Origin of the sequence: Pseudomonas sp. CBZ-4, from assembly GCF_000346755.1 — a bacterium.
Classification (GTDB): Bacteria; Pseudomonadota; Gammaproteobacteria; order Pseudomonadales; family Pseudomonadaceae; genus Aquipseudomonas.
In genome coordinates this window covers 1-55,962 of the sequence record NZ_ANNV01000084.1, presented here as the reverse complement: position 1 = coordinate 55,962, position 55,962 = coordinate 1, and the positions used below count along the sequence as shown (strand labels likewise).

Annotated in this window: 51 protein-coding genes and 1 pseudogene; 25 read left to right on the top strand and 27 right to left on the bottom strand. The window is 61.3% G+C overall.

Going from position 1 to position 55,962, the window contains the following annotated elements:
* The first annotated feature begins 108 nt into the window (after positions 1-108).
* Positions 109-1,353 (top strand): FAD-binding oxidoreductase, encoded by a 1,245-nt coding sequence (locus tag B348_RS0110595; RefSeq protein ID WP_017736098.1) that lies wholly within the window; start codon positions 109-111, stop codon positions 1,351-1,353.
* Between the two features lie 21 nt (positions 1,354-1,374).
* Entirely contained in the window at positions 1,375-2,376 is a 1,002-nt protein-coding gene (locus B348_RS0110590) for a 4-hydroxyproline epimerase (protein WP_026136715.1), read from the top strand.
* A 49-nt stretch (positions 2,377-2,425) separates the two neighbouring features.
* Here the strand turns inward: B348_RS0110590 and B348_RS0110585 are convergent, their stop codons facing one another.
* The 4 genes from B348_RS0110585 to B348_RS01000000129885 form a co-directional block, all read right to left on the bottom strand.
* Positions 2,426-3,124 carry a GntR family transcriptional regulator gene (locus B348_RS0110585; RefSeq protein WP_017736096.1) on the bottom strand — a complete coding sequence of 233 codons (699 nt, stop codon included), beginning with the start codon at positions 3,122-3,124 and terminating at the stop codon, positions 2,426-2,428.
* A gap of 115 nt (positions 3,125-3,239) precedes the next feature.
* Positions 3,240-4,814, bottom strand: coding sequence for an aldehyde dehydrogenase (NADP(+)) (locus B348_RS0110580; protein WP_026136714.1), 1,575 nt, complete (start codon positions 4,812-4,814; stop codon positions 3,240-3,242).
* Between the two features lie 59 nt (positions 4,815-4,873).
* Positions 4,874-5,770: a dihydrodipicolinate synthase family protein gene (locus tag B348_RS0110575; protein WP_017736094.1), complete on the bottom strand. Its 897-nt coding sequence runs from the start codon at positions 5,768-5,770 to the stop codon at positions 4,874-4,876.
* 124 nt (positions 5,771-5,894) lie between these two features.
* Complete coding sequence (locus B348_RS01000000129885) at positions 5,895-6,884, bottom strand: hypothetical protein (RefSeq protein WP_017736093.1); 990 nt, start codon at positions 6,882-6,884, stop codon at positions 5,895-5,897.
* A 287-nt stretch (positions 6,885-7,171) separates the two neighbouring features.
* On the opposite strand from B348_RS01000000129885, the gene B348_RS0110565 reads away from it, so the two are divergent.
* On the top strand, positions 7,172-8,119 hold the full coding sequence (locus B348_RS0110565) for a polyprenyl synthetase family protein (RefSeq protein WP_017736092.1): 948 nt from the start codon (positions 7,172-7,174) through the stop codon (positions 8,117-8,119).
* 50 nt (positions 8,120-8,169) lie between these two features.
* On the opposite strand, the gene ampC is transcribed toward B348_RS0110565, so the two are convergent.
* Positions 8,170-9,324, bottom strand: coding sequence for a class C beta-lactamase (ampC, locus tag B348_RS0110560; RefSeq protein WP_032864804.1), 1,155 nt, complete (start codon positions 9,322-9,324; stop codon positions 8,170-8,172).
* Positions 9,325-9,451: 127 nt separating this feature from the next.
* Between ampC and B348_RS0110555 the strand changes: the two genes are divergently transcribed.
* Together B348_RS0110555 and B348_RS0110550 are read left to right on the top strand one after the other, a co-directional pair.
* The gene (locus B348_RS0110555; RefSeq protein WP_017736090.1) at positions 9,452-10,330 is read left to right on the top strand and encodes a LysR family transcriptional regulator; all 879 of its coding nucleotides are present in this window, start codon (positions 9,452-9,454) and stop codon (positions 10,328-10,330) included.
* Positions 10,331-10,402: 72 nt separating this feature from the next.
* On the top strand, positions 10,403-11,587 hold the full coding sequence (locus B348_RS0110550; RefSeq protein ID WP_026136712.1) for a DUF2252 family protein: 1,185 nt from the start codon (positions 10,403-10,405) through the stop codon (positions 11,585-11,587).
* Positions 11,588-11,742: 155 nt separating this feature from the next.
* Here B348_RS0110550 and yghX read toward each other — a convergent pair whose 3' ends face one another.
* The gene (gene yghX / locus B348_RS0110545; protein ID WP_017736088.1) at positions 11,743-12,630 is read right to left on the bottom strand and encodes a YghX family hydrolase; all 888 of its coding nucleotides are present in this window, start codon (positions 12,628-12,630) and stop codon (positions 11,743-11,745) included.
* Positions 12,631-12,674: 44 nt separating this feature from the next.
* Positions 12,675-13,169 (bottom strand): PaaI family thioesterase, encoded by a 495-nt coding sequence (locus B348_RS0110540; protein WP_026136711.1) that lies wholly within the window; start codon positions 13,167-13,169, stop codon positions 12,675-12,677.
* A 91-nt stretch (positions 13,170-13,260) separates the two neighbouring features.
* Here B348_RS0110540 and B348_RS0110535 point away from each other — a divergent pair, with 91 nt between their 5' ends.
* Positions 13,261-13,827 (top strand): YceI family protein, encoded by a 567-nt coding sequence (locus tag B348_RS0110535; RefSeq protein ID WP_026136710.1) that lies wholly within the window; start codon positions 13,261-13,263, stop codon positions 13,825-13,827.
* Here the strand turns inward: B348_RS0110535 and B348_RS0110530 are convergent.
* Positions 13,824-14,714 (bottom strand): DMT family transporter, encoded by an 891-nt coding sequence (locus B348_RS0110530; protein WP_017736085.1) that lies wholly within the window; start codon positions 14,712-14,714, stop codon positions 13,824-13,826. The two genes, B348_RS0110535 and B348_RS0110530, sit on opposite strands and share 4 nt — an antisense overlap.
* Before the next feature lie 89 nt (positions 14,715-14,803).
* On the opposite strand from B348_RS0110530, the gene B348_RS0110525 reads away from it, so the two are divergent.
* On the top strand, positions 14,804-16,129 hold the full coding sequence (locus tag B348_RS0110525; protein WP_017736084.1) for a PLP-dependent aminotransferase family protein: 1,326 nt from the start codon (positions 14,804-14,806) through the stop codon (positions 16,127-16,129).
* 1 nt (position 16,130) lies between these two features.
* Here B348_RS0110525 and B348_RS0110520 read toward each other — a convergent pair whose 3' ends face one another.
* The gene (locus B348_RS0110520; protein WP_017736083.1) at positions 16,131-16,556 is read right to left on the bottom strand and encodes a nuclear transport factor 2 family protein; all 426 of its coding nucleotides are present in this window, start codon (positions 16,554-16,556) and stop codon (positions 16,131-16,133) included.
* A gap of 237 nt (positions 16,557-16,793) precedes the next feature.
* Here B348_RS0110520 and B348_RS0110515 point away from each other — a divergent pair, with 237 nt between their 5' ends.
* Together B348_RS0110515 and B348_RS0110510 are read left to right on the top strand one after the other, a co-directional pair.
* Positions 16,794-17,021 carry a DUF6434 domain-containing protein gene (locus tag B348_RS0110515; RefSeq protein ID WP_017736082.1) on the top strand — a complete coding sequence of 76 codons (228 nt, stop codon included), beginning with the start codon at positions 16,794-16,796 and terminating at the stop codon, positions 17,019-17,021.
* Entirely contained in the window at positions 17,018-17,755 is a 738-nt protein-coding gene (locus B348_RS0110510; protein WP_017736081.1) for a CPBP family intramembrane glutamic endopeptidase, read from the top strand. Before B348_RS0110515 ends, B348_RS0110510 begins: the two co-directional genes overlap by 4 nt.
* Before the next feature lie 130 nt (positions 17,756-17,885).
* Here the strand turns inward: B348_RS0110510 and B348_RS0110505 are convergent, their stop codons facing one another.
* Entirely contained in the window at positions 17,886-19,586 is a 1,701-nt protein-coding gene (locus B348_RS0110505) for an amidase (RefSeq protein ID WP_026136709.1), read from the bottom strand.
* Positions 19,587-19,640: 54 nt separating this feature from the next.
* Entirely contained in the window at positions 19,641-20,429 is a 789-nt protein-coding gene (locus B348_RS0110500) for a helix-turn-helix domain-containing protein (RefSeq protein ID WP_017736079.1), read from the bottom strand.
* Between the two features lie 83 nt (positions 20,430-20,512).
* Between B348_RS0110500 and B348_RS0110495 the strand changes: the two genes are divergently transcribed.
* Together B348_RS0110495 and B348_RS01000000129880 are read left to right on the top strand one after the other, a co-directional pair.
* Positions 20,513-20,809, top strand: a complete 297-nt coding sequence (locus tag B348_RS0110495; protein ID WP_017736078.1) for a DUF2834 domain-containing protein — start codon at positions 20,513-20,515, stop codon at positions 20,807-20,809.
* Positions 20,802-21,194: pseudogene (locus tag B348_RS01000000129880) on the top strand (MAPEG family protein); the annotation flags it as partial. The gene B348_RS0110495 and the pseudogene B348_RS01000000129880, both read left to right, overlap by 8 nt.
* A 175-nt stretch (positions 21,195-21,369) precedes the next feature.
* Here B348_RS01000000129880 and B348_RS0110485 read toward each other — a convergent pair.
* From B348_RS0110485 to B348_RS0110475, 3 genes are read right to left on the bottom strand one after another with little or no spacing between them, the layout of a single operon-like run.
* Positions 21,370-22,293, bottom strand: coding sequence for a sugar ABC transporter substrate-binding protein (locus B348_RS0110485; RefSeq protein ID WP_017736076.1), 924 nt, complete (start codon positions 22,291-22,293; stop codon positions 21,370-21,372).
* A gap of 43 nt (positions 22,294-22,336) precedes the next feature.
* Complete coding sequence (locus tag B348_RS0110480; RefSeq protein ID WP_017736075.1) at positions 22,337-23,461, bottom strand: phytanoyl-CoA dioxygenase family protein; 1,125 nt, start codon at positions 23,459-23,461, stop codon at positions 22,337-22,339.
* Complete coding sequence (locus B348_RS0110475) at positions 23,461-24,306, bottom strand: SDR family oxidoreductase (protein ID WP_017736074.1); 846 nt, start codon at positions 24,304-24,306, stop codon at positions 23,461-23,463. Before B348_RS0110475 ends, B348_RS0110480 begins: the two co-directional genes overlap by 1 nt.
* Positions 24,307-24,428: 122 nt before the next feature.
* Here B348_RS0110475 and B348_RS0110470 point away from each other — a divergent pair, with 122 nt between their 5' ends.
* A complete protein-coding gene (locus B348_RS0110470; RefSeq protein ID WP_017736073.1) occupies positions 24,429-25,454 on the top strand; it encodes a LacI family DNA-binding transcriptional regulator in 1,026 nt (341 codons plus the stop codon).
* A 36-nt stretch (positions 25,455-25,490) separates the two neighbouring features.
* Positions 25,491-26,495, top strand: coding sequence for an inositol 2-dehydrogenase (gene iolG / locus B348_RS0110465; protein ID WP_017736072.1), 1,005 nt, complete (start codon positions 25,491-25,493; stop codon positions 26,493-26,495).
* 61 nt (positions 26,496-26,556) lie between these two features.
* On the opposite strand, the gene B348_RS0110460 is transcribed toward iolG, so the two are convergent.
* The 4 genes from B348_RS0110460 to B348_RS0110445 all read right to left on the bottom strand — a co-directional run bounded on the left by B348_RS0110460 (position 26,557) and on the right by B348_RS0110445 (position 31,013).
* A complete protein-coding gene (locus B348_RS0110460; protein WP_017736071.1) occupies positions 26,557-26,943 on the bottom strand; it encodes a hypothetical protein in 387 nt (128 codons plus the stop codon).
* Positions 26,940-28,349 carry a PAAR domain-containing protein gene (locus tag B348_RS0110455; RefSeq protein WP_017736070.1) on the bottom strand — a complete coding sequence of 470 codons (1,410 nt, stop codon included), beginning with the start codon at positions 28,347-28,349 and terminating at the stop codon, positions 26,940-26,942. The genes B348_RS0110460 and B348_RS0110455 overlap by 4 nt, the downstream gene beginning before the upstream one ends.
* Before the next feature lie 177 nt (positions 28,350-28,526).
* Positions 28,527-29,693 carry a GGDEF domain-containing protein gene (locus B348_RS0110450; protein WP_017736069.1) on the bottom strand — a complete coding sequence of 389 codons (1,167 nt, stop codon included), beginning with the start codon at positions 29,691-29,693 and terminating at the stop codon, positions 28,527-28,529.
* Between the two features lie 108 nt (positions 29,694-29,801).
* Positions 29,802-31,013, bottom strand: coding sequence for an MFS transporter (locus tag B348_RS0110445; RefSeq protein ID WP_017736068.1), 1,212 nt, complete (start codon positions 31,011-31,013; stop codon positions 29,802-29,804).
* 84 nt (positions 31,014-31,097) lie between these two features.
* Here B348_RS0110445 and B348_RS0110440 point away from each other — a divergent pair, with 84 nt between their 5' ends.
* On the top strand, positions 31,098-31,919 hold the full coding sequence (locus B348_RS0110440) for a helix-turn-helix domain-containing protein (protein WP_026136708.1): 822 nt from the start codon (positions 31,098-31,100) through the stop codon (positions 31,917-31,919).
* Positions 31,920-32,022: 103 nt separating this feature from the next.
* Here the strand turns inward: B348_RS0110440 and proP are convergent, their stop codons facing one another.
* Positions 32,023-33,525 (bottom strand): glycine betaine/L-proline transporter ProP, encoded by a 1,503-nt coding sequence (gene proP, locus B348_RS0110435; protein ID WP_017736066.1) that lies wholly within the window; start codon positions 33,523-33,525, stop codon positions 32,023-32,025.
* A gap of 431 nt (positions 33,526-33,956) precedes the next feature.
* On the opposite strand from proP, the gene B348_RS0110430 reads away from it, so the two are divergent.
* On the top strand, positions 33,957-35,360 hold the full coding sequence (locus tag B348_RS0110430) for an MFS transporter (RefSeq protein WP_017736065.1): 1,404 nt from the start codon (positions 33,957-33,959) through the stop codon (positions 35,358-35,360).
* Between the two features lie 38 nt (positions 35,361-35,398).
* Here B348_RS0110430 and B348_RS0110425 read toward each other — a convergent pair whose 3' ends face one another.
* The gene (locus tag B348_RS0110425; RefSeq protein ID WP_026136707.1) at positions 35,399-36,319 is read right to left on the bottom strand and encodes a helix-turn-helix domain-containing GNAT family N-acetyltransferase; all 921 of its coding nucleotides are present in this window, start codon (positions 36,317-36,319) and stop codon (positions 35,399-35,401) included.
* Positions 36,320-36,459: 140 nt separating this feature from the next.
* On the opposite strand from B348_RS0110425, the gene B348_RS0110420 reads away from it, so the two are divergent.
* Positions 36,460-37,488, top strand: a complete 1,029-nt coding sequence (locus tag B348_RS0110420) for a UV damage repair endonuclease (protein ID WP_017736063.1) — start codon at positions 36,460-36,462, stop codon at positions 37,486-37,488.
* Between the two features lie 6 nt (positions 37,489-37,494).
* On the opposite strand, the gene B348_RS0110415 is transcribed toward B348_RS0110420, so the two are convergent.
* Positions 37,495-38,445 carry a transporter gene (locus B348_RS0110415; protein WP_017736062.1) on the bottom strand — a complete coding sequence of 317 codons (951 nt, stop codon included), beginning with the start codon at positions 38,443-38,445 and terminating at the stop codon, positions 37,495-37,497.
* A 171-nt stretch (positions 38,446-38,616) separates the two neighbouring features.
* Between B348_RS0110415 and B348_RS0110410 the strand changes: the two genes are divergently transcribed.
* From B348_RS0110410 to B348_RS0110395, 4 genes are all read left to right on the top strand, one after another.
* Positions 38,617-39,105 (top strand): ATP-binding protein, encoded by a 489-nt coding sequence (locus B348_RS0110410; RefSeq protein WP_017736061.1) that lies wholly within the window; start codon positions 38,617-38,619, stop codon positions 39,103-39,105.
* A 118-nt stretch (positions 39,106-39,223) separates the two neighbouring features.
* Positions 39,224-41,920 carry a type VI secretion system Vgr family protein gene (locus tag B348_RS0110405; protein ID WP_017736060.1) on the top strand — a complete coding sequence of 899 codons (2,697 nt, stop codon included), beginning with the start codon at positions 39,224-39,226 and terminating at the stop codon, positions 41,918-41,920.
* Positions 41,917-43,818, top strand: coding sequence for a phosphatidylserine/phosphatidylglycerophosphate/cardiolipin synthase family protein (locus B348_RS0110400; protein WP_017736059.1), 1,902 nt, complete (start codon positions 41,917-41,919; stop codon positions 43,816-43,818). The genes B348_RS0110405 and B348_RS0110400 overlap by 4 nt, the downstream gene beginning before the upstream one ends.
* A complete protein-coding gene (locus tag B348_RS0110395; RefSeq protein WP_017736058.1) occupies positions 43,815-45,089 on the top strand; it encodes a DUF6396 domain-containing protein in 1,275 nt (424 codons plus the stop codon). Before B348_RS0110400 ends, B348_RS0110395 begins: the two co-directional genes overlap by 4 nt.
* Before the next feature lie 56 nt (positions 45,090-45,145).
* Here B348_RS0110395 and B348_RS0110390 read toward each other — a convergent pair whose 3' ends face one another.
* Positions 45,146-47,086 carry a methyl-accepting chemotaxis protein gene (locus B348_RS0110390; protein WP_026136705.1) on the bottom strand — a complete coding sequence of 647 codons (1,941 nt, stop codon included), beginning with the start codon at positions 47,084-47,086 and terminating at the stop codon, positions 45,146-45,148.
* Here B348_RS0110390 and B348_RS1000000131745 point away from each other — a divergent pair.
* The 3 genes from B348_RS1000000131745 (at position 47,004) to B348_RS0110380 (ending at position 48,391) form a co-directional block, all read left to right on the top strand.
* A complete protein-coding gene (locus B348_RS1000000131745) occupies positions 47,004-47,189 on the top strand; it encodes a hypothetical protein (RefSeq protein WP_017736056.1) in 186 nt (61 codons plus the stop codon). The genes B348_RS0110390 and B348_RS1000000131745 overlap by 83 nt on opposite strands.
* Positions 47,190-47,508: 319 nt before the next feature.
* The gene (locus B348_RS0110385; protein WP_017736055.1) at positions 47,509-47,952 is read left to right on the top strand and encodes an HIT family protein; all 444 of its coding nucleotides are present in this window, start codon (positions 47,509-47,511) and stop codon (positions 47,950-47,952) included.
* Positions 47,945-48,391, top strand: coding sequence for an NUDIX hydrolase (locus tag B348_RS0110380; RefSeq protein WP_017736054.1), 447 nt, complete (start codon positions 47,945-47,947; stop codon positions 48,389-48,391). Before B348_RS0110385 ends, B348_RS0110380 begins: the two co-directional genes overlap by 8 nt.
* 6 nt (positions 48,392-48,397) lie before the next feature.
* On the opposite strand, the gene B348_RS1000000131535 is transcribed toward B348_RS0110380, so the two are convergent.
* From B348_RS1000000131535 to B348_RS0110365, 3 genes are all read right to left on the bottom strand, one after another.
* Positions 48,398-48,568 carry a hypothetical protein gene (locus B348_RS1000000131535; RefSeq protein WP_157356496.1) on the bottom strand — a complete coding sequence of 57 codons (171 nt, stop codon included), beginning with the start codon at positions 48,566-48,568 and terminating at the stop codon, positions 48,398-48,400.
* Positions 48,569-48,722: 154 nt separating this feature from the next.
* On the bottom strand, positions 48,723-49,931 hold the full coding sequence (locus B348_RS0110370) for a hypothetical protein (RefSeq protein WP_017736052.1): 1,209 nt from the start codon (positions 49,929-49,931) through the stop codon (positions 48,723-48,725).
* The gene (locus tag B348_RS0110365) at positions 49,924-50,511 is read right to left on the bottom strand and encodes a hypothetical protein (protein ID WP_017736051.1); all 588 of its coding nucleotides are present in this window, start codon (positions 50,509-50,511) and stop codon (positions 49,924-49,926) included. The genes B348_RS0110370 and B348_RS0110365 overlap by 8 nt, the downstream gene beginning before the upstream one ends.
* Positions 50,512-50,670: 159 nt before the next feature.
* Between B348_RS0110365 and B348_RS0110360 the strand changes: the two genes are divergently transcribed.
* Positions 50,671-51,252: a hypothetical protein gene (locus tag B348_RS0110360; protein WP_017736050.1), complete on the top strand. Its 582-nt coding sequence runs from the start codon at positions 50,671-50,673 to the stop codon at positions 51,250-51,252.
* 10 nt (positions 51,253-51,262) lie between these two features.
* On the opposite strand, the gene B348_RS0110355 is transcribed toward B348_RS0110360, so the two are convergent.
* A complete protein-coding gene (locus tag B348_RS0110355; RefSeq protein WP_017736049.1) occupies positions 51,263-51,883 on the bottom strand; it encodes a LysE family translocator in 621 nt (206 codons plus the stop codon).
* Positions 51,884-51,964: 81 nt separating this feature from the next.
* Positions 51,965-53,455, bottom strand: a complete 1,491-nt coding sequence (locus B348_RS0110350; protein WP_371105868.1) for a methyl-accepting chemotaxis protein — start codon at positions 53,453-53,455, stop codon at positions 51,965-51,967.
* Positions 53,456-53,692: 237 nt separating this feature from the next.
* Here B348_RS0110350 and B348_RS0110345 point away from each other — a divergent pair, with 237 nt between their 5' ends.
* Positions 53,693-55,891, top strand: a complete 2,199-nt coding sequence (locus B348_RS0110345) for an OsmC domain/YcaO domain-containing protein (protein WP_017736047.1) — start codon at positions 53,693-53,695, stop codon at positions 55,889-55,891.
* Positions 55,892-55,962 lie beyond the last annotated feature (71 nt).

The following is a 55,962-nucleotide window of genomic DNA, read 5'->3' as shown; positions in this document are numbered from 1 at the left end:
GACAGGAAGTGTTTACTGTATCCAATCTTCTCTGGGTCGAATGGCTCGCTGGGTCAGCTGTGGCGGCCTTGCAGGGCAGTTCTTTTTTATCCGGGAAAGGTGTGGGTCATGAAGCACGTAATCGTCATTGGTGCCGGCATCGTGGGGCTGTCAACGGCGCACCATCTGCTCAAGGAGGGGGTGCGCGTTACCGTGATTGATCGCGACCCTGAAGGTGACAAGGCCTCGTTTGGCAATGCTGGCGGCATTGCCGTCACGGAGGTGGTGCCCGCCTCGGTGCCGGGGTTGTTGTGGAAGGTGCCAGGCTGGTTGCTGGACCCGCTGGGGCCCTTGGCGATACGGGCCACTCATGCCCCCAGCCTGATCACTTGGCTGCTGCGGTTTTCCAGCGCGGGCCGGCCAGCAGAAGTCAGGCGCATCGCCGCGGCACTGGCAGCCCTGAATACGCGGGTTTACACCGACCTCCTGCCGCTCCTCGCCGAAAATGGTCTGCTTGGAGAGCTGCAGCAACTGGGCGCCTTGACGGTTTACGAGAACGCGAAGGCGTTCGAAAGCGAGGCGGCGCAGTGGGCGCTCAAGCGTGCCTATGGTGTGGAGGTGCTTGACTTGAGTGGCGACGAAGCGCGGGAAATCGAACCGGCACTCGGCCCGTCCATCGCCCGAGGGGTGTTTACGCCCCAGTGGTCCCATGTGCGCGATCCCAGGAAGCTCGTGGATGCGTTGCGCCAGTCACTGGTCGGCCGAGGACTTTGTATCCGGGTCGGCGAGGCGTGCAGTATCGGGCCGGGCGTCTTGGACGCTGCTGTATCGGTAGGGCTACACGATGGCCAGCGGGTGCTGGCCGACAGCGTGGTAGTGGCTGCCGGCGCATGGTCTGGGCAGTTGGCCCGCGACGTCGGCGACAAGGTGTTGCTGGAAAGCGAACGCGGATACAACACCACCATCGCAGCCCCGGGCGTTGTGTTGTCCCGTGAGGTCATCTTTGCAGAGCGCCACTTTGTCGCCACGCCGTTGAGCTGTGGCTTGAGGATTGGTGGCGCCGCCGAGTTCGGCGGGCTGAATGCGCCGGCGAATTTCCAGCGTTCCCGCGCGCTGGTGCGGTTGGCCGCTCACTATCTGCCCGGTTTACGGGCAGAGGGCGGTACGTATTGGGCGGGACATCGTCCGGCAACCCCCGACAGCCTGCCGGTGATCGGGGCGTCGCCGCGCAACCCGGCAGTCATTTATGCATTTGGCCATGGCCACCTCGGCCTGACGCAGGGCGCAACCACCGGGCGCCTGGTCAGCGATATTGCCCTGGGCAAGCCGCCGCAAATCGATCTCGCACCCTATGCAATCAGCCGCTTCAACTAAACCGCCAAGAAGGGGATTTTCATGTCACGTCATACGTTCTTCTGCATTGATGCGCATACCTGTGGCAATCCGGTACGCGTGGTAACCGCCGGCGCGCCTCTATTGCCCAATGTTTCGATGGCTGAAAAGCGCCAGATATTTAAGCGTGAGCATGATTGGGTTCGTCAGGCGCTGATGTTCGAACCCCGGGGCCATGATGTGATGTCAGGCAGCATTCTCTATCCGTCATCCCGTGAAGATTGTGACATCGGCGTGCTGTTCATCGAGGTCAGTGGGTGCCTGCCCATGTGTGGTCACGGCACCATCGGCACGGTAACGGCTGCGTTGGAGGCTGGCCTGGTGACGCCTCGAATCGAGGGCACGCTGGCAATCGAAGCGCCGGCAGGGCGTGTTGCCATCGACTATGTAAGAAATGGCGCACATGTAGAGCAGGTCCGCCTCTACAACGTTGCCAGCTACCTCCACGCCGCCGATGTGCAGCTCGACATACCGGGCCTGGGCACGTTGACGATCGACCTGGCCTACGGTGGGAACTTCTACGTGATCATTGAGCCGCAAGCGGGCTGGGCTGGCTTGGACTCAATGGCTGTCAGCGAGATCGTGCGCTTGAGTCCCTTGGTCCGCCAGGCCGCTCAGGCCCTGTTGGCGCCGGTGCACCCGCTGGACACGCATATCCAGGGCGTCAGCCATGTGATGTGGTGTGACAAGCCCAGGAACGCTCGCGCCGATGCACGCAACGCGGTGTTTTATGGCGACAAGGCCATTGACCGTTCGCCATGCGGCACCGGCTCCTCTGCACGCATGGCACAACTGGTGGCCAAAAAGCGCTTGAAGGTAGGCGATGCATTTGTTCACGAAAGTATCATCGGTACGATGTTTGATTGTCGGGTCGAGTCGGCAAAGGAGGTCGGTGCCTTTGCCGGTATCCTGCCAAGTGTTGCTGGCTGGGCCCGAGTCACGGGTCATAACACGCTGTTTGTGGATGACCGTGACCCGTTGGCGCATGGGTTTCAACTGGTGTGATCCGTTCGACTGCAAAGGCTTTGTGGTCGAAGGTGAGGCGCCCCGGGGTTCAGGCCCGAGTTTCTTTCTCGCGCTTTTTCTTGAGCAGCGTAACCAGGTCGGCGCCCGCCCGTTGAATATGCTTGCGCAGGAACTGAACGGCTTTCTTGGCGTCACCTTTTTCGCACAACCTGAGCAATTCACGGTGATCGACTTCGGCTTCTTTTTTGCCGGCGGTCAGCAGTAGTTGCAAGCGGATATAGCGATCTGTCTGGACGTTGATGCCTTGAACGATCGCCAAGGTCTGGACACGATCGGCCGCTGCGTAAAGGCTCTCGTGGAATAGCCAGTTGAGCTTGCCCCATTGCGCGATGTCATCGTTGACATAGGCTGCTTCAAGCTGAGGCAGCAGCTGTTTGGTGGCAGCAAAATGCGCGTCTGTCATGTTCGGCAGCGAGCGCTCCAGCAACTCGGACTCCAGCAGTGCGCGCAGGTCGAACAGCTCCTCGATCTGCTCCGGTGGGATGGACTTCACCACCGAGCCCTTGTGGATCTGGGTGGTGATGAGGCCGGAGGCCTCCAGCTCCTTGAACGCTTCACGCACGGGCATGCGGCTGACACCGTACTCGGTCGCAATCGTCTCCTGGATCAGTGATTCACCTTCTTTGAATTCACCGTTGAGAATCCGCTCGCGCAGTGATTCCGCAAGGGTTTCAGGCAAGCTTTGACGTTTGATGCGCAGGTTGGGCGAGGGTTCTTTTTTTGACATTCTTCAACTACTGGCAGGTGAATGGATCCAGGATCTGAGATCCTCCTTGGGCGATCATACCTCAGGCAAAGGAGTGTAGGACGCTTCCAATAGGTGAGAGCGAAACATTTCAGCATCAGCCTGCAACCATTGCTCCCGTCCGCTGGCCAATACCGAATGGATTCCGGTCCTGAAGCACGGGGGGTAGTAATGCCTGGGGGAAATCCTGGTAGCACACGGGCCGCAGAAAGCGCTGAATTGCCCGGCTGCCCACCGAGGTGGTACGCGCGTCGGAGGTGGCTGGGAAGGGGCCACCATGGACCATCGCATGACAGACCTCCACGCCTGTACCAAAACCATTCAACAGCACACGCCCAGCCTTTTTCTCCAGGCTGGGCAGCAGTGCGGCCAGTGCGGGGTAGTCGTTCGCGTGGGCGTGCACGGCAATCGTCAATTGGCCACCCAGCGCGTTGAGCACGCGGAGCACGGTGGCTGCATCGGGGCAGCGGACAATCAACGATGAGGCACCGAATACCTCATCGTGCAACGGTGGTTGGGCGAGGAATGCAGCGGCGCTCGTCGCAAACAAAGCGGGTTGCCCTTGAGCGCCAGTGCCCGGTTTGCCTCGGCCAAGCAGTACGGCAGAGGGCTGCGCGCGGAGCTTTTCGACGCCAGCGCAATAACTTTCGTAGATCTGGCGCGTCAGCATGGTCGCTGCGGGGCACAGGGCCAGGGCGTCGATGGCGGCGCGCTCAAAGGCCGCCAGTTCGGGGCCGTCAATGGCCAGGATCAATCCCGGGTTTGTACAGAACTGGCCGGCGCCCAAGGTCAGGGACGCTGTAAAAGCAGTGGCAATCTGGGGGCTTCGTTCGGCCAGTGCATGGGGCAGCAGGATGACGGGGTTGATCGCGCTCATTTCTGCATAGACTGGAATAGGTTCCTGGCGTGCGGCTGCGATACCCATCAGCGTTACGCCAGCCCGTTGCGAACCGGTGAAGCCAACAGCCTTGACGCGGTGATCGGCGACAAGCGCCTGGCTGATCGTGTGCTGGGAGTCGAACAACAGGGAAAACACCCCCTCCGGCAAGTTGCAGTCACGGACGGCTTGTTGAATTGCCCGCCCCACCAACTCGGACGTGCCCGGATGGGCAGAATGGGCTTTCACGATGACCGGGCAACCGGCCGCGAGTGCGGAGGCGGTATCGCCACCGGCGACCGAAAAGGCCAGGGGAAAGTTGGAGGCGCCAAATACCGCCACCGGGCCGATGGCAATGTTGCGCATTCGAATATCCGCGCGGGCTTGTGGTGTGCGGGAAGGGATTGCCGGGTCAATACGTGCTTCGAAGAAGTCGCCCTCGCGAACAACCGATGCGAATAGCGCAAGTTGGCCGACTGTGCGTGTGCGCTCGCTTTCGATGCGTCCGCGAGGCAGGCCGGTTTCGGCCATGCAGCGCTCGATCAATGCATCGCCCAACGCCAGGATGTGGCTGGCAATGGTTTCCAGAAAGACTGCGCGGCCCTCTGGTGCGGTTTCGCGGTAACGGTCGAAAGCGGCATCGGCCAAGGCGCAGGCGGCCTCAAGGTCGTCCAGGCTGGCGCCGCCGAATACGGGGGCAAGGGCTTCGCCGGTCGCGGCATTGATAGCCCGCAATTGCCCGTTTTTACCGGGAACCCTCGACTGGCCGATGAGCAGATGACCTGTAATAGACATGGTGGTTCTCACTTCATGGAGGGGGCGGGCCCGTGCACAGGTGCGAGGCCCGCGTTGTATCAGCCGTGTGCAGCCAGGGTGTCGATGGCTTTTTGCACGGTGTTGATGACGTACTCGCGCTCCCGGCCTACCAGGGCCAGGCGCGGCGCGCGTGTCCACTCGGGTGCGCCGTATACCAGGTGCTCGGCCAGCTTGATGTACTGCACCAGCTTGACGTGCACATCCAGGTGAAAGGAGGGCGTGAGGATGTGGTACAGCTTGCGGGCTTCGTCAAAACGTTGCTCGGCACAGAGGTTGAACAGTTTCACGCACTCTACCGGCCACACGTTGGTCATCCCGGACACCCAGCCGGTGACACCCAGTGCGCTGCTTTCGACGATCAGGTCATCGACTCCACAGAAGATGCTGAAGCGATTGCCGAACGCGACATACATGTCGGTGACGCGGCGGATATCACCGGTCTCCTCCTTGACGCACACGATTTGCGGGGTATCCATCAGGTCTGCCAGGATCGCCGGCGTGCAGTCCACGCCGTACGCGATGGGGTTGTTGTAGATCATGATCGGCAGGTCGGTTGCACTGGCGATGCCCTTGTACCATTCGACCGTTTCGCGGTGGTCGGTCTTGTAGCCGAGGCTGGGGAAGACCATCAGCCCTTGTGCACCAAAGCTCTTGTACAGGGCCGCGTGTTTCTTCGCGGTGTGCAGGGTGATTTCGGCCAGGCCCGATAGCACGGGGACCCGGCCGGCGGCCACTTCGACCGCCGCGCGAATCACCGACTCACGCTCCTGCAGGTTCATTGACGCGTTTTCGCCCAGCATCGGCAGGACGATGATGCCGGAAACACCGCCGGCGATCAGGCGTTCGATGCTGGCTCGGGTTGCCATCAGATCGACTTCGCCGTCAGGGGTCAGCTTGGTGGTGACTGCTGGGAAAACACCTTTCCAGATTGCCATTTTGGGTACCTTTCTTGTTGTTGGGAGTTGGCATGATGTGTCAACTGTATCCAATCTACAATCCAGAAATTTTGCTGTCCATCCCGATCTTGGTCTTTTTATGGCAAAAGAATTCTCTGCCTGCCTAGTAGCGAAAGGGGGGCAGGGAGGGCGAAGGCGCGAGGGGTGAGCGATTTTGCCCATAGCGCGGCGCCACAAGGTGCCAGGCAATGTTGCCGCGCCACTGCTGATGCAGCGCCTGGGCGCATACCCGCATTTGCTCCTGGGTGCGCTCGTCATAGCCGAGTTCGGCAAGGCGCACTGGCAAGTGTTGCTGGGCGTGGGTAAAGCGTTCGGCCCACTGTTCAATGCGCAGCATCACTTCCTCGGCTGCGCGTTCGCTGGCATAACCTTGGTGGTGCCTCAGGTGGGTCAACAAGTTGTAGCTATCGTCGTCGGGGTTTTCCATGATGGGGAATGACAGCAGGTCATTGACGGCCTTGCACAAATTCAACGCCAGATTGCGCAGCTCTTGCCAGGGACCGCTGTAGTAAGCGGATGAGGCCAAGTGAATGTCGTGCACCAGGTAATTGAACTCCGTGCAGACCTGAAAACCGCCAGCGTTTCGCCACAGGCACTCGTAGCCGTCCAGGGCCGGCTGGGTGTGATGGAGGCGATGCATCAGCGCCGTGCAGCAAGGCAACAGGTAGGTCGCATATTGTTCCGCGAGGCGTTGTTTCCACTGCGGTGGCATCAGGCGTGCGGCGCGCCGGACAATATCCGCGAGCCCGCGTGCGAGGGGTTCACGGCTGCGGCTATCGGAGGTAAACGCGCAGGCGTAGACCTCGCGCAAAAGTCGCTCCATGGCGTTGGGGTCGGTGCAGTCTTCGTCCGCGAAGTCGTCCTGGCAACTGAACCAGCCCAGCAGGTCGGAGAGAATCAGCAGTATGTCCAGCGGGGCATCACACCACAGATAGCCGGCATAGGTGCCTGGAAGGTAGATGTCCATCTGATGGGCCGCATGCGGTGTGGCTTGCAGCCCCATGTTTTGCAGCCACTGGCGGGTATGGTGTTGCGCTTGGTCGGTGTACGGGCTCAGGGGAAACGTCTCGGGTTGTTGCCATACGCTGTGCATCTCAGGCTCCTGGCAGGTGGGGGCGGAGAGAGGCTAAGTATTGAAGGCCTGACGTATGTCTTATAGCCAAAACTGCCTTTGGCTGTGGGCGGCTATTTATATTGTTTCGTGATTGCGTGAGGGGGCTCCAAAAAATAAAAAATCTAATCCGGTTTTAGCTGCGGGCTAGCTTGATAGTGAACAGGATGTTCCGGTGTGAAGGGGTGGCCGCTGCTGTGGAAGGGTCTTTTGCGCGCAGGTGCACGGGTAGGGAAGCGCTTTGTTGTGTCGCCCAAGAGGCCACTTTAATGAACACCTCCTTTCCCGGCATTGACCCGATGCGGTATGCCAGTGCCCAGGCCCAATGGATCGAACCGTTTGCCTATCAAGCACACGTACGTGGCAAACAGGTTCGAACGGAGCTCGCTTGGGCGCTATCGGCGCTCTACCGTCTGCCCGCACACCAGGCTCAGGTGCTGTGCAATGCCGTGGAGCGCATGAATGTTGCGTCGCTGATCCATGACGACCTGCTGGACGGCGATTGTCTGCGTCGTGGTGTCCCGGCGGTATGGAAGCGCTACGGCGCCTCTGTGGCGTTGGTTTCAGGCATGTACGGTTATCTCGAGGGGCTGCGCGCTCTTACCGAATTGAATGACCTGGGTGTGTTGCGTGCCGGTTTGAAATGCCTGGAGTCCTTGCACATCGGTCAGTACCTCGATACGCAGATCAGCGAGGGTGCTGTGTTGCCCAGCCTGGAAGAATACGGGTTTGTCGCGCAGGCCAATACAGGCTGCTTTTTTGTTTTTTTACTCGACGCCTGCCAGCGTTTGCGACCGTTGGATGACGGGGTGCACGCTGGACTTGAAGCGCTGTTGTACGAGTTGGGTGTTTATTATCGCTACGTGAACGATTACTGCGATATCAACCACATTCCGCATTTCGCAAAAAAGGGCTTTGCGACAGACCTGGAAGGCGGCCCCAAGTCGTTTCTGATGATTCTCGCCAATCAATCCCTGGTTAAAGGCGTGCGAACGGCCGAGCAAAAAAACGCAATCATTCGAGCGTGGGGCAAGGCCGGCGTTTTTGACGCAGCGTTGGCCTTGATGGAGGGCACCTACCGACACATCCTTCAACGCCTGGACACGCTCCGTCAGCTTGACTGCGGGATCAACAGCCAGGGGCTTGAAGGGTTTGTGTGTGATGTCCATTTCCAGCCTGGCGCCGATGACAACTACTACGAACGGATGCTCGCGTAAGGCGCCAACGCCCGACTGCCTGGGTGCAAGCAGTCGGGTAGGGGGCATGTCTATTTGTCCATCGCCCCCAGGATGAGGTGAGCGAGCTTCACCCGTTCTTCATTCGGGTAGTTTTTGTTCGCCAGAATCACCATGCCCAATCCCTTGCTCGGCACGTACGCCACATAGGCGCCAAATCCTCGGGTGGAGCCGGTCTTGTTGACCAGCATGTCTCCATGGGCGGGTTGTGCAGGTGTCAGCCAGTTGACCGGGTGCGGCTCCATGGCCATTTGTGTCGAATTGCCATTGACCAGCGCATCCCGCGCGATGGGGTAGGGGTACATTTCCCAGCCCAGGCCTTGGGTCATGCCCCCGACGGTGTAGTAACCGGTATGAGTGAGGGTGATGGCCTGTTGCAACGGCTGCTCCAGGCGTGTCGGGTCGAGGTTGGCTTGAACATATTGCAGCAGGTCTGAGGCGCTGCTCTTGAGGCCGTAGGCTTCGCTGTCCATGGCGCCAGGGCTGACGCGCACCGGTTTGCCGTCCTTGCCATAGCCCTGGGCGTACAGGCCCATCTGGCCTTTGGGCACGCTGATGAACGTGTGCTGGAGCCCCAGTTTTGGCAGCAGGGTGTTCTCCATCGCCTGGTCAAAGGGTTGCTTCAGGCTTTGAGCTGTCAAGTAGCCGAACAGGCCCAGGCTCGGGTTGGAGTACAAGCGCTGGCCCCCGGGGGCAAATGCGGGCTTCCAGTGCTGGAAGTAACTGATCATGCGCTGGGTATTGTCGGCTTCCGCAGGGAATTGCAGGGGCAAACCGCCCGCGCTGTAGGTGCCGAGCTGGAGCACGCTGATGCGCTCGAACGCGCTGCCCTGCAGCGCTGGCAGGTACTGGCTGGCCGGCGCCGACAGGTTCAGCTTGCCAGTGGCAACCGCGTAGCCGGCGAGGGTGGCGGTAAAGGTCTTGCTCACCGAGCCTAGTTCAAACAGGGTGTTTTCGTTGGCAGGCTGGCGAGTGTCTTGGTCGGTGACGCCGTAGTTAAAGTATTGTGTCTTGCCGTTCTGCACGACCCCGATGACAAGGCCGGGAATAGACTGTTGTTGCATCAGCGGTTTGACACTGGCGTCTACCACGGCGTGCAGGTCGTTCGCCGCCAGGCACTGGCCAGCGCCGAGAAATAGCACAAGACCAGTAAAATTCAGCACTCCAGACAAGGCATGTTGGGGCATGATGTTGCTTCCATGAGTATGATCGATTGAATGGAACCTGCGCAGGCGCCGCCAATGTAGGCAGTTCGCGGTTTTTGGGCAAACGATCATATTTCGCAACAGCCATTAGAAAAATTTGGGTTAAGGCATGCTTCGTTCCCATCTTCCCCTTAACGCCCTACGTGCATTCGAGGCCTCGGCGCGGCATCTGAGCTTCACGCGTGCCGCCATCGAGTTGTGCGTCACCCAGGCCGCGGTCAGCCATCAGGTGAAAAGCCTGGAGGCACAACTCAATGTCACGTTGTTCAAGCGCCTGCCACGGGGCCTGATGCTGACCAGTGAAGGCGAAACCCTGTTGCCGGTGGTGCGTGAATCTTTTGATCGCATTGCCCAGACCCTCAGCCAGTTCGAAGGCGGGCACTACCGTGAAGTGCTCACCGTGGGTGCAGTCGGCACCTTCACCGTGGGCTGGCTGCTGCCGCGCCTTGCGGACTTCCACGCGCGTTATCCGTTTATCGACCTGCGTCTTTCCACCCACAACAACCGTGTCGATGTGGCCGCCGAAGGCCTGGATTACGCGATCCGCTTCGGCGCCGGCGCCTGGCACGGCACCGATGCCTGCCAACTGTTGGAAGCGCCGTTGACCGTACTGTGTGTGCCGCACCTTGCCGAGCAACTGCGCACGCCCGCCGACCTGCTCAAGCACACCTTGCTGCGCTCCTACCGGAGCGATGAATGGAGCCTGTGGTTCCAGGCGGCCGGGTTGCCTGCCGACACCCTGGTGCCGCGCAGTATCGTGTTCGACTCGTCCCTGGCAATGATGGAGTCGGCATTGCAGGGCCTGGGTGTGGCCTTGGCGCCAGCGCTGATGTTTTCGCGCCAGCTGCAAAGCGATGCTGTCCGCCAGCCATTCGATGTGGGCATCAGCACCGGCAGTTATTGGCTGACCCGCTTGCAGTCACGGGCCGAGACACCGGCGATGGCGGCGTTCAAGGGGTGGCTGATGGCGGCCACCGGGGCGTCCTGATTTTTATTCATGAAACAAAATGAAACATTTTCGGCGGGCCAACCTCTACCGTACCCCGTACCGAGTGCATTCATGAAAAGCCCGCGCCCCTCCGCCCGCATGCCCCACCTCACGCAACTGCGTAACCTGAAAATGGCCCGCTCTGCCCACGCCTACGTGCGTGGCAGCACCGTGCAGTTTTATGAATGGCTGCACAGCCTGCCCGGTCGGCGCTTGCCCCACGGCCCGGCGATCTGGATCTGCGGCGATTGCCACGCCGGCAACCTGGGCCCGACCGGCGACAACAAGGGCCGCATCGACATGCATATCCGCGACCTTGACCAGACCGTGATCGGCAACCCGGCCCACGACCTGGTGCGCCTGGCCTTGTCCCTGGCCACCGCCGCACGGGGCTCGGATTTACCCGGCGTGACCACCGCGCGCATGCTCGAAGAAATGATGGTGGGCTACGCCCAGGCGTTCAAGGACAAGCCCGACGAAACACCGCCACGCCCGTCCCAGGTCAAGGCTGGCATGCGCAGCGCCGTGGAGCGCACGTGGAAAAGCCTGGCGCGTGAGCGTATCGACAGTGCGCGGCCGACCATTCCGTTGGGCAAGCACTTCTGGTCGTTGTCGCGGGCGGAAAAGAGCGCGCTGGAAGACGTCTGTGCCTCGGACGAAATCCACCAACTGGTCACGTCCCTCAAGGGCCGGCCCAAGGATGCCAAGGTGCAACTGCTGGACTCGGCGTACTGGGTCAAGGGGTGCAGTTCCCTGGGCTTGCTGCGCTATGCCGTGTTGCTGGGGGTGGGCGACAAGGAGGACGAAGAATATTGCCTGATCGATATCAAGGAGGCCGTCGGCGCCGCCGCGCCGCGAGCCGCCCGCGCAAAAATGCCCCGGGACAACGGCCGGCGCGTGGTGGAGGGCGCGCGCCAGTTGTCACCCGGCCTGGGTGAACGCATGGTGGCGACGCGGTTTCTCGACCACGGCTTTTTCATCCGCGAACTGTTGCCCCAGGACATGAAGCTGGAACTGGATGAACTGAGCGAGATTGACGCGATGCATGCTGCCGGTTACCTGGCCCGCGTGGTGGGGATCGCCCATGCGCGGCAGATGGACCGGGACACACGCAAGGACTGGATGGCCGTGCTACAGGAGAATCGCTCCAAGCAATTGGACGCGCCGTCCTGGCTGTGGACCAGCGTGGTGCAACTGGTGGGCAGCCATGAGCAGGGCTATCTCAACCATTGCCGCCGGTATGCGCTGGAACACTAACCCGGAAACACCTTGGATTAACTGGCGGTCCCAGTTTGTGTGGGAGCTGGCTTGCCTGCGATAGCAGTGGGTCAGTCAATCAGGGGGTGACTGATACACCGCCATCGCAGGCAAGCCAGCTCCCACAAAAGCCAGTGACCACAACTGGATCGCCACTAGGCGAGATATTTGCGGAACCACCCCAGCGTGCGCTCCCACGCCAGATTCGCCGCCGCCTCGTCATAGCGCGGCGTCGAATCATTGTGGAAACCATGATTGGCGCCCTTGTAGATAAACGCCTCATACGCAGTACCCGCGGCTTTCAACGCCGCCTCATACGCCGGCCAGCCTTCATTGATCCGCGTATCCAGCTCGCCAAAATGCAGCATGATCGGCGCCTTGATGCGCGGCACGTCCTTGGCCTCGGGCTGGCGCCCATAGAACGACACCGCCGCGCCCAATTCAGGGTAGGCCACCGCCGCCGCATTGGTCACGCCGCCGCCGTAGCAGAAACCGGTGATGCCGACCTTGCCGGTGCTGCTGTCGTGGTGCATCAGCCATTCGATGGCGGCGAAAAAGTCGTTCATCAGCTTGGTCGGGTCAACGGTCTGTTGCAGGGCCACGCCTTTTTCATCATTGCCGGGGTAGCCGCCCACCGAGGTCAGGCCGTCCGGTGCCAAGGCGATAAAACCGGCTTTGGCCAGGCGTCGGGCGACGTCTTCGATATAGGGGTTGAGGCCACGGTTTTCGTGGACGACCACCACGGCGGGCAATTTGCCTGCGGCCTTGGCCGGGCGCACCAGGTAGCCGCGTACGGTGCCGTTGCCCTTGGGCGAGGGATAGGTGATGTAGTCGGCGACGATATCCGGGTCGGTGAATTTCACCTGTTCGGCCAGCGCGTAATTGGGGCTCAGGGCCGCCAGCAATGCCGAGGCGGTCAGGCCGCCAAAGGTAAACAGTGCGGCGCGGTCAAGGAATTCTCGGCGGTTGATCTTGCCGTGGGCGTAGCCGTCATAGAGCTCCAGCAGTTCGGGCGCAAAGTCTTTCGCGGTGAGACGAGTCATCGGTGCAATCCTCGGTTAGCGGTGGCAGACAATGTAGACCAGGTTTAACCGTCGCGGCCATGGGCGGTGGCGGCCAACTGCCCGGTATCTACGCGCACGAATACCGAGTCGCCGACGGCCGTCAGCACGTCACCGGCATACACCTCGCAGACCACGCGGCTTTTGCGGCCCACGTCGCCCTCGACCCGCGCGCGCAAGGTCAAGGTGACGCCCATGGGCGTGGGCTTGATGAACTTGATGCCCAGGTTGCCAGTGACGCAGTCGATGCGTGGCAGACTGCCGGGTTCGCGCTGCTCGGCGCGGTAGTGGTAGGCCATGGCGGTCCAGTTGGAGTGGCAATCCACCAACATGGCGATCAGGCCGCCGTAGACCAGGTCCGGCCAGCCGCTGAACTGGGCGTCGGGCAGGTGTTCGGCGATCAGGTGGATGCCGTCGGCGTCCCAGCGGCTCTTGATGTGCAGGCCGTGGGGGTTGCTGGCGCCGCAGCCGTAGCAGATACCTTCGGGGGCGGTCATGTCCTGGAGAGAAGCAGCCTGCATGAAATGTCCTTATTGTTTTGGGGGGCTACTCTGTTTAGCAGCACACGGGCAGGATGGGAACCCGTTGGCCTTACTTCTCGCGGAGCGTTGCATGAACCTTCGACTTTTCCCAATCGTGTTGCTGGCGCTGGTCCTGGGTGGGTTTTCCAGTGCCCGGGCCGTGGAGTATCGAGACGTCAACCGCGCGGCCAGCCAGATCAGCTTCACCTTCCAGCAGTTCGGCCAGCGGATCTACGGCACGTTCGGCGAGTTTGAAGGCACGCTGGCGTTTGACACGCAGCACCCCGAGGCGGCCCATGCGCGGCTCACGATCCAGCTTGCCAGCATCGATGCCGGCAGCGCTGATGCCAATGATCAATTGCAGCGGCCGTCCTGGTTCGATACGACGGCATACCCGCAGGGCGTCTACCAATCCAGCGGCGCCACGGCGCTGGGGGATAATCGCTTCAAGATCAACGGCAACCTGACCCTCAAAGGCATCACGCGCCCGGTGATGGTGGATGTGGTGCTCAAGGAGCAGGGTGGCATCGGCGTGTTCGACGGAGAGTTCATTCTCAAACGCGCCGATTTCAAGATCGGCGAGGGCGAGTGGGCCGGCAACAGCGTGGTGTCCAATGACATCCACATCAAGTTCAAGATGGTCGCGCCGCAGCGCTAGCGGGCGAATTTCTTCGCGCCGGCCACGCAAGCAATGACTGCGACGGTGACCAGCAGCATGCCCAGGCTGACCTGCTCGTGCAGCAAGCCAGCCGCCAGCGCCAGGCCGAAGAACGGTTGCAGCAATTGCAACTGGCCAACCGCCGCGATACCGCCCTGGGCCAAACCGCGATACCAGAACACAAAGCCGATCAGCATGCTGAACAGCGCCACATAGCCCAGGCTCAGCCACGCGGGCAGGCTGATGCCTCTTAAGCTTGCAGGGGCGAGGATCAGGCTCAACGGCAGCACCACCGGCAGCGACACCACCAGCGCCCAGCAGATCACCTGCCAGCCGCCGAGGCTGCGCGACAACGTGGCGCCTTCGGCATACCCGAGGCCGCACACCAGCACCGCCAACACCATCAGCACGTCACCCGCCGGCGCGGCGCTCAAGCCTTGGGCAAACGCGTAGCCCATCACCAGCACGCTGCCCAGGATCGAAAACAGCCAGAACACCGGGCGCGGGCGCTCGCCGCCACGCAGCACGCCGAACACCGCCGTAGCCAGCGGCAGCAAGCCGATAAACACGATGGAGTGGGCGGAGGTCACGTATTGCAGCGCCAGTGCGGTGAGCAAGGGGAAGCCGATGACCACGCCCAGCGCGACGATCACCAAGGGCAGCCACTGGTTGCGCGCGGGGCGTTGCTCCTTGAACAGCGCCAACAGCAGCAGCCCGAGTACGGCGGCAATGGCGGCGCGGATCATCGTCAGGAACACCGGGTCGAACTCCATCACCGCCAAGCGCGTGGCCGGCAATGAACCGCTGAAGATCACCACGCCGATAAAGCCGTTGATCCAGCCCTGGGTGCTGCTGTCCAGGGGGTTGAGGGAAGACGTGCGTTCCATGGGCAGTGGCCTGAAAAAGAATGATTGCGTGCGGGCCATCCTAGAGTTGAAGATTATTACAATCAAAAAATTGTCATGGATACAGCCCTATGCCGCGCGCCCGCTACAAGTCGCTGGTCGATACCTTTGCCGCTGCCATCCGCAATGGCGACATGCCGCCCGGCACGCGCCTGCCGACCCATCGGCAATTGGCCGCCGAGCATGGCTTGGCGCTAGTCACCGCCAGCCGCGTGTACGCCGAGCTTGAGGCGATGGGCCTGGTCAGCGGTGAAACCGGGCGTGGCACCTTTGTGCGTGAGATCGCGTTGCCGCCGGGGCAGGGCAGCGGGCAGATGACCGTCGCGACGGGCATGCTGGACCTGAATTTCAACTACCCGTCACTGCCGGGCCAGGCGGATCTGTTGCGCACGGCCCTGCGCCAGTTGGCATTGTCCGGCGACCTTGAGGCGTTGTTGCGGTATCAGCCCCACGCCGGCCGCATCCATGAGCGCGCGGTGGTGGCCCGGCACCTGTTGAGCCGAGGGCTGGCGGTGGAGGCCGAGCAGGTGCTGGTGGTCAGCGGCGCCCAGCACGGGTTGGCGGTGACGATGATGGCGCTGCTCAAGCCGGGGGATGTGATCGCCGTGGATGCGTTGACCTATTCAGGCTTCAAGGTGCTGGCCGAGACCTTGCACCTGGAGATCGTCGCGATTCCGGTGACGCCCGCAGGCCCGGATCTCGACTACTTGCAGCAGCTGTGCCGCAAGCGCCCGGTGCGCGCGGTGTACAGCATGCCGACCCTGCATAACCCGCTGGGCTGGGTCATGAGCCTGGAGCAACGCGAGCAATTGGTGGCCATTGCCCGCCAGCACAGTCTGATGATTATCGAGGATGCGGCCTACGCGTTTCTCGCCGAAAACCCGCCGCCGCCCCTGGCCACCTTGGCGCCGGAGCGCACCGTCTACGTGGGTGGGTTGTCGAAAAGTGTCGCGACGGGGCTCCGGGTCGGGTTTGTTGCGGCGCCGGCCGAGTGGGTGAAAGTAGTGGAGCGCACGATCATGGCCACCACCTGGAACGTGCCGGGGGTGATGAGCGCGATTGCCGTGGGTTGGATCGAAGACGGCACCGTCGCGCAGCTGGAAGCGCAAAAGCGCGAGGATGCCCGGGCGCGCCAATCCTTGGCGGCGCAGGTACTGACCGGGCTGGCTTACATCAGTCACCCGTCATCGTATTTCCTGTGGCTGCCGCTGGCGGAAGAGGTGCGCGCTGATCAGGTCGCCATGACCTTGCAGCGCGAGCATATTTCCGTGTCCACCGCCGAGCCGTTTGCGGTGTCGGCCCAGGTGCCCCACGCGTTGCGCCTGGCATTGGGCTCGGTGGCGATGCCGGCGCTGCGTGAAGCGCTGGTGAAGGTGCGCAAGGTGGTGGCGTGGTAAATCAGTACTTGTAGGCCTGGCGCCCGATCAGCAGCCATTTGCCATGCTGCTTCTGCCAGACCTGGAAGTTGTCGATGTCAGTGGGCACTTCGACGCCGCTGTTCACCGCCAGGGCGTGAAAGTGGTTGCGCACCAGGGCGGTGTCGCCGTTCAGGCTGATGGTCTGGTTCTGCATTTCCAGGGTCTTGAAGGCGCTGGTGTGGGTTTCCAGGTCGGCGATGAACTGCGCCTTGTTCTGCACCTTGCCGCTGGAGTGGCCGTAGGTGAGCGTGTCGGAGGTCAGTGCATGCAGCTGCTTGAGGTCCAGGTGCAGCATGGCCTGGGTCAGTTGATCGACCGCTTGGGCCACGTCCTTTTCCGCGGGAGCGGCAGCCACATAGCCGCTGAACAGGCACAGAAAACCGATCAACACTTTGACGTTGGGCATGGGTGTTTCCTTGTTGTTGTGGGGTGAATACGACAGCTTTAGTCGTCGTACAACCATGCCGTATTTTTCAGGGCGAAAGAAAGTGAAATTTTGAAATATCTTGAAATTATTAGGCATTATGGCGGCGACAGAATACGTACGACGTCCTAACACATCAAATAATCTGGGTGGATTCTTCCTGGCTAGATGGCACATCGCTATGCTGTCGCCCATACAACAACGCGCCCGAGCGACAAAATGGATTTTGACTGGCACAGCGACACCCTCACCCGCGCCACACCCGTCACCCCTGGCTACAAAAACACCCAGAATGTGCGCCGCTTCATGCTGGAACACTGCGGCCCGGGGTTTAAATTCGATCGTCCTTTCATGGCTTGGATTCGCAACGATATCGCCAAGAACCTGGGCGATGTCGTGGATGAATGGCAGCGCCGCAACCCTGATCCCCAGGAGTTGCGCGTGTGATCACCGAAGGCATGTGGGTGCTGGTCGACTACGCCAGCCACCTGACCCCCGGCCTGCTGCTGTTCGGCCTGTGGTTTGCGCTGACGCCCAAGACGCTGCCGGCCATGCGCATCCTGATCCTGCTGGCCGCGTTTGTGCTGATGCGCGACGTGATGACACCGTTGGGCATGTGGGCATTGGGCAGCGAGGTGCAGATCGCCTTCAGCGCCAATGCCTTTGTGCTGGCGATGCTGGGCTGGCTGTCGGTGCTGCTGATCATGCTGCTGGCCCGCATCGCGCCGGACCTGTGGCGGTTGATCCGCTGGACCCTCGGCCGCCCTGGCATTGGCTTGGCGTGCGGGCTGCTGGTGGGGTGCTTGATCGGCGTGCCGCTGCGGATTTATCAAGGCATCGACGCGTCGGCTATCCATGGTTATTGGGTGTGGTTGCCGGGCATGGTGGTGTTGGCGTTTGGCGCCAACGCACTGGAGGAAGTGTTGTTCCGTGGGTTTTTGCAGGGCTATCTGGAACAACACGTCACGCTGCTGCGCGCGGCGTTGATCAGTGGCGTGGCGTTTGCGGCGTGCCATGCGTTCCTGGCGTTGAGCGTGACGCAACTGGGTTGGCCGGTGTTGCTGTTTACCTTGATCGAAGGCTTGGCGTGCGCGTTGGTGCGCATGCGCTATGGCGTGTTGCCAGCGGCGGTGGCCCATGGCACGGCGATCTTGCTGATTGCGGTGCCCTACATCCCCTGATTTGAAATACGGTCAAATAATGTGGGAGCTGGCTTGCCTGCGATAGCGGTCTTTCAGCAAAAGATCTGCCAACTGACCCACCGCCATCGCGGGCAAGCCCGCTCCCACATTTTTTACCGCGTCTGGCCTGTTACAACGGCGGCGTACGCGGCGGTACCTGGCGTTTGCTGCCCGTCGCCTCAAACGCCGCCGCAAAGCGCAGCAACGCCGAATCGTCATAGGCGCGCCCGGCAAACGTCAGCCCGACCGGCATGCCAATGTCCGCCATCACGCCCATCGGCACGGTGACCGTCGGCACGCCCAGGTGGCGGATCGCCAGGTTGCCGTTGGCCACCCAGATGCCATTGCTCCAGGCAATGTCCGCCGACGCTTCGTTCACATCCGCATCCGCCGGGCCCACGTCGGCCACGGTGGGGAACAGCACGGCGTCGAGGCCAAGCGTGTCCATCCAGTCTTCCAGGTCCAGCCGGCGGGTTTGCTCCAGGCCGCGCAGGCCATCGGGCACGGTACTGATTTCGTTCCACGGGGTGATGCCGCGCTCGGCCATGCGCACGTATTCGTCCATGCCGGCGGCGAGGTCGTCTTCACGGTTAGGCAAGGTGCCGGGGTCGTGGGGGAAGATGTTCGGCCCGTCCACATCCGCCAGGCGGTTGAGGCTCGGGTCGCTGTTGGCACGCAGGAAATCGTCGAAGGCCCACGCGGACAATTCCCACAACTCGTCGTGGAGGAACTCCTTGGACACCAGGCCACGGGTAAACACCGTCGGTGCGCCGGGGCGGTCGCCTTCGCAGTTGGACACCAGCGGGAAATCCACCTCGATGACTTCGGCACCGGCCGCTTCCAACGCTTGGCGCGCGGCCTGCCACAGGTCGATCACCGTGGCGCGGGTGTTGATCTTTTGCCCGGTGGGGCCGCCGATGCCGGGTTTCTCGCTGGTGCCAGCGTCGGCATCGGCGTTGATGTACATGCGCGGCACGCCGAAGCGCTTGCCGGCCAGGGCGGCGGCATCCACCGCCAGTTCCGCGTAGGACGCCGGGCGTACCGACGCGACGCTGGGGATCGGCACCCAGGGTTGCAGGCGCCACAGGTCGCCTCGGGTGTCGGGGTCTTCGGCGACCACCACGTCGAGCACTTCCAACAGGTCAGCCATGGTGCGCGCGTAGGGCACGACCACGTCCATGGTTGGCGTCAGCGGCCAGTTGCCACGTACCGAAATCACCCCACGGGACGGGGTGTAGGCACACAGGCCATTGTTGGACGCCGGGCCGCGCCCGCTGGACCAGGTTTCTTCCGCCAAACCGAACGCCGCAAAGCTTGCGGCGGTGGCGGTGCCGGCACCGTTGGACGAGCCAGAGGCAAACGGTGCAGTCAGGTAGTTGGCGTTGTAGGGGCTTTCGGCGCGGCCATACACGCCGCGCTGCATGCCGCCGTTGGCCATCGGCGGCATATTGGTCTTGCCCAGGCAGATCGCCCCACCGGCGCGCAGGCGCTCGATGGTGAAGGCATCGCGGTGCGCGACAAGCTTGGCAAAGGCCGGGCTGCCGGATGCTGCCGTCAGGCCCTTGACCAGGTAGCTGTCTTTGGCGGTGTACGGAATGCCATCCAATGGCCCCAAGGTTGCGCCCCTGGCCCGGCGCGCATCGGACGCCTGGGCTTCTTCAAGGGCTTGCGGGTTGCGCACGACCACGGCGTTCAACGCGGTGGCGGTCTGCGGGCCGTCATAGGCTTCGATCCGCGCGAGGTACGCCTGGACCAGTTCAACGGCCGTGGTCTGGCCGGATTCCAGCGCAGCGCGCAATTGGGCAATGGAGACTTCGGTTACTTGCATCACGTTTTTTTCGCCGCCTTCAAGTGGGGGTATGGCGGCAGTCTACGTACAGATATTTCACAAAACCAGCGCCGAATAGTCCGCATAGGCGGTGCGCATTATCTGCCAGGTGTGTGGGTCGGCTGGAATCAGATGTTCGATACGCAAGGAGGTGAGGGTGATGTCCTGGGGCATGCCAAAGGTGGTGAAGGTGGACAGGAAGTTCAGCTCGCCCTGGCTTGAGCGGATGCGGGTCAGCACCAGGGGCGGCATTTCCCGTGGCAGCTCGCTGCCCGTTGGCGCGGGTAAATCTGCGAGTAAGGCCGCCAGCCCGGGATTGCTCAATGCTTCGCGGGTAGCCCGTTGCCAGGCGAGGGTGCGGATCTCTTCGCTATTGATCAGGTGATCGCCGAGGCCGCCGGGTTGCAGCAGGGTGCCCAGCAGGTTCAAGCCAGCGGCCGCATCAGGCGGGATGCCCACCAAGCCAAACAACACGCTGGTACTCGCGTTGGCGGCCAACACCTCCCACTGGCTGCCCAGCAGGATCGCCGGCGCGGGATTGTTGGCGTGCAGCACATGGCTGACGGCTTCGCGAATCGCCGTCATGGACGGCGCGTCAAGCGGCGTGGCGCCGTAGCGCGGGGCGAAACCGGCGGCGAGGAAGACGCGGTTGCACTGCTCCAGCGGCGTTTCCAACGCTGTCAGCAGATTGTGCAACGTGGCCGGGCTGGGTTTGGCGCGGCCGGTTTCAAGGCAACTGAGATGGCGCTGGGAAACCCCGGTGATCAGGGCCAGGTCGAGTTGGCTGAGCTTGGCCTGGCGGCGCAATTGGCGCAGCTGTTCGCCGGCGGTAGCTGGGTTGTCCATGAGCGGTTCATGACCTCCGAGGTCATTGCGAGGGGCGCAACCTTATCACTAACGTGGGCCTTGATCATTCCAAGGACGAGACCATGAAAAGACCCTACATAGCCCTGGCCGGTTTGCTGGGATTTACCCTGTATACCCTGTTCACGATGCTGACGGCCGAGCAGTCGCTGCTGGCGTTTGGGCGGGAATTGATGGCACGGCCGGACACGGCGCAGGTGGTGATTGACCTGTATTTGATGGCGGCGCTGGCGTGTGTGTGGATGTATCGGGATGCGCGTGGGCGAGGGCGCTCGGCGCTACCTTATATCTTGCTGACGGCGGTGTTTGTGTCGGTGGGGCCGCTGCTTTACATCGTGGTGAAGGGGTTCAGGGATGAATGATCTTTTACCGGCCTATGCGGTATGCGTGTTGGTGCTGTGTCTGAAGATGTTCGCGATTTCCTGTTATCAGGGATATTTCCGTCTACGGGGGCGGGCGTTTACCAATCGTGAGGATGCGGCTTTTTTCAAGCGCAGCCCGCAGCGCGAGGAGCTGCCGCAAGTCGGCAGGGCGACGAAGGCGTGGGCGAATGACCTGGAAAATATCCCGCTGTTTTTTGTACTGGGCGGGTTGTGTGTCGCGCAGCAGGTTGACAGCGCTGCGACCCTGTGGCTGTTCGGTGTGTTCACCTTGGCGCGGGTGGTGCATACCTTGGCGTATCTGATGGGATGGCAACCCTGGCGCACCCTGGCCTATGGCGTGGGTGTGGCATGCCTGTTCGGCCTCGGAGCCAGGATTGTGGAGAACACCTCCGATCAAGTGTGGGAGTTGTCGAGCCTTGGCGAGGCTACGATGGCGGCGGAGCTGCTGGTAGAGATGTTGCCAGTGCTGCCGTCATCGCAGGCAAGCCAGCTCCCACATTTGAGCGGGTTCACAAGTCAAGATGTGGGAGCGTTCGAGCTTAGGGGTTGAGGAACGCCTGGTAGTTGTCCTTGGTGATCTGCTGATACGGAATCGTCAGTTCAGCCGTGTACGGTTCCTTCTTCACCATCTTCACCGCCAGATCAATCGAGCCCACCGCCTGGCCCTTGTTGTCCTGGTACACCGTCACCAGCAGTTGGCCTTTTTTCACCGCGTCCAACCCGGCTGGGCCGCCGTCGCTGCCGGCCACGAGGATGTCCTTGCCCGGTTGCATGCCGGCCTGGCTGATGGCCATGGCGGCGCCAATCGCCATTTCATCGGCGTTCGCCGCCACTGCGTCGATCTTGCGCCCGGAGACGATCCAGTTGTTCATCAGGTCGATTGCCTTGTTGCGCTGCCATTCCGCAGTTTGTTCTTCGACGATCTTGATATCCGGGTACTCCTTGAGCACGGTCTTCACCCCCAGTGTGCGGTTGTGGGTGGCGTTGTTGGACAGCAGCCCGAGCATGATCGCCAGGTTGCCCTTGCCACCCATTTTCTCGGCCAGGTAGCGCATCTGGATCTCCCCGGCCTTGACCTCATCCGAGCCCACATAACCGACACCCGGCGGCAGTTGCCGGGCATCCGGGCGGCGGTTGACGTAGACCAGCGGGGTCTTGGCCTGCTGGGCGTTGCTGCTCATCTTCGCCGTGGCAGCAGTGTCCACCGGGTTGACGATGATCGCATCCATGCCCTGGGCGGTGAAGTTCTGCACCTGGTTGAGCTGGCGCACCACATCGCCCTGGGCATCTTCGAATTGCAGGGTCACGCCGGGCAACTCCTTGGCGTGGGCGGCCATGTAGTCGCGCATCTGCGCGAGGAATACATCATCGACTTGGGCGATGCTCACGCCGATACGGATATCGGCCAGCGCCCACGGTGTGACGGCGAGGGTAAACAGTGCCGCAAGGAGGTGCTTCTTCATGGTTTTGCTCCGCTGTTATTGTTGTTGTTAAAGCAGGGGTGATTCAGGCCTGGCGCTTGGCGCGCATCTGCGCCACCGCCGCGGCAAAGTCCGCGGGGGGCCAGCGTTCGTTCAGCGCCTGCTGCATCAGCTGTTGCCCGGTTTGCGGGGCCAGGCCTTTGAGCGGTGGGTCGGTGTCGAGGTTGGTGGGGAAGGCATAACCGTCCGCCGTGCACGCGATCACGGCCTCGGCATCCAGGGCCGGATTGGCCAGCAGCGCCGGGTACACCGCGAGCATCATGCGGTCGCGGTCGAGGGCTTCCATGGGTTTGCCGAACGCCGAGGAAATTTGCAGCAGGTTGGCCATGCGCTGGCGGTCGGCGGTGCGGTTGGTGCCGGCGGCATGGAACAGCGCCGGGTTGAAGAACAGCAGGTCGCCCTTGTTCAGCGGCAACTGCACGGCGTGTTGCTGGAAGTAGTCGATAAACTCTTCGCGGCGCCACGCCAGGTAACCCAGGGCGTATTGCTGGGAGAACGGCAGCAGTTGGGTCGGCCCGGTTTCCAGTGGCATATCCGTGTGGGCTACCGCGCCTTGTAGCGTCAGATACTGGGACAGCACGTGCAACGGCAGGGGAAAGCGTTCCACCACGTCATTGGTCTGGAAACCCAGGTGGTAATCCCGGTGCGGCTGCTGCGCCTGGCCGCCGGGATGCACCACGTTGACCTGCGCCGTGACCTGAAAACTCGGCCCCAGCCACGCTTCGGCAATCAGCCCCAGCAGCGGGTTGGCGTAGTACTCGACAAACGACTCGGGCGACTGCAACGCGGCCTTCTGCAACGAGTTCCAGATGCGCCCGTTGCTGCCCGCCTTGGCAAAGTGGTCGGCGGCCACGCCTTGGGCGGCCTCGTTGGCAAAGATCGCCTCGAACACCTGGCTGTGCCGGTCCACCACTTCCAAATCTTCATAGGCCCGGCGCACCACCATCACCCCCGGCCCGTCACGGAACAGCCGGTGCAGTTCGTTCATCACGCTGCGGCGGTCGCTGTTGCGCAGGGTTTGGGCCTGATAGATCGGCACATTGCTCAGCACCTCCTGGCACAGCGGGTAATCCTCGGCCCGCGCCTGTTGCGCACAAAGCTGGCTGAAGTCCGCCAGGCACACGGACTCAGCGCTGACAAACGCCGACATCACACACCCCCTGGCAGGCTCAAGGCCTGGTGCGGTTGTGGGCTGCCGCCGTCGGTGCAGCCGACCACGCCTTGTTCCAGGTCGATCACCGAGCCGGTCATCATCCCCGATTCGCTGGACAGCAAAAACGCCACGCTGCGGGCCACTTCCTCGGGCTTGAGCAGGCGCCCGAACGGCTGCGCGCTTTCCGCCTCTGCCAGCCAGCCGTCCTGGGCACCGTGGTACTGGCGCTGGATGTCATCCTCGTGGGGCGTGTCCATCCAGCCGATGTTCAAACCGTTGACGCGGATACGGTTGCGCAGCGCACTGAACGCGACGTTCTTGGTGAGGATCGCCAGCGCGCCCTTCGACGCCGCATACGCGCTCAAGAAGGATTGCCCGCCATGCCCGGTGACGCTCTGGATATTCACCACGGCGCCTTCCACACCTTTGCTGATCATCAACTTCAGTGCTTCCTGCATGAGGAAAAACGGCGCCCGTACATTCACCGCAAACAGCTTGTCGAACAGCTCCGGCGAGGTGTCGAGGATGGTGCCGCGATCCGACATGCCGGCGCAGTTCACCAAGCCGTGCAAGGTGCCGAAGTGGGTGCGCGCCGCGTCGATGATCGCCCGGCAATCCTCGACCTTCTCCAGGTCCGCCTCGACGAAAAACGCCTGGCAATCCAACTGGGCCAACTGCCGCACCTGCTCCTCGCCCTGGGCGCGGCGCCGCCCGCAGATGATCAGGCCGGCGGCGCCGCGCTGCGCCAGGGTATGCGCGACAGCGGCGCCGAGGCCTTGGGTGCTGCCGGTGACGACAAAGTATTGGCCGCTGAACGTGGTGGCGAGATCGGTGTTAGGCATGCAGTTCTCCTGATTTTTGTTGTTGTGCATCGCCCGGCTCGACGCCGGGCAAAACTGAGACTAGCATTGCGAAACCTCAGTAACGCCCAAATAAGACCTCAAAAACACCTCAGGCCAACCCCATGCTCGAACGCGCAAAACACTTCTCCATCAAGCAACTCGCGACCCAGGCGGGCGTCAGCAAAGCCACGGTCGATCGTGTGCTGCATCAGCGCGGCAGCGTGCATGCGCAGACCCGGCGGCGCATCGAGCAGGCGTTGGATGAGCTGGAGTCCCAGGAAAAAAACGGCCTGGCGGTTGGCCGTACCTTTCATGTGGACGTGATCATGCACACGCCCAAGCGCTTCAGTGCAGCGGTGCAGGCGGCGATCGTCGCGCAACTGGCCAGCCTGGCGCCGTTTCGGATTGCCCCGCGTTTTCACCTGTTCGAAGAGATCGAACCCCAGGCCATGCACGACCAACTGCTGCGCTGTCTCGACACCGGCAGCCAGGGTGTGGTGCTCAAGGCCGCCGATGAACCGGCGGTAAACCAGGCGGTCAAGCAACTGATCGCGGCGGGCATTCCGGTGGTCACCCTGGTGACCGATCTGCCGCAAAGCGAGCGCATCGGCTACGTCGGCATGGACAACCGCACGGCTGGGCAGACCGCTGCGTACCTGATGTCGCGTTGGTTGCCGGCGTTAGCCCAGGACGTCGCCGTGGTGATCGGCAGCGAGTTGTTCCGTGGCGAAGAAGAGCGTGAAATGGGTTTTCGCGCCTGGTTGCGTGGGCGTGCGGCGCACCTGCGGGTACTGGACATCAGCGGCGGATATGGCGTTTACGATCGCACCTTCGCACGCGTGACCCAGGCGCTGAAACAGCATCCCGAGTTGAAGGCGGTGTACAGCGTCGGCGGCGGCAACCGTGCGATTGTCGATGCCTTCGCCGCCCTCGGACGCCCACTGGACGTGTTTATCGGCCACGACCTCGACGAAGAAAACCGCCAGCTGCTGCGCGAAGAAAAAGTCGCCGCGATCATCGACCACAACCTGCAGATCGACGCGCGCAGCGTGTTCCTGCACATCCTGCAATTTCATCGGCTGTGGAAGGCCGGGCCGATTGCGCCTTCACAGGTGCAGATCGTCACGCCGTTCAACCTGCCGGACTGAATCTCTCCCCCAACAACAAAACCAGGAGTATTCACCATGCTACGAATCGCCGTTCTAGGTGCCGGGCGCATCGCCAAGATCCACGCCGCCAACGTCGCCGCCCACCCGAATGCCACGCTGGTGCTGGTGGCCGATCCCTGGCGCGAGGGGGTCGATGCGCTGAGCACGCAATTGGGCTGCGAGGCGGCTTACGATTGCGCCGCCGTGCTCAGCCGTGACGATATTGACGCCGTGGTCATCGGCACGCCCACCGACACCCATATCGACCTGCTGCTGGCAGCGGTGGCTTCGGGCAAGGCGGTGCTCTGCGAAAAACCCATCGACCTCGATATCGCCAAGGCGCGCAGCGCGGCAAAGGCCGTTGAGCGCCAGGGCGGCCAGGTGATGCTCGGCTTCAACCGGCGTTTCGACCCCGACATGCTGCGCCTGCGCCAAGCCCTGGATGCCGGGCAGATCGGCGCCGTGCGCCAAGTGATCATCACCAGCCGCGACCCCGGCCTGGCCCCGCGTGACTACCTGGCACACTCCGGCGGCATCCTGCGCGACATGACCATCCACGACTTCGACACCGCGCGCCATCTGCTCGGCGAAGAACCGGTGGAAGTCAGCGCCATCGCCAGCCGCCTGGTGGACCCCAGCCTGGCCGAGATCGACGATTACGACAGCGTGATGGTGCTGCTGCGCACCGCCTCGGGCAAGCAATGTCATATCAATTGCTGCCGCCAGGCGGTGTATGGCTACGACCAGCGGGTCGAAGTTTCGGGCGCCAGCGGCGTGCTGCTCACCGATAACCATCGGCCGACTACCTTGCGCCACTGGAGCGCAGAGCACACCGAAGCGCTGGAACCGTTGCAGCATTTTTTCCTGGAGCGGTATGCGGATGCCTATCGCAATGAACTGACGCAGTTCATCGATGCGCTGAACAGCGGCCAGCCGCTGCCCACCACCATGCGCGACGGTTTGTACGCGTTGCACTTGGCGGATTGTGCGTTGGAGTCGGTGAAGAGTGGGCGCAGTGTGGCGGTGAGTTACGATCTTTAGTGGTAGGTGGCAGTGGGGAAATGGGGAAGGGCCCCATTTCCCTTGATGCTACGAGTCGCGGTTAAAGCAATCCAAGCTTAATGGCTATGCCAAAGGTCATCATGACCAGTAAGAGGCCGATCATGGACCATTCCAAAAATACCAACTTGCGTTTGAGGGAAAGGGGGAAGCCCGCTAAGTCTTCAGCGCTCAATTGGCCTTTTCTGAGCTGGTAGCTCGGGAATGTGATGAGTCCGCAAATGCCGCCTATGAACATCAGTTTCCCCCAGGGGCCGGCATGTAGGATCGGTGCCCAAGTCGTGATTGCCGGACTGTTTTTGAGATGTTCCAGCATCACGTCCGCCTGGGTATAAGCCAGGTGCAGGCATACGCCGATCCAAAGGAACATCCCGATGAAGTCGGCAAGCGCTATGGTTAAAAGAACTGTATCGCCCGTGCTCAGTGTCATTTAGCGGTCTCGTAGATCTTCTCGCCTACCCATCCGCCAAATGCTTCGCCTAGGGCGCCTCCCCCGACAGAGCCTGCGCCAACGACGACGAGCCCGCATGCCAAAGGAGCTATGCCGACGGTTGGTATGCCCAACCCGACACACAGCCCGCCGACAACAGCAGTTGATAGTGCCGCCCCCGCCAAGGCCCCACCCCCTAGCGACCCCACAAAGCTACCCGTTTCGGTAAATGTGATCTTCTCGCAGGCTTCATCGTTACCCGCAGAACACACGTTTTTCACCTTCATATAAGAAGCCCCACCCCCAATGGCTGTACCGACCCAGCCTCCACGCTTGATCACCGTCGAAGCTTTCGCCAACTGTTGGATATGGGTCGCGTAGCCAGGTATCTGGCCCGGTGCCCCGGCTTGCGTCCACCGATGAACAAGGCTACGGCTTGATATCCCCAGCGCGGTTTTCAGGTTGGGATGGTCGGGGATGCCGGCGCTTCGGCGGGTCAGGGCGGTGAGGTGGGTATCAAGCCGGGCCAGCAGGTTTTTACGTTCGGCGAAGAATTCTGGTGATCGTAAGTGCCCATCCTTGAAGAACGCTTTTTGGTGCAGGGCTTCGAACTCTTGCAAGATTGTTTTCAAGCTATCCAGATTCCTCGCGAGCATGGTTTCACCCGCTCCGATAGCGGTTGAACTGTGGGCCAGGAAGCTTTGGAGCTGCTCGCGATGGCGCATCATGAAGTCCGCATCGGCTGCACTCAGAGGGTTTATAGCGTCATGGGTGAGTGCCGCTGCTGCCAGTAACCGGGTTTCTTCTTTGTTGCATTGAAAATTGTTTGGATCGCTAAGCACGATCAATGAGCCGGCTTTAACGTTGTCTGTTCGCGGGTTGAGTGTTCGGAACTTGGCCATTACCGCTGGGTCTGGCGTTGGAAATAACGTGGCCTCCAAAGCGTCGCGGGTCGTGCTTTGGGGCACGATATAGAAGCCGGGTTCTTCACCTTGTGGGCTGTTAAGCGCAGAGGGCGTCCAAAGACTCGAAGGACGGTACGTCGACTGATTCTGTGCCGCCGAACTGCGGGCCTGAGCCACTGGCGCCGGTTCAGCGGCGCGTCTCATGGCCGGCCGTTCGTAGCTTTCGTTGCGGTAGATCGCCGTGTAGATCGAGGGAATGAATCGGGCTCGGCAGGGGCAACTGCTGAAGCTGTCCAGCGTGCCAGCCATCAGCCTGCCATGGCTGTTCATGTGTGAAATACCGCCGAGTATTTTAAAAATGCCCGGGTGCTTTCCGCATGTCACTCGGTCTCCCTCACAAGCGTGGAGGAGGCCATAGATGTTTATGCTGGGGTCGCCATCCAGGACTTTCCCGCCGCAGGTGGTTTTGTCACCCAAGCCAATGAAGTGTCCGTCACTCATTCAAAATGTCCTTTTTATGCAGTCAGTAAACGTGCGTTTATTGCGCAGTTACCCTGATAATTTGGATATTCGAAGTACAGTCGGACGCTTCCGGCCATCACTTAGGAAAAGTCAGTTGGATAGGTAGGGATGGTGCAGAGGTGGTCGCTGTAGGGTGAAAATCACCCTCAGCGACGATTAGCCAAACGAACTCGCTCCGGTGCGATCCACCAACCGAATGCTGTCACGCCCACCGCGCTTGGTTTCATACAGCGCGGTGTCTCCTTGTTCGATCAATTCCGTCAGGCTCGCCGGCGGCTGGTCGAACAGGTTGGCACCGATGCTCAGGGTCACCGCTGTCGGGGTCGCAAAGGTTTGCGAGGTGAATTGAAAAAATTGCCCGCGCAGGCGGCTGCCGAGGTCGACGATCTGTTCCGTGGAGGCCGGGTGCAGCAGGATCACGAATTCATCGCCACCCAAGCGCGCTACCAGTGCGCCACGGGGCACGACCGCGCGGATCATCTCGCTCAAGGCGATCAGCAGACGGTCGCCGGCGATGTGGCCGTAAAGGTCATTCACCGGCTTGAAGTTGTCGATGTCGATCAGCAGCAGCGCGCCCGGACGGGCCGGGGAGACCTGGGCCAGCAAGCGCGGCGCCCGCAGATCCAGGGCGCGGCGATTGTACAGGGCGGTCAGCGGGTCGCGGGCGGCGAGGCGGGCGATCTGCTGTTCGCGGCGATAGCGCTCCGAGCCGGTCATCGACAAGGCGATCAGCATGATCGCCATCGCGCCTTCCACCAGCGACACCTGGATGATCTCGCCCTTGAACGCCGCCAGGTCGATCAAGGTGCCGGGGATCAACACCGACAGCGCCTTGGCCACATAGAACGAGCCGTGGATCAGCAGCACATAGCGCAGTTGCACCGCGCCGATGCTCAATGACTTGCCGTGGGGCCGCAGCAGGCTGCTGGCACACAAGGTCGGCGCCGCCACCAGCAGGGACTGCACCGCCAGCATGGCTTTGGACCACGGCAAGTCAGCCGGCAACAGCAACATGCCCAGCCACACGACGGGCATCAGCAGCCACCACCGCGACAGCCGCGCCTGGGTGAACCGCGCCACGCCGAGCAAGAACAGGAAGTGGGCGATCACCAGCAAGCCATTGGCGAACCAGATGCCGATCATCAGAAAGCCGCTGCTGCGCAGCAAGGCGAGGGTGGAGCCGATGCTGATGGTCGCGAAACCGGCGCTCCAGCACAGCAGCGACGGTTCGCGCACGCTGCGCCATTCAACGGCCAGGTACAGGGCAGCAGCGGCGGCCAGGGCCACGGTGAGGGCCAAAATCGTAGGAGGGTCGAGCGTCATGTCTAGCCGGGTCTGCCTGGTGTGCGTTTAAACCGGGATTGTAAGCGCACACGCAGGTTTTCAGAACACTCATCGTCATGGCATTCAGCCATGCCGATGACCGGTGGTTCACACGCCTTTGGTCGAGGGCAGCAATATCGTCAGGATGCCCACCAGCGGCAGGAACGAACACAGCGTGTAGACATACTCGATGCCGTGGTTATCCGCGAGCAGACCGAGCAGCGCCGCGCCAATCCCACTGAAGCCGAACATCAGGCCAAAGAAGATCCCGGCGATCATGCCGACGTTGCCGGGCACCAGTTCCTGGGCGAACACCACGATGGCGGAGAAGGCCGAGGCGAGGATAAAGCCGATCACCACGCTGAGCACGGCGGTCCAGAACAGGTCGACGTAGGGGAGGGCGAGGGTGAACGGCGCGGCGCCGAGGATCGAGAACCAGATGACTTTCTTGCGGCCGATCTTGTCGCCAATCGGCCCACCGGCAAAGGTGCCCACGGCCACTGCACCGAGGAACAGGAACAGATACATCTGCGAACTGGCCACCGACAGGTGGAACTTCTCGATCAGGTAGAAGGTGAAGTAGCTGGTGAGGCTGGACATGTAGAAGTACTTGGAGAACACCAGCACGGCCAGTATCACCAAGGCAAAGGTCACGCGGCCCTTGGACAAGCCATGGGTGGCTTTGCCGCCTTGCTTGAGCTTGAACAGGCTGAGGTGGTTGCGATACCAGCGGCTCAAACCGTAAAGCACCAGGATGGCAAACACCGCAAACAGGCCGAACCAGGCCACATGGCCCTGGCCGTAGGGAATGATGATCGCCGCCGCGAGCAGCGGACCGAGGGCGCTGCCGGTGTTGCCGCCGACCTGGAAGGTCGATTGCGCCAGGCCAAAGCGACCGCCCGACGCCAGGCGCGCAACGCGCGAGGTTTCCGGGTGGAAGGTCGAGGAACCCACGCCCACCAGGCCGGCGGCGAGCAGGATCGCCGGGAAGCTGCCGACAAACGCCAGCATCAGGATGCCGATCAAGGTACAGACCATGCCGGCCGGCAGCAGCCACGGTTTGGGATGGCGGTCGGTGTGGTAGCCGATCCACGGTTGCAGCAGGGAAGCGGTCAGCTGGAAGGTCAGGGTGATCAGGCCGACCTGGGCAAAGCTCAGGCCGTAGTTGGCCTTGAGCATCGGGTAGATCGACGGCAGCACGGCCTGGATCAGGTCATTGATCAGGTGCGCCAGGGCGCAGGCGCCGAGAATGCGCATGACCAAGGGGCTGGCTTGGGGCGTAGTGGTGGCAGCAGCGGGTGACGCGGTCAGGGTCGACATGCAGGCATTCCATACAGGGTGGCGAGTACTTGAGCTCGCCATCTATTTCAAAATGATTCGGTGTTCATGCTAGATTTGCCGAAAATGCCTGTCTCGCGAAATTCGGGCAGCAATCATCGCAAAAAGGGCGAAATGATCAAATCACTGGATAAATTTCTACAGGAAATCGACGAAGGCGACTGGGCCGTGATCAGTTCGGCCACCGACTACCCCGAGAACTGGGTGATCCCCGAGCACAGTCATGAGAAGCACCAATTACTCTACGCCATCGAAGGCGTGATGGTCGTGCACTCGGCACAAAGCCAGTGGACGGTGCCGTCCAACCGTGGGTTCTGGATGCCGTGCGGGCAGGTTCACTCGCTGCGGTGCGTAGGGGCATTGAAAATGCGCAGCGTGTTTGTGCGCCCCGACGCGTTCCCCAACCTGCCGAGTGAAACCAAGGCGGTGAGTATCTCGCCGTTGCTGAGTGAGTTGATCAAGGCGTCGGTCAGCCTGAAACCGCCGTATGCCGAGGACTCGCGGGATGCGCGGATCATGCACCTGATCCTCGATGAACTCGCGCTGCTGCCGGCGTTGCCGCTCTCGTTGCCGCAGCCGGCTGATTTGCGCATTCAGCAGATCTGCCAGGCATTACAGGACGACCCGGGCGACGCCTCCACCGTGGCCGATTGGAGTGAACGTCTGGGCCTGGACCAGAAAACCATCCAGCGGCTGTTCCGCAAGGAAACCGCCATGACCTTCGGCCAATGGCGCCAGCAGGCGCGCTTGTTGTTGGCGCTGGAGCGCATTGCGGTGGGGGAGAAGATTATCGACGTAGCCCTGGAGCTGGGCTATGAAAGCCCCAGCGCCTTTACCAGCATGTTCAAGAAACAGTTTGGCAAGACGCCGAGTCAGTTTTTCAGGTAGGGCGAACCCAGTTCAGAAGGACCAGTGTACCTGTGGCGAGGGAGCAAGCTCCCTCGCCACAGGTGGGGGTCTGTCCTGCTGGCTTTTGACAGTATCGATCCGCTTAGTTAATCCGCGGATGCTGCTGCACCAGGTTCTCGCGCTTGGCTTCCAGTTCGGCAATCTCGGCATCGATGTCTTCGATCTTCTGCTCGATATTGTCGTGATGCTCCTGCAACAGCTCCTTGGCTTCGGCCATGTCCGACGCCGCCGGTGCTGCGCCGCGCAGGGGGTTGTTGGCGGTTTCCTTCATGGTCAGGCCGGTGATCAGGCCGACCACGGCAAACACCATCAGGTAGTAGGCCGGCATGTACAGGTCGTTGGTGCTTTCCACCAGCCAGGCCACTGCCGTCGGGGTCAGGCCGGCGATCAATACCGAGACGTTGAACGCACTGGCCAGCGCGCTGTAGCGCAGGTGGGTAGGGAACATCGCGGGCAGGGTCGAGGCCATCACGCCGATAAAGAAGTTCAGCACGATGGCGAGGATCAGCAGCCCGGCGAAGATCAGGCCGATCTTGCCGCTGGTGATCAGCATGAAGGCCGGGATCGACAGCACCAACAGGCCGATGCTGCCGGCGATGATGAAGGGCTTGCGGCCGATCTTGTCACTGACAAAACCAATGAACGGTTGCACGAACAGCATGCCGACCATGATGGCGATGATGATCAGCACGCCGCTGTTTTCTTTGTAATGCAGGTTATGGGACAGGTAGCTCGGCATGTAGGTGAGCAGCATGTAGTACGTCACGTTGGTCGCGGCGACGATGCCGATGCAGGTCAACAGGCTGCGCCAGTGCTTGGTCGCGACTTCCTTGAAGGACACTTTGGGCCCGTGGCTGAGGCCTTCGCGGTCGCCTTGTTCGAGCTTGTCCATGTGCTGCTGGAACGCCGGGGTTTCTTCCAGGGCGTGGCGCAGGTACAGGCCGATGATGCCCAGGGGCAGGGCGAGGAAGAACGGCAGGCGCCAGCCCCACGATTCAAATTGCTCTTCGCCCAGCACGCTGGAGATCAGCACCACCACGCCCGCGCCAAGGACAAAACCGGCGATGGAGCCGAAGTCGAGCCAGCTGCCAAGGAAGCCGCGCTTGCGGTCGGGTGCGTATTCGGCCACGAAGATCGACGCACCGGTGTACTCACCGCCCACCGAGAAACCCTGGGCCATTTTGCACAGCAACAGCAGGATCGGTGCCCAGATGCCAATCGTGGCGTATCCGGGGATCAGGCCGATGGCAAAGGTGCTCAGGGACATGATGACGATGGTGGCGGCGAGGACTTTTTGCCGCCCGTATTTATCGCCGAGCGCACCAAAGAACAGGCCACCCAGCGGGCGGATCAGGAACGGTACGGAGAAGGTGCCCAGCGCGGCAATCATCTGCACGCTAGGGGAGGCGTCGGGAAAGAACACCTTGCCGAGCACATAGGCGACGAACCCGTAGACGCCAAAGTCGAACCATTCCATGGCATTGCCCAATGCGGCAGCGGTGATCGCCTTGCGCATCTTGGTGTCATCGACAATGGTGATGTCTTTCAATCCGATGGGGTTGACGCGTTTCTTGCGAGCTTTCATGGGGACCACTCTAAATCTGAACAGGGGAGGTGCCATCGCCGCGATGGCACCGCTCTGAAAGGTCAGATACAAGCGGACACGAAATAATTCACCCGATTGCGTGTTTTTTATTGAAAAGGCGCAATAACAACGCCGATCGAATGTGGGAGCTGGCTTTTGTGGGAGCTGGCTTGCCTGCGATGGCATCGCTGCGGTTTAGCTGACAGACCGAGGCGCCTGCATCGCAGGCAAGCCAGCTCCCACAGTCAAGCGGTGTCGAGTGAATTGGGACTGTCATCCTACAACTGCTTTTGCCCAGGGCATCACATACCTCAACAAACCGCAATCTTTCAGATTGACAGCCCATAAGCGGCCCGCTATAAAAGTCGTAGTTGTACGACGACATATGACGTTACGTATGTCCTATCTAACAAAAATAAAAAAGTGATGCCATGAACTTGAACGAGCCCATCAACGCCCAGCGCGTTGGCCAGGCGGTAGGCAACTATCGCTGGACCATCTGCGCGATGCTGTTCTTTGCCACCACCGTCAACTACCTTGACCGCCAGGTGCTCAGCCTCCTGGCGCCACAGCTGTCCACGCAATTTGGCTGGAGCAACACCGACTACGCGAACATCGCGGCGGTGTTCCAGTTTGTCTACGCCATCTCCATGCTGTTTGCCGGGCGCCTGGTCGACAAGATCGGCACCAAGACCGCCTATGTGGTGGCGATTGGCATCTGGTCCACGGGCGCCATCATGCATGCGTTCTCGGTGCCGATGGGCGAGGGCATCGCCGCCGTCAGCGGGGCGATTGGTTTGGCGGTGATTCCGGTGTCGATTGCCGGTTTCATGCTGTCCCGTGCGGTATTGGCGATTGGCGAGGCGGGTAACTTTCCGATTGCGATCAAGGCCACGGCCGAATATTTCCCGAAGAAAGAACGCTCATTCGCCACCGGCATCTTCAACTCGGGCGCCAACGTTGGCGCGATCCTGGCACCGATTTGCGTACCGTTGATCGCCGGTCTTTGGGGCTGGGAAGCGGCGTTTATCGTGATTGGTGCGCTGGGTTTTGTGTGGGTGGCGGTGTGGATCGCGCTCTACGAGAAACCCGAGCGGCAAAAGCGCCTGTCGGCGGCGGAACTGGCCTACATCCGCAGTGACGAGACCGTACAGCCATTCAGCCCGGCGCCTACTGGTGCGGTGGGGAAAAAAGTTTCGTGGTTCAAGCTGCTGACCTACCGCCAGACGTGGGCGTTCGCCTTCGGCAAGTTCATGACAGACGGCGTGTGGTGGTTCTTCCTGTTCTGGCTGCCCACGTACCTGTCGGCGCAATACGGCATGAAAGGCGCCGATATCGTGATGCCGCTGGCGGTGCTGTACAGCATGACCATGGTCGGCAGCATCGGTGGCGGCTGGTTCCCCAGCTACTTCATGGCCCGGGGCGACGCGCCGTATGACGGGCGCATGAAAGCGATGTTGATCATCGCCCTGTTCCCGCTGGTGGTGCTGCTGGCGCAGCCGTTGGGCTATATCAGCTTCTGGGTGCCGGTGTTGCTGATCGGTGTGGGTGCTTCGGCGCACCAGGCGTGGTCGTGCAATATCTTCACCACCGTGTCCGACATGTTCCCGCAGAAAACCGTGGCCTCGGTGGTCGGCATTGGCGGCATGGCCGGCGGCCTGGGCGGCGTGGTGATGACCAAGATCGGCGGTTGGGTGTTCGACTACTACAAGTCGATCAACGATATCCATACGGGCTACATGATCATGTTCGCGATCTGTGCGCTGGCGTACCTGGTGGCCTGGAGCGTGATGAAGACGCTGGTGCCGCGCCACAAGGAAATCACTGACCTTTAATGCGTCACCTCCCGCGCTGCCTGCAGCGCGGGAGTGCTTCAGAGGTCCCGCGCCCACGTTTGGCTGATCAGTTCCTTGCCAAAGCTTTGGGTGGGCTCCTCTTCAACCAATTCAAACCCCGCCTTCTGGTACAGCTTGCGTGCATCCACCAGCGCGCTCATCGTCCACAACACCATGCGTTTATAGCCGGCATGCCGGGCGAACCGCAGGCACTCATCCACCAGGCGCTGGCCGATGCCCATGCCCCGTGCGCTGGCGTCGACGTAGAGCATACGCAGCTTGGCGGTGCTGTCGTCATGGCGCACCACGAACACCGAACCCACCACCTCGCCGTCCTTTTCCGCGATCCAGCAGCGCTCGCCGCTGGGATCAAATTCGCGCAAGTACTTGGCAACAATCTCCGCCACCAATGCTTCGAACTCCCAATTCCAGTGGTACTCGCGCGCATACAGGGCGGACTGGCGCTGCACGACCAGGCCCATGTCGCCGGGCTGCGGATCGCGCAGCAGGAAGCTCGGCGGCGTGCCTTGCAACAGGGTCTGGATGCGCTGCATGGCGGCGGTCAGTTGCTGCTGTTGCGGTTCGGGCAGGGCCTGCAGCAAGGCGATCACTTCGTCCTGGGTCTTTTGCTCTAGGGGCGCCAACACCGAGCGGCCGAGGTCGCTGAGGTGCAATTGCACGGCGCGGGCGTCGGTGACCGAGCGGACTTTCTGGATCAGGCCTTGCTTTTCGAGCCCGCTGATCAGTCGGCTCAGGTAGCCCGCATCCAGGCTGAGCATCTGGCACAGGTCGGCACTGGTCAGGTCGCCACGGGAAGACAGCTCGTACATGACGCGGATTTCGGTGAGCGAGAAGGCACTTTGCAGCAGGTGCTCCTGCAACACACCGATCTGGTGCGTGTAGAAACGGTTGAAACCACGGATGATGCCGGCGCGTTCGACAAGGAGGGTGGAAGACATGATGGAGTCCAGATGGTTGCCTTGGGCAATTATATTGTTGCCTTGGGCAATCATGTCAATGTGCAAAATGCACTGAACCTCCTGGGTCGCCTAACACCTAACCCCGTATCATCCCGCCCTTATCTCCGCCAGGCACTCCCATGACTCATCCACGCATCGGCTTTGCATGCCAATACAAGCATCCCGAACGCCTGCTCTCGGCCAGTGCCCTGAAGTTGATCGAAGGCCCGTACAACCCGCGCACCACCACCCTGCGCTGGATGGACGGGGTCACGCCCCAAGTGGCCCGCGCCAAGCTGGTGGAAGTTGTCACCCATAACCTTGCCGCGCAACTGCACCTGCTGCGCTACGTTGCCGGGTTGCCGCCGACCTTGCGCATGTTGCGCCTGAGCAGCGATTTGTTGCCGTTCTACAGCCACCCGAAGGTCGCCGCGGTGTACCAGGACCCGGCCATCGCGCAGCAGTTGATCGAGGGGTTTGCCGCCATCGGCGAACTGGCGCGGGCGTCGGATATCCGCCTGTCCTTTCACCCCGGCCAATATTGCGTGCTCGGCTCGGAAAACCCCGGCGTGGTGGAAAACAGCCTGGCCGAATTCGAATACCACGCCGACATGATCCGCATGATGGGTTACGGCCAGCGGTTCCAGGACCTCAAGTGCAACGTGCACATCGCCGGCCGCCTGGGTGTGGAGGGCACGCGTGCGGTGTGGGCGCGCCTGTCGCACGTGGCGCGCAACTGCATCACCTTCGAGAACGACGAGAAGACCTACGGCCTCGACCACTGCCTGCAAGTCGCCGACCTGGCGCCGGTGGTGCTGGATATCCACCACTGCTGGATCAATGAAAACGACTATATCGACCCGCACTCCGAGCGGGTCGCGCGGGTCATCGACAGCTGGCGCGGTGTGCGCCCGACCATGCATTACTCCCAGCCGCAGGAGAGCTTGCAAGAGTTGGGCTTTGACGCGGACCACAAGCTGGAAATGGATGCGCTGATGCAGGTGGTGTCCAAGCGCGACCTGTACGGCCACAGCGCGCAGATGTGGAACCGCTGGACCAATGACTACGCGCTGCAGTTTCTCGACCGGTTCGACATCATGCTGGAGGCCAAGGACAAGAACGTCGCGTCGCTGGCGTTCTATGAGCATTGGCAGCGGCGCACGGCGTGAGGGCGGTCATTTCTTGCCATTCAGGGGAATGACCAGCGACACCCACATGTTCCAGCCATCGGGGCGGTTCTTGGCGTCGAACTCGTAATAACCCTTGATATTGGCGTACCACAACTCATCGCTCACCTTGAAGAAATGCCCGGCCTGCGGGCCGATCCCGGCGACCCGTGACTTGAAATCCCCCAGGGTCGCGCCGCTGCCACTGTCGCCGGTGACTTGTTCGAAGTAGTAGCCGACCAGGCCGACCAGGGTTTGCGAGGTGAAGAAGTGCGAGGCGCTGAGGTCGAGGTGGGCGTCGATGCCGTTCTGATAGCGGGTGTCGCGGTTTTCCCAGTTGTAGGTCATACCGGCCACGGCGGAGAATTCGTTGGTCTTGTCGAAGTAGGTGTAGCCACCGCCGGCGTCCAGGGCGGCGTGGCCCAGGCCGATATTCACCAGGCGGTTGGGGTCATAGGCGCCGATGGGAATATTGCCCATGGTGTAGGCCATGAAGTTGTGCACGCCATGGTTCCACTTCAAGGTGCCGAGCAGGTAGAGATCGCTGCCGCCCTTGAGGCTGTCGTGGGTCCCGCCGGAAAACGAACGGCCGCGCGGGCCGGTCACCGTCGCATCGATACTGGCTTCGGACCGCGCCACCGCACCCACCGCCGAAATCGCCGCCTGGGCACCGCCCAGCACCGGGGTTTCAAAGGTGTAGGTGGGGCTGGCGAAGAGCAGGTCGGCCTCCGCATCCAGCCCGACCACGGTACGCCCGCCGCGTGGGAAGGCCTTGTTTTTGTCATCGCTGGCTTTGACGTGGTAGTAGATCAGCGGCAGGCTCCAGCCAGGCGTGACCGGGGCAGCGGCGAGTGCGCCGAACTGGCCGGGCAGCCAGAAGCTGATGCCACCATCGTCGGCGTGGGCCAGGGCCAGGGGGAGCAGGGCGAGCAGGCCCAATACGCTTGTCTGTCTGGTCATAGGACTTCCTATCCAAAAGGCCATGGATGGCGGGCATCAACCGCCGCGCCCAGTGCCTTCGGACGCGTTGGGCTCCCAATGGCTGCTAGAGCATAGTTCAGGGATTGAAGAGCGTTGCCCTGCCATGCAGCGGCGGGCATTCTCTTTGACCCGACACAAGGAAACGTCCCCATGCCAACCCTGCATCTGCTGTGCGGCAAGATCGCCTCCGGCAAATCCACGCTCGCCAACCGCCTCGCTGCCGAACACGCCGCCATTGTGCTCAGCGAAGACCACTGGTTGGCACAGCTCTATCCGGGGGAGATCCTCTCCATCGCAGACTACCTGCGCAGCGCCCAACGTATCCGCGGCGTGCTCGAGCCGCTGGTGATCCGTTTGCTGCAATCGGGGGTCAATGTGGTGCTGGATTTTCCGGCCAACACCCTGGCCAACCGCGAGTGGCTGCGAGGCCTGGCGCAGACGGCCCAGGTGCCGCACTGCCTGCATTACCTGGAACTGGACGACGCCACGTGCCGCGCCCGGCTGCACGCCAGGAATGCCCGGGGCGAGCATGATTTTGCGGCGACGGATGCGGAGTTTGATCTGATTACCCGTCACTTCTGTGTGCCGAGTGAGGAGGAGGGGTTGGTGATTGAGGTGCATCGTCTCGCTGCGGAGTAGAAGCAAATTGAGAGGGGCTGATCAGGAAGTGCCTTTCTCGTAAAGTCGAATTTTCCGACATTCATTTGCGATAGCAAAACTTTACTCTCTGGGCTCTTTTGCGTTCAGGAGTAAAGGAATGACGTCCTGCCTGTTCTTCGATCACAGCCGCCATACATTATGGGTGAGCAACGTGGCGGCGCCGCTCGACGTCCTGGCCTTTAATGGCCAGGAACAGCTCAGCCAGCCATTCACCTACCGCGTGGAGTTCACCAGCCCCGACCTTGATCTGGCCGCCGACTCCATGCTGGGCAAACCCGCCAGCTTCAGCCTGCACGCCCCCGCGCAGAAGCTCCCGTTATTGGGTATGACCCCGCCCAAGATCAAACCGTTGCGCACCCTGCACGGCGTGGTCACCCACTTCGCGCGCCAGTCCGGCTCCAACGACCAGGCCACCTACACACTCACCCTGCAACCCCGAATCGCCCTGCTTGAACGTGGCCGGCAGTTCCGTATCTACCAACACCAATCCGTGCCCGAAATCGTCGAACACATCCTGCGCACCCGCCACGGTTTCGAAGGCCAGGACTTCCTGTTCAACCTCAAGCGCGACTACCCCCGGCGTGAACAGGTCATGCAATATGGCGAAAGCGACCTGGCCTTCATCAGCCGGTTGCTGGCCGAGGTGGGCATCTGGTATCGCTTCACCAGCGACGAACGCCTGCGCATCGACGTCGTCGAATTTTTCGATAGCCAGCGTGGTTACCAGTTCGACGTAGAACTGCCATTCCGCCCGCAATCCGGGCTCGGCAGCAGCGGACAGGACGGTGTGTGGGCGTTGCAATCCAGCCACCAGGTGGTCGAGCAACACGTCAGCGTGCGCGCCTACCACCACCGTGACGCCAGCGTCCAACTCAACGGCGAGGTCGACTACACATCCGGTACCTATGGCGATGCGTACCACTACGCCGAACCCTACACGGTCCTCGGCAATCGACTCGATCAAGACGAAGACCTGCAATGTGAAAGCGGCTATTTCTACGCACGCCTGCGCCACGAGCAGTACCTGAACCAACAGACGCTTTTGAGTGGCATCAGCAGCAGCGCCACCCTTGCGCCGGGCCAGGTCCTCAAGATCAGCGGCGGCGCGCCCCAGGCCTTCAACCCAGGCGCGGTGATCACGTGCATGACCACCACAGCGGCCCGCAACAGCAGTTTCGAAGCCACATTCAAGGCCATCCCCTATTCAGAAACCCTCTGCTTTCGCCCAGCCCCACAAGCCAAACCGCAAATCGCCGGCACCGTCCCGGCCCGCATCACCAGCCCCCAGGCGAACGACCCCTACGCTCATATCGATATGGAAGGCCGCTACCGCGTGAGCTTCCTCTTCGACCGCGACACCTGGAAACCCGGCGAAGAAAGCCTCTGGCTACGCCTGGCCCGTCCCTACGCCGGCGACACCCACGGCCTGCACCTGCCCCTGATCCCCGGCACCGAAGTCGCCATCGCCTTCGAACAAGGCGACCCGGATCGGCCCTACATCGCCCATGCCCTGCATGACAGCCAGCACGTTGATCACGTGACCTTGCGCAATTACAAACGCAACGTGCTGCGTACTCCAGCGAACAACAAGTTGCGCATGGATGACACGCGGGGGCAGGAACACATTAAGTTGAGTACGGAGCACAGTGGCAAGAGCCAGTTGAATTTGGGGCATTTGGTGGATGCACAACGCCAACCGAGAGGACAGGGTGCGGAGTTGCGCACTGACGGGCATGCAGCGGTACGTGCTGGCAGCGGTATTTTCATCAGTGCTGATGGGCAGCCCAAGGCACAGGGGCAGATGCTGGAAATGAGTGCGGCGGTGGCGCGTCTGCAGCAAGCAGGTGAGCAGTTGGAGGGATTGTCTGCTGATGCCAGCGCCGCGAGTGCCGACCCCGCCGATGTGCAAGCGCAATTGAACTTGCTCAAGCAAGACCTGGAACAACTGCAATCGTCCGTGTTGCTGCTCAGTGCCCCTCAAGGCGTTGCCCTGACCAGTGGGCAGCACTTGCAGCTGGCTGCGCAGCACAACCTGATGGTCAACGCCGGAGCCGAGGCGGATATCAGTGTGCTCAAACGGCTGTTTATCGGGGTGGGGCAGGGCGTCAGCCTGTTTGTGCGCAAGGTGGGTGTCAAGTTGATTGCCAACGCAGGCCCTGTGTGTGTTCAGGCACAGAACGACACGTTGGAAGTACTGGCACGCAATGGCTTGGAGATCATCAGTACCGAAGATGAAATCCGCATTGTCGCAAAAAAGAAAATCACCCTGAATGCTGGCGGTAGCTACATCACCCTTGATCAAGTCGGCATCGAGTCCGGGACTCAGGGCAAGCACATTGTCAAATCGGCGAAGGTTGTCTATTTGGGCCCCGCCAATATGTCGGCCACACATCCTGAATACCCGATCAGCCTGTCCAAGCAACCCGTGCAGTTTCGTGTGCCGCTGACCCCTAATGCTCCGGGTCAAGGTTGGGCGGGTATGCCCTACACACTTTACGCCGATGGGGCGGTGCTCAAGCAAGGTGTGCTGGATAAGACGGGGCTCGTATCAATCAACCACGAGGTGGTGACTCAGCAATACCGAATGCAGCTGGCCAACGGGGTGAGTTACCAAATACCGGTGCCCAGCGAATATCGCAATGCCGATCAGGCCAACCTGGCCAATGGCGGCTTGCACAATCATCATGTGCTAACCGATAGCGCGCTGAGTCAGCCCCTCTCGCACACGGACCACCGTGCCTTGTACGCCGCCGTGACCAACCCATCGAGTGACCCGGAAGGGAAAACCTCATGACTCAATCCGACATCGTCGTGCCCATCGCCCTGCGCCACACCCAGCAAGCCACCTGCACCGCGCCCTGGTACGTGCAGCGCAGTGAGTATCATCCGGTGCAAGCCACCTACCAGCCACTCATCAACGGCGAAGAAGCCTTCAAGGCCGTGCATGTGGCCATCGCCAACGCCACGAGAACCATCGACATCATTTGCTGGGGCTTTCAGCCGTCGATGTATTTCATTCGTGACGGCAACAGCCCAACGATCGGCGAATTGCTGATGTGCAAGGCGCGTGAAGGCGTCGAGGTGCGAATACTGGGTTGGGAATCGCCGTTCAACAGTGCCGGCGCAGCGGGTGAGGCCAACTTGCCTGGCAAGGGCCCGTACCGTATCAAGGACCGGGCGCTGCAACCTTCCACGGCCGATCAATATGCGTATGACCGGCATTGGTTTTCCCAATGCGCATTTGCCGATCATCTGGCACCGGCCATGCGCGTGGTGCGCAGTGTGCCGGTGTTTGTCAGCCGTGGTTTCAGCCTGTATGAACGGGCTGAAATTGCTCACCAGGCCAAATACAAAAGTCTTGATCCGCAGCTTAGCGCTGGGACGTTAGGCGCGTTGGCGGTGGCCGTGACGCACCATCAGAAAACCGTGCTGGTCGACTATGAGCTGAAAGATCGCGCTGTCGGCTTTGTCATGGGCCACAACATGCTCGATGAGTATTGGGATACCAACGATCACACCGCGCGCAATCGCACCGAAGGGGCCAAGCCCGAGCCCAACCGCGGGCCGCGTGGTGATACGCCGCGCCAGGATATTTCCAGCCAGGTCAGCGGGCCGATCCTCGAGCACCTGCACCATAACTTCGCCACCGCCTGGCGCAAGGAAACGGGTGAAGACTTGCTGCTTTCCCGCCAGGCCAAGCAGGTAGGGCCAACACTGACATGCATCCCCGGCGCCACTCGCCAGTTGGCCCAACTGGTGCGTACCCAGGCGCAAGAAGGCAAGCGTGACATTGAAAAGCTCTACCTGAAGGCCGTGAACAACGCGACTCAGTTCATCTATATCGAGAACCAATACTTTCGCTGGCCGCCATTGGCCGAGGCCATCAACAAGGCCGCCGCCGACCAAACCCGCGCAGGACGCGATCCAGGTTTGCACGGCAACCTGCATCTGTTTGTGATCACCAATGCCAGTGAAGATGGCGTAGGTCCGGGCGCCCTGAACACCTACCGCATGCTCGAAAGCCTTGGGCGTGGCGACACGATGCCTGAGATCAGCAAGTTGCAGCGCATTGCACGGATCAAGGCCGAGGCGGATAAACAGGCGCCGTCGTTGGCGGAACTCGTCGAACAGCAGGCTCTGGTCACCTTGACCCGCCTGAGCGACGCGTTGGGCGGTGGCAAGGCAAGTGATAAAGCCCGGGAAGCCCAGGGCGAACGTCGGGTCAATCATGAGTACCGAGAGGCCGCACTCAACCGACAGATCAAGGCGATCCAGACCCGCACAGAGGTGCCGCAGCCACGTCCAGGCCTGAAAGTGCATGTGTGCTCGCTGGTGGCAAAGGACTCGCCGGCGGGTAAGCCGTGGGTGCCGGTGTATATCCATTCGAAGCTGATGATTGTTGACGACGTGTTCACCACCCATGGCTCGGCCAATATCAACACGCGGAGCATGCAGGTGGACAGTGAGCTGAATATTGCCCATGAGTGGATGAGTGTGACGCAGGCGCTGAGGAGGCGGTTGTGGGGGCTGCATACGGATGGGAAGGGGGTGCAGGATGATCCTGAGGTGGCGTTCGATACGTGGCAGGAGCTTATTAATCAAAATAACGATCTCCAAGAGGCCGAGAGTTCACCCTCTAGCCCGCTCGTCAAATTCAACTATGGCGGCGTCATTCTGGGGGACCTCGATTGAAGCGCCTGAATCTCTTGCTGCTGGCCGCATTCGGCGCCGTTATTGCTTCAGCTTTGCCCGCGAAGGAGGTTGCATTGATCCCGCTTACTGAAATCAAGGCCAAGCTGGCCTTCGCTTGCGCACATGAACGCATTCCTACGCCTTCTGCTGAGGCTGATGCCCTGTTTCAATATGCCCGTTGGCTGCAGAAAAACAACCTGTTGAAGCAGGACACATCCGTTGATGCAGAGATTGAGCGCCTGTACCGAATTGCAGCCGAGAACAGTCATTACAAGGCCAATATAAACCTGCAGAACGGCAGTATGCGCGGGCACTTCATGCTCCGAGGCGAGGAACACTTGCGCTTGAGTCAGCAACTGATTGATGCCGGCGTGGCGACAGGGTACTACCTGATCGGTATCTTTTTGAGCAAAGGCACGGCTGGACTGAAGCAGGATACGGAAATGGCACTACGTTACTACCGCAAGGCCGCCGACCTCGGAAGTGCTCAAGCCCAGCATGTTGTCGGGGATATACTGGCGCCAATCAGTATTGCTCCTGACGTCGCGAGGCAGATGCGTCGCTGTGCTGCTGAGCAGGGGGATGGAGAGGCAGCTAATGCGTTAGCTATTTACCTTTCTAGAACAGGTGAGTTTCACCAAGCGCTCGAACTGTTTCAAATGGGAATTGCTGCCGGGCATAGTTCGTCAGCTTTGCGTTTATCAAACAGCTTTCGCAACCCTGAATCCTCTAATACCCTGCACTACCTAGGCCAACAGGAAGATCTCGAACGCGCCGAACGCTACGAAAAAATCTGGCGAATACTCGCCAGGTATTCCTACGCCGACCCCAAAGTCCCCGAAATCAACGACATCCTCCCTCTACCCCCAGCCAAACTGCCCCCCTGGGACGGCAAGCTGCAATGGCTTGAATCCCGCCTGGCGAATATCCCCCCGCCCAAACCCAGCGAGGCGCTGATCACCGAGCTGGCCAAGGCCAAGCTCCTTGACCCCGCCACCGGCCTAGGTTTACCGGGCTCCCCAGCATTCAGCCAATCCCACTTATCCGCGCCCAGCAGTTACAGCGGCCAAACCTGCCCGGTCAGTGGGTATTGGAAGGTTGCCTTTTTGCCGTGGGGCCATTCATTGAGAGACAACAACGGCACCCGGCATTTCCAGCAGGGCGATGTGTTTCCCACGGTGTGGGTCGAACGCTATCAGTTCCGCACATGGCCTTTCCCGGACAAGGTCACACGGTTTGAAAGTGCGGTCAGGTGGTGCCTGCTTTCATGAAAGCCCCACCATCACCTTCGCGGGAGCAGGCCTGCGAAGGTAATGTTGGCAGCCCCCTAGGACTTGAACCGCCCCACCAACCCATTCAACTCATCCGACAGGTTCGACAACCGCCCCGAGTCGTCCTGTGCCGAGTTGGCCAGGCTTTCCACCAGTCGCGCTTCGTCGTAGATCTGCTGGATATGCCGGTTGATCTCTTCCGCCACGCTGTGTTGTTCCTCGGCGGCGGCCGAGATCTGCAGGTTCTGGTCGCGAATTTCGTTGACCGACAATTGGATGCCCTCGAAGCTGTCCCGCGCGCTTTCGATGGACGACACGCTGGCCCGCGACAGGTCCAGGCAACTGCCCATTTTCTGGGTGACTTCCTGGGTCTTGGTTTCCAGGGTGCCGAGCAGGTTTTCGATCTCGCCGGTGGAGTCCGAGGTGCGCTTGGCCAAGGCCCGTACTTCGTCGGCCACCACCGCAAAACCGCGACCTTGATCGCCGGCCCGGGCGGCTTCGATGGCGGCGTTGAGGGCCAGCAGGTTGGTCTGCTCGGCAATGGCGCGGATGGTGCCGAGGATCTGGTTGATGCTGCGGCTGCCCGCTTCCAGTTCGATCATGGCCTGGGACGACTCGGTCAGGCGGCGGCCCAGGCGGTTGACGTTGTCGGTGGTCACTTCGATCTGCTGTTTGCCTTCAGCGACGCGGCGGTGGCCGTTCTCCGCCGACTCGGCGGCACCGCTGCACGAGCGGGCGACTTCGTTGGCCGTGGCGACCATCTCGTTGAACGCCGTAGAGACCAATTCCACCGCCTCGCGCTGGCGCCCCGCAGCGTCGTTCATATTGTTCGCCACTTCACGGTTGACCCGTGAAGCATCCTGCAAATTGGCCGAAGCCGCGCCGATGTGCTGGATCAACTGGCGGATCGCCGCGAGAAACTTGTTGAACCAGCCGGCCAGCTCGGCGGTTTCGTCCTTGCCCTGCACGTGCAGCTCGTGGCGCAAATCGCCTTCGCCCTGGGCGATGGACTGCAAGCCGGTGCTGACCTGGCCGATGGGTTTGACGATGACTTTGGAGAACGCCGCCGCCACCAGCCCGAAGATCAGCACCAGCACCGCAACGATCGCGCTGGTGAGGTAGGTCATGCGCGTGGCCTCGGCCATCACTTCGCTGTATTCGATCAGGCCGACATATCGCCAGCCCAGGCCGGGCGAGGTCCAGATATTGGCCATGTAGCGCACGCCATTGATCACCACCTCGGTGGAACCCTGGGCGGTGTTGGCCAACTGTGCGTAGGGTTCGCCCAGGTCTTTGAGGGGCTTGAAGTTGTGTCCGTTGTCGCGCGGGTCCACCAGCACCACGCCGTCTTCGATCAGCATCACGTAGCCGCTTTCGCCGAGCTTGATGCTCTTGACCAGCTCGGTGAGGTTCTTCAGCGAGACGCTGACCACAAACACGCCCTTGGCCTTGCCGGTGTTATCCAGCAATGCGCGCGCGGTGCCCACCAGTGCCACGTCGTCTTTGTCGTAGTAATACGCCGGGGTGCGCACGGTCTCGCCGGGGCTGGCCATTGCCGCCTTGTACCAGGGGCGCGTGCGCGGATCGTATTTGGCCAGTTGTGGGTCATCGGGCCATTTGGCGTAAGTGCCGTCTTCGAGGCCGATGGACAGAATCGCAGCGGCGGGGTGGGTCGCACCGTAGCGCGCAAAGTGATCGATCACCTGCTGCGCCTCGGCCGGCATCGGTTGGCTGGCGGCGTTGGCGGGTTGGTAATCTTTGAGCGTGTTCACGGAAGTGTATACAGGATCGGCGGACAATTGATCGACGTTCTGCGTCGTACCGTCGAAAAACTGGCGGATATTGCCATCGATCTGGCGTATTTCCCGGGTGCTGCCATCGATGAATTGATCGACCGCCTGGGTCCGCGTGTTCATGACAGAGATCACCGCGACCAGGCTGACCGGGATAAAAGCGACGGAAACGAAAGCAAGGACCAGCTTATTTTTTATTTTCATCGAGACGACCATCAGCGGGGAGGGCGGCCAAATCGTCGCTTCTGGGTGGAATGCGGCGATTTGCTATCACTGCTATGTCGGCGCGGGTGTCGAGAATCTTTAGGGTTTTTTTGTGTACAACAGAAAAGCTGGATTGTCTGGTATGCGTTGTTTGTCCTCGATGTGAGCGTGGGGGGGTTGAGCTGATAGAGGTGTTGCCTGTGCCGCCGCCTTCGCAGGCAAGCCAGCTCCCACCTTTGACCGGGTTCACAAATCAAAAATGTGGGAGTTGTCGAGCTTTAGCGAGGCTACGAAGGCGGCGGCACTGCTGGTAGAGATGTCGCCTGTGCCGCCGCTATCGCAGGCAAGCCGAGCCCCACATTGATCAAGGCGGCATCTCGGTTAATATGCCGCCTGCTCTTCCCCCCGCTCAAGGAGATCCCATGGCGCTTATCACCGAACGTGTAGAACTGGCCCGCAAGGGGGTCAATGACAAGGTTATCTGCCGGATGGCTTCCGGCTGGGCGGTGATGGGCGATGTGCAGTTTCTGCCGGGATACTGCCTGTTGTTGCCCGACCCGGTGGTTGCCAGCCTCAATGACCTGGATGCTGAAGCCCGTGCCACTTACCTGCTGGACATGGCCCGCATCGGCGACGCCGTGTTGCAAGCCACCGATGCCTTGCGCATGAACTACGAGATCCTCGGCAACTCCGAGCCGGAGTTGCATTGCCATATCTTCCCGCGCTATGTCGTGGAGCCGGATGACAAACGGCGGATGCCAGCCTGGTTCTACGACTGGAAAAATGCGCCGCCGTACGCCGAAGCAGTACACGGCCCGTTGCGCAAGGCGCTGGCGCAGTTGTTGGAGGCACCGACGAATGCGTGAACGCAAAGCCTCGCGCCTGCTGGTGATCAGCCCCGCCCACGAGGTGCTGCTGTTTCGCTTTGTGCACAAGGACGGCGCATTGGCCGGGCAAAACTACTGGGCCACACCCGGTGGCGGTGTTGAAGAGGGCGAGACCTTCGAAGCCGCCGCAATACGCGAATTGCGCGAAGAGACGGGCCTTATATGCGACAGCGTTGGCGCCTGCGTGGCCGACCGGCGCGTTGCCTTGATGCTGCCCAGTGGCGAAACGGTGCTGGCCATCGAGCACTATTTTGTCGTGCATGCGCCCAGCACGGCGCTGTCAAAAGCCGAGTGGACGCTGTCAGAAACCCAGGTCATGGCCGATCACCATTGGTGGTCCGTCAGCGAGCTCAGAACCACTCGCGACACGGTCTGGCCTGAAGCGCTGCTCCAGATGCTGCAAGACGCAGGCATCTGACCCCACTCAGCGCGTGTAGCCCGGCACTAGTCGAAACGCTTCGGCGACACGCGTTGGATTCGGCAACGCGAGCACTCGGCGGTACAGCTCTTGATGGGCTTTGCACACCTCAGCGGGGGCGTGTTGGGTCGGGTTTCGATAGGCGTCGTAGGTGCCGGGCGCGGCGTGGGTGAACACACGGCTCAGATCGGCCCGGGCCTGGGCGGTTGGGGTAACCTCACCCGTGACCTCGGCGGCCGCCTTGACCAGTTCACGTTGGCTGTTCCGCCTGTCCGTGAACAGCGCCAGCAAGGTTGCTGGCAGCGCGCTGTAGCCCCCAGGGTAAACGCCACTAGAACGCGCAGATCTTCTCGTCGCCTTGCCCCACCGCGTTCACGAACGCCGCCTGGGCTTGCCAGAACCGCAACAGTTGTGGGGCAGGAGCCTTGCGCAGTGCGTCCTGGATCAGCCAGGTGTCGTGATCCCGCGTGAGCTTATCGAATGCGGTAAAGGTTGAGGCCTTGTCCAGGGCGTTTTGTGCCTTGGCCTTTTCCACCTCGTACTGCGCAGGCGCGTCTTCGGCCAGGGTCTTGAGCTGGAAATATTTGCGCAGGTGGGCGTCCAGTTGCCCCGGTTCCCGCAGCTTTGCCAGGCGCGCATCGGTGAAGTCACGGGCATCTGCGGTGGCGGTAATGATGTGTTCGCGCTTGAGTTCAGTGATGTCGGGGAACCACATGTCTTCACGGCCGGTCGCCAGCACTTTGTCGACGAACTGCCGGGACGCACCGTGTTTGAGTAGCGCGTCACGATACTGCTCGACGACGGCCGCCGATGCCTCGCCCGATTCGAACAGCGTCGCGGCGTGAAAGCCCAGCTTGCCTTCAGCGCCGAGCAAACGCTGCTTGCCGGACATGAACACCAACGCGCAGGCACTCACGCACTCACGGTTGGTATAGGTGCTCAGGCCCTTGTCTTCGATGAGCCGCGCAATGGCCCGGGCTTCGCCAAACAGGCCGCCCACGCTGTCCAGTTGCACCGTGGTGACGTCGGGGTGATCCGCCACTGCCTGCTCGAAGGCTGAAAAGCTGCCGGGCGCGATGCCGCCGCTGAATTCCAGCTCGCTATCGCCGAGCGCAGTGATGCGGTAGGCGGGCAGCGCATTGGGGTCCATCGCCAGGCGCAACGCCGCCTTGAACGCGGGCACCACATCGAACAACGAATAAGCCGTCTGCACCGCGCCGACGATCACCAGGATGCGCACCACGGTGACCCAGCGGGACTTGCCGCCCCGCTGGCGGTGGTGCCGCGCCGAACGCCACACGCCCACCCCTTGCCAGAGCGTGACGGCCAGCGCGCCGGCCATGAACGGCACGCCCATCATCAGCAAGCCGGTGGGGCTTGGCGGGTTGCGCACCAGCATGAAGTACAGCGGCGATGTCGCCAGCAGGCACACCAGGCTGAGCAGCACTTCGTTGATCCAGAATGAGTGGGCCAGCGAGAATTCGCCGCGCCAGTGGCGGACCAAGTAGTTGCGCGGTGATGGGGCGACGGCTTCACTCATGACCGGTACCGAGTGTCACGGTCAGGCCCGCCTGCCGGGCCAATTCGAGGGTGTGCTCAACGCGGTCGGCATCGACGATAAACCCGACGTAATCGTCATCGCCTGAGTCCAGGTGCAGGTAGCGCTTGTCGAAAGCGGTCAGCCACTGATCGAAGCTCGCCAGCACTTCCAGCATTGGCCGGGTGCCAGTGTGTTCATAGTGGTAGGGCGTTTGCACGCCGCTGGCGGCCACCAGATAGGGCGCCTGGTATTCAAAGCCATCGAAGCCACGAAAGTCGACGCCGAGCAGGGCAAGGTCGGCGAGCTTCTGGCCTCTGGAGGTGTCGAGCAAACCTTCGGTCAATGCGCTGGCGGGGTCTTGGTCCACGGCATATTTACGCAGGACGCGGCGCACGAGTCGCGCGCTTTCTGCCTCGGGCACACGCGACAGAAGGGTTTCGGTGAACACCTTGAGTGCCTGTTTTTGCGCGACAGATTCGGGCGAGCGCATCTCGCGCATGATCGCCGCATGGCTGGCGTTTGTTTCATCGGGCGGCGGCATAGTGAAGCGGCCACCGAACAACCGATCTAAAAAGCCCATCGCATTCCCTCGCTGTAGACCTGTTGCGAAAGGCGCGACCATAGCGTTTTTTTCGCCGGCTGGCCAACCGGGACCATCGTTTGTCGCTACACTGCGCGCCCAAAATTCAGCAAGGAAGCGTTGGATGTGCCTGCGCGTTCAACGCGGTGACGGTCAATCATGAAGATCAAGCAGTGGTTCGAATCGTGGGAATGGGTTGTTCTTTTTGGCGTGATTGTGGCGATTGTTTTGTACGCGAAAAACGTGTCCATCAGCCAGTGGCCGCTGGCTACGGGCGGCTTTCTGTGTGTGGTCGCCGTCCTGCTGTTCGGCCTGCTCTTGAATATGAAGACCCTGCGCATTCGCAAAGGGATCTTGATGATCGGGCTAGGTGTAATTACGTCGATGGTCTACAAGTTTGGCGTCGCGGAGTACATGAAGTGTGCGCTTGAACTGACTCACGCGCCGGGTACGTGCACGGCCTATGTGCCGGTCCATGTATTTACCGCCGCCAATACCATCGATACCGTGATCCTGCTGATAACCATCGCGTGCGGTGGTGTCGGCGGCAGCATCCTGGCCGCTCACGGCGATGTCACCGCTACGGATGCGAAAGGTGCGCCACCAGCAAATCCCGGCGATATTCAAACCTTGCTTGAATCGATCGAAAGCAAGCTGGACCGCCAGAACCTCAAGCTGAACCTGGTCTGCGGTGGTGCCTTTCTGGTGCTACTGCTGGTGATCGTGCGCGTGTTCTCTTGAGCGCAACGCACTAGCGCCGGCTCAACGCCAACTTCACCGCAAACAGCACAAAGATCATCCCGGTGGTGCGGTCCATCCACTGGATGACCTTTTCCCGGCGCAAGAACCCGGACAGCGGCTGCGTGGCGCCGGTCAACACCAGTGACCACGCCAGCCCCAGCACCACATGGATGCTCACCAGGCCAAAGGTCCAGGCGATCAGCGATTGCCCTTGGGGAATGAACTGCGGCAGGAACGACACGTAGAAAATCCCCACCTTGGGGTTCAGCACATTGCCCAGCATGCCTTTGACAAACCAGTTGCCGCCGGCTTTGCCCTCCACATCGGCTGACGCCAGCGAGCGCCGTGGACGCAGCAGCATGTTCAGACCCAGCCAGGCCAGGTAAGCCGCGCCGCAGTATTTGAGCAGGTTGAAGGCCACTTCCGAGACCGCAATCAGCGCGCCCAACCCGAACGCAACAGCCGCGCCCCACAGCAGGCAGCCCGCATTGATCCCGAGCGTGGCCTGCAAGGCCTGGCGCTTGCCCTCCACCGTGGCGGTCCTGAGCACCAATGCAGTGTCGAGGCCGGGTGTGAGCGTCAGCAGCGTGGCGGCGAAGGTAAAGCCGAGGAGGTTATCGGCGATGGACATGGCACTGGCATCCACAAGAGGCGAGGGTGGACGTTAGCGCATGCAAAGGCGCCCTGTAAAAGGGCGCGTGAAGGGAAGGGATCAGCGATTGAAGCGGGCGACCAGCGCGTATTGGGTGGCTGCTGTATTGGTCAGTTCTTTGCTCAAGTCGGTGGATTGATGAGCCTGGATCGAGGTCTGGTCGGCCAGCCCGGCAATGGTGGTGATATTGCGGCTGATTTCCTCGGCCACCGCGCTCTGTTCCTCAGTGGCAGCGGCAATTTGCGTAGTCATGTCAGTGATGTGCGACACGGCCTCGCTGATGCCGACGAGTGCCTGGTCCGCCTCCAGCACCCACGCCACGCCTTCCTGAGCTTGGCGCTGGCCGTTTTCCATGCTGTGCACGGCGTTGTTGGAGGACGCCTGCAATTGCGTGATCAACGCATGGATCTGCGTGGTGGATTGGGAGGTGCGTTGCGCCAGTTGGCGCACTTCGTCGGCCACCACCGCAAACCCGCGGCCCATGTCGCCGGCGCGGGCTGCTTCGATAGCGGCGTTGAGGGCCAGCAAGTTGGTTTGATCGGCAATGCCTTTGATCACGTCCACCACGCTGCCGATTTCGTCGCTGTCGCGGGCCAGTTGGGCGACGGTCACCCCGGTTTCGCCGACCACGGCGGAGAGGCGCTCGATGGCTTCGCGGGTATCGCGTGCCACCTCGCGGCCGCGTCCGGTCAAGGCGTTGGCTTGCTGGGTGGCATCGGCGGTGCGCTGTACGTGGCTGGCGACTTCCTGGGTAGTGGCAGCCATCTGGTTGACGGCGGCCGAGACTTGTTCGGTTTCCACGCGCTGGCGGTCCAGGCCTCTGGCGCTGGCGCTGGCCAACTGGTCGGATTGGCCGGCGAGGGCGCTGAGTTGTTCGGCGCTGTCCTGCAGGCGGGTGAGGCAGGTTTTCAGGCGGGCGGCCTGGCTGAGGAACGCGGTTTCCAGGCGCCCTTGGGGCCCACGGGCGTCGCTGTACATCTGCGCGATTAACGCGTCTGAGGTTGAAGGTTCCACGCCGCGCAGCAAGTGCAAGATGCTGCCCTGACGTATGCGCGCGCAAAGCACGCCGACCGGTATCGCCACAGCAACGGCCACGGCCAGGGCGATAGGCGCACTGAGAAACAGGCCCGCCACGCTCCCGGCCACGCCGGTTGCCATGTAGGGCACGCAGTTCAGCGCCGCTGGCAGCCACGCGTCCTGGCGTGGCACGCCGGGTTTGCCGGCGCTGATGCGGCGGTACAGCGCCTGGGCACGCCGGATCTCATCGGCGCTGGGCTTGACCCGTACCGACTCGAAACCGACCACCGTGCTGCCGTCGAAGATCGGCGTGACGTAGGCGTTGACCCAATAGTGGTCGCCGGTCCTGGAGCGGTTCTTGACGATGCCCATCCACGGCAGGCCCTGCTTGAGCGCGCTCCACATGTGCGCGAAAACCGCCGGTGGTACATCGGGGTGACGCACGATATTTTGCGGTGCGCCGATCAGATCGGCCCTGTCAAAACCGCTGATTTCAACAAAGGCGTCGTTGCAGTAGGTGATGACACCTCTCACGTCGGTGGCGGAAATAAGTTTTTGCTGAGGCGCGAGTGAAATCTCGCGCTGTGTGACTGGCTGGTTGTTGCGCATTCCGACTACTCCCTGGTTGCACTCAGCCAATCGGCCTCAGCTGGGAAAAGATTAATCCACATTGGCTATTTCGCCAGCCATTGGTCAAAAGCCTGAAACTTCCCGATGAAAAACCTCATAATGGCGGCCATTTTTGTTTAGCCGTTATTCTGGTGTGCCCGCATGGAAATCAAGGTCAACTTTCTCGACAACCTTCGACTTGAAGCCAAGTTCGACGACTTCACCGTAATTGCCGACCAACCGATCCGCTACAAAGGCGATGGTTCGGCACCGGGGCCGTTCGATTATTTCCTGGCTTCGTCGGCGTTGTGTGCGGCGTACTTCGTGAAGTTGTATTGCTCCACGCGCGATATCCCCACCGACAATATTCGTCTGTCGCAGAACAATATCGTTGACCCGGAAAACCGCTATAACCAGATCTTCAAGATCCAGGTCGAGTTGCCGGCGGATATCTCCGAGAAAGATCGCCAGGGCATCCTGCGTTCCATTGATCGTTGCACCGTGAAGAAAGTAGTGCAGGCCGGTCCCGAGTTCATCATCGAAGAAGTGGAAAACCTCGACGCCGATGCCCAGGCCTTGTTGATGCCCAATAGCACCTCCGACGCGGGCACTTATATAGCGGGCAAGGACCTGCCGCTGGAGCAGACCATCGCCAACATGTCGGCGATTCTCGCCGGCCTGGGCATGAAGATTGAGATCGCGTCCTGGCGCAATATCGTGCCCAACGTGTGGTCGCTGCATATCCGCGACGCCCATTCGCCGATGTGCTTTACCAACGGCAAGGGCGCGACCAAGGAAGGCGCATTGGCGTCGGCGCTGGGCGAGTTCATCGAGCGGCTCAACTGCAACTTCTTCTATAACGATCAATTCTGGGGTGAAGAACTGGCCAACGCGCCGTTCGTGCATTACCCGGACGAGCGCTGGTTCCAGCCCGGCCCGCAGGATGAGCTGCCGACGGAAATTCTCGATGCCTACTGCCTCAAGGTTTACAACCGCGACGGCGAGTTGCGCGGTTCGCACCTGTACGACACCAACTCGGGCAACGAAGCGCGCGGTATCGTGTCGCTGCCGTTTGTGCGCCAGTCCGATGGTGAGGTGGTGTACTTCCCGTCCAACCTGATTGAAAACCTCTACCTCAGCAACGGCATGAGCGCGGGCAACACCCTGGCCGAAGCCCAGGTGCAATGTCTGTCGGAGATCTTCGAGCGGGCGGTGAAGCGCGAAATCATCGAAGGCGAATTTGCCTTGCCGGACGTACCTGCCGAGGTGCTGGCCAAGTACCCGGGGATTCTTGCCGGTATCCAGGGCCTGGAAGCCCAGGGTTTCCCGGTGCTGGTCAAGGATGCGTCCCTGGGCGGTGAGTTCCCTGTGATGTGCGTGACCCTGATGAACCCGCGCACCGGTGGCGTGTTTGCCTCGTTCGGCGCGCACCCAAGCCTGGAAGTGGCGCTGGAGCGCAGCCTTACCGAGCTGCTCCAAGGTCGCAGCTTCGAAGGCTTGAACGACCTGCCAGCGCCGACCTTTGAAGGCCAGGCGGTGACCGAGCCGAACAACTTCGTCGAGCACTTCATCGACTCCAGCGGTGTGGTGTCGTGGCGCTTCTTCAGCGCGCAGTCGGATTACGAGTTTGTCGAATGGGACTTCTCCGGCGAAGGCGCCGACTCCAACGCGCAGGAAGCCGCGACCCTGTTTGGCATCCTCGAAAGCATGGGTAAAGAATCCTATATGGCGGTGTACGAACACCTCGGCGCCACCGCCTGCCGCATCCTGGTGCCGGACTACTCGGAAATCTACCCGGTGGACGACCTGATCTGGGACAACACCAACAAGGCGCTGTTCTTCCGTGCCGACATCCTCAACCTGCACAGCCTCGACGACGCCGAACTCAACGCCTTGGCCGAGCGCCTGATCGAAAGCGAACTGGACGATTATACCGACATCACCACCTTGATCGGCATCGAGTTCGACGACAACACGGCCTGGGGCCAGTTGACCATCCTCGAATTGAAACTGCTGATCTTCCTCGCCTTGCAGCAACATGAAGAAGCCAAGGAATGCGTGGAGATGTTCCTGCAATACAACGACAACACCGCCGACCGTGGCCTGTTCTACCAGGCGATGAATGCGGTGCTGGAGATGGAACTGGACGACGACCTGGAACTGGCGGACTACGAAGCCAACTTCCGCCGCATGTTTGGCAATGAGCGGATGGACGCGGTGATTGGCTCGGTCAATGGCAGCGTGCGGTTTTATGGCCTGACGCCGACCAGCATGAAGCTGGAAGGGTTGGATCGGCATCAGCGCTTGATTGAGAGCTACAAGAAACTGCACGCGGCGCGGGCCAGCATTACCTCAGCTTGACGCCATTCTCCTGTGAACGCGGATTTGTGTGGGAGCTGGCTTGCCTGCGATAGCATCACCTCGGTTCAACT

What these genes read in the sequence shown, in the direction of transcription:
- B348_RS0110580 (WP_026136714.1), bottom strand. Translation starts at nt 4,814, where the DNA reads ATGTCTATTACAGGTCATCTGCTCATCGGCCAGTCGAGGGTTCCCGGT.
- ampC (WP_032864804.1), bottom strand. Translation starts at nt 9,324, where the DNA reads ATGCCCCAACATGCCTTGTCTGGAGTGCTGAATTTTACTGGTCTTGTG.
- B348_RS0110470 (WP_017736073.1), top strand. Translation starts at nt 24,429, where the DNA reads ATGCTCGAACGCGCAAAACACTTCTCCATCAAGCAACTCGCGACCCAG.
- B348_RS0110480 (WP_017736075.1), bottom strand. Translation starts at nt 23,461, where the DNA reads ATGTCGGCGTTTGTCAGCGCTGAGTCCGTGTGCCTGGCGGACTTCAGC.
- B348_RS0110550 (WP_026136712.1), top strand. Translation starts at nt 10,403, where the DNA reads ATGAAAAGCCCGCGCCCCTCCGCCCGCATGCCCCACCTCACGCAACTG.
- B348_RS0110455 (WP_017736070.1), bottom strand. Translation starts at nt 28,349, where the DNA reads ATGAGTGACGGACACTTCATTGGCTTGGGTGACAAAACCACCTGCGGC.
- B348_RS1000000131745 (WP_017736056.1), top strand. Translation starts at nt 47,004, where the DNA reads ATGACAGAGATCACCGCGACCAGGCTGACCGGGATAAAAGCGACGGAA.
- B348_RS0110445 (WP_017736068.1), bottom strand. Translation starts at nt 31,013, where the DNA reads ATGTCGACCCTGACCGCGTCACCCGCTGCTGCCACCACTACGCCCCAA.
- B348_RS0110515 (WP_017736082.1), top strand. Translation starts at nt 16,794, where the DNA reads ATGGATTTTGACTGGCACAGCGACACCCTCACCCGCGCCACACCCGTC.
- B348_RS0110525 (WP_017736084.1), top strand. Translation starts at nt 14,804, where the DNA reads ATGCCGCGCGCCCGCTACAAGTCGCTGGTCGATACCTTTGCCGCTGCC.
- yghX (WP_017736088.1), bottom strand. Translation starts at nt 12,630, where the DNA reads ATGACTCGTCTCACCGCGAAAGACTTTGCGCCCGAACTGCTGGAGCTC.
- B348_RS0110595 (WP_017736098.1), top strand. Translation starts at nt 109, where the DNA reads ATGAAGCACGTAATCGTCATTGGTGCCGGCATCGTGGGGCTGTCAACG.
- B348_RS0110485 (WP_017736076.1), bottom strand. Translation starts at nt 22,293, where the DNA reads ATGAAGAAGCACCTCCTTGCGGCACTGTTTACCCTCGCCGTCACACCG.
- B348_RS0110345 (WP_017736047.1), top strand. Translation starts at nt 53,693, where the DNA reads ATGGAAATCAAGGTCAACTTTCTCGACAACCTTCGACTTGAAGCCAAG.
- B348_RS0110460 (WP_017736071.1), bottom strand. Translation starts at nt 26,943, where the DNA reads ATGACACTGAGCACGGGCGATACAGTTCTTTTAACCATAGCGCTTGCC.
- B348_RS01000000129885 (WP_017736093.1), bottom strand. Translation starts at nt 6,884, where the DNA reads ATGCACAGCGTATGGCAACAACCCGAGACGTTTCCCCTGAGCCCGTAC.
- B348_RS0110385 (WP_017736055.1), top strand. Translation starts at nt 47,509, where the DNA reads ATGGCGCTTATCACCGAACGTGTAGAACTGGCCCGCAAGGGGGTCAAT.
- B348_RS0110520 (WP_017736083.1), bottom strand. Translation starts at nt 16,556, where the DNA reads ATGCCCAACGTCAAAGTGTTGATCGGTTTTCTGTGCCTGTTCAGCGGC.
- B348_RS0110555 (WP_017736090.1), top strand. Translation starts at nt 9,452, where the DNA reads ATGCTTCGTTCCCATCTTCCCCTTAACGCCCTACGTGCATTCGAGGCC.
- B348_RS0110360 (WP_017736050.1), top strand. Translation starts at nt 50,671, where the DNA reads ATGAAGATCAAGCAGTGGTTCGAATCGTGGGAATGGGTTGTTCTTTTT.
- B348_RS0110390 (WP_026136705.1), bottom strand. Translation starts at nt 47,086, where the DNA reads ATGAAAATAAAAAATAAGCTGGTCCTTGCTTTCGTTTCCGTCGCTTTT.
- B348_RS0110585 (WP_017736096.1), bottom strand. Translation starts at nt 3,124, where the DNA reads ATGTCAAAAAAAGAACCCTCGCCCAACCTGCGCATCAAACGTCAAAGC.
- B348_RS0110430 (WP_017736065.1), top strand. Translation starts at nt 33,957, where the DNA reads ATGAACTTGAACGAGCCCATCAACGCCCAGCGCGTTGGCCAGGCGGTA.
- B348_RS0110425 (WP_026136707.1), bottom strand. Translation starts at nt 36,319, where the DNA reads ATGTCTTCCACCCTCCTTGTCGAACGCGCCGGCATCATCCGTGGTTTC.
- B348_RS0110450 (WP_017736069.1), bottom strand. Translation starts at nt 29,693, where the DNA reads ATGACGCTCGACCCTCCTACGATTTTGGCCCTCACCGTGGCCCTGGCC.
- B348_RS0110535 (WP_026136710.1), top strand. Translation starts at nt 13,261, where the DNA reads ATGAACCTTCGACTTTTCCCAATCGTGTTGCTGGCGCTGGTCCTGGGT.
- B348_RS0110355 (WP_017736049.1), bottom strand. Translation starts at nt 51,883, where the DNA reads ATGTCCATCGCCGATAACCTCCTCGGCTTTACCTTCGCCGCCACGCTG.
- B348_RS0110475 (WP_017736074.1), bottom strand. Translation starts at nt 24,306, where the DNA reads ATGCCTAACACCGATCTCGCCACCACGTTCAGCGGCCAATACTTTGTC.
- B348_RS0110410 (WP_017736061.1), top strand. Translation starts at nt 38,617, where the DNA reads ATGCCAACCCTGCATCTGCTGTGCGGCAAGATCGCCTCCGGCAAATCC.
- B348_RS0110565 (WP_017736092.1), top strand. Translation starts at nt 7,172, where the DNA reads ATGAACACCTCCTTTCCCGGCATTGACCCGATGCGGTATGCCAGTGCC.
- B348_RS0110370 (WP_017736052.1), bottom strand. Translation starts at nt 49,931, where the DNA reads ATGAGTGAAGCCGTCGCCCCATCACCGCGCAACTACTTGGTCCGCCAC.
- B348_RS0110415 (WP_017736062.1), bottom strand. Translation starts at nt 38,445, where the DNA reads ATGACCAGACAGACAAGCGTATTGGGCCTGCTCGCCCTGCTCCCCCTG.
- iolG (WP_017736072.1), top strand. Translation starts at nt 25,491, where the DNA reads ATGCTACGAATCGCCGTTCTAGGTGCCGGGCGCATCGCCAAGATCCAC.
- B348_RS0110405 (WP_017736060.1), top strand. Translation starts at nt 39,224, where the DNA reads ATGACGTCCTGCCTGTTCTTCGATCACAGCCGCCATACATTATGGGTG.
- B348_RS0110575 (WP_017736094.1), bottom strand. Translation starts at nt 5,770, where the DNA reads ATGGCAATCTGGAAAGGTGTTTTCCCAGCAGTCACCACCAAGCTGACC.
- B348_RS0110500 (WP_017736079.1), bottom strand. Translation starts at nt 20,429, where the DNA reads ATGGACAACCCAGCTACCGCCGGCGAACAGCTGCGCCAATTGCGCCGC.
- B348_RS0110540 (WP_026136711.1), bottom strand. Translation starts at nt 13,169, where the DNA reads ATGCAGGCTGCTTCTCTCCAGGACATGACCGCCCCCGAAGGTATCTGC.
- B348_RS0110590 (WP_026136715.1), top strand. Translation starts at nt 1,375, where the DNA reads ATGTCACGTCATACGTTCTTCTGCATTGATGCGCATACCTGTGGCAAT.
- proP (WP_017736066.1), bottom strand. Translation starts at nt 33,525, where the DNA reads ATGAAAGCTCGCAAGAAACGCGTCAACCCCATCGGATTGAAAGACATC.
- B348_RS0110440 (WP_026136708.1), top strand. Translation starts at nt 31,098, where the DNA reads ATGCCTGTCTCGCGAAATTCGGGCAGCAATCATCGCAAAAAGGGCGAA.
- B348_RS0110365 (WP_017736051.1), bottom strand. Translation starts at nt 50,511, where the DNA reads ATGGGCTTTTTAGATCGGTTGTTCGGTGGCCGCTTCACTATGCCGCCG.
- B348_RS0110530 (WP_017736085.1), bottom strand. Translation starts at nt 14,714, where the DNA reads ATGGAACGCACGTCTTCCCTCAACCCCCTGGACAGCAGCACCCAGGGC.
- B348_RS0110380 (WP_017736054.1), top strand. Translation starts at nt 47,945, where the DNA reads ATGCGTGAACGCAAAGCCTCGCGCCTGCTGGTGATCAGCCCCGCCCAC.
- B348_RS0110420 (WP_017736063.1), top strand. Translation starts at nt 36,460, where the DNA reads ATGACTCATCCACGCATCGGCTTTGCATGCCAATACAAGCATCCCGAA.
- B348_RS0110495 (WP_017736078.1), top strand. Translation starts at nt 20,513, where the DNA reads ATGAAAAGACCCTACATAGCCCTGGCCGGTTTGCTGGGATTTACCCTG.
- B348_RS0110400 (WP_017736059.1), top strand. Translation starts at nt 41,917, where the DNA reads ATGACTCAATCCGACATCGTCGTGCCCATCGCCCTGCGCCACACCCAG.